40 protein-coding genes are annotated in these 51,608 nt (G+C 74.3%); 21 read left to right on the forward strand and 19 right to left on the reverse strand.

The window, feature by feature from the left end:
* Both ACZ6EM_RS35920 and ACZ6EM_RS35925 read left to right on the forward strand, forming a co-directional pair.
* On the forward strand, positions 1 to 171 hold a 171-nt coding region (locus tag ACZ6EM_RS35920), incomplete at its 5' end, for an aggregation-promoting factor C-terminal-like domain-containing protein (protein ID WP_465774254.1).
* A gap of 487 nt (positions 172 to 658) precedes the next feature.
* Positions 659 to 1,306, forward strand: coding sequence for a transglycosylase family protein (locus tag ACZ6EM_RS35925; RefSeq protein ID WP_465774235.1), 648 nt, complete (start codon positions 659 to 661; stop codon positions 1,304 to 1,306).
* A 92-nt stretch (positions 1,307 to 1,398) separates the two neighbouring features.
* Here the strand turns inward: ACZ6EM_RS35925 and ACZ6EM_RS35930 are convergent, their stop codons facing one another.
* Positions 1,399 to 2,157 (reverse strand): DeoR/GlpR family DNA-binding transcription regulator, encoded by a 759-nt coding sequence (locus ACZ6EM_RS35930; RefSeq protein WP_452177879.1) that lies wholly within the window; start codon positions 2,155 to 2,157, stop codon positions 1,399 to 1,401.
* A gap of 88 nt (positions 2,158 to 2,245) precedes the next feature.
* Here ACZ6EM_RS35930 and ACZ6EM_RS35935 point away from each other — a divergent pair, with 88 nt between their 5' ends.
* Positions 2,246 to 2,944, forward strand: a complete 699-nt coding sequence (locus ACZ6EM_RS35935) for an NUDIX domain-containing protein (protein ID WP_465774255.1) — start codon at positions 2,246 to 2,248, stop codon at positions 2,942 to 2,944.
* Between the two features lie 161 nt (positions 2,945 to 3,105).
* Here the strand turns inward: ACZ6EM_RS35935 and ACZ6EM_RS35940 are convergent, their stop codons facing one another.
* From ACZ6EM_RS35940 to ACZ6EM_RS35970, 7 genes are all read right to left on the reverse strand, one after another.
* On the reverse strand, positions 3,106 to 3,939 hold the full coding sequence (locus tag ACZ6EM_RS35940; RefSeq protein WP_452177878.1) for an ABC transporter permease subunit: 834 nt from the start codon (positions 3,937 to 3,939) through the stop codon (positions 3,106 to 3,108).
* Positions 3,936 to 4,931: an ABC transporter ATP-binding protein gene (locus tag ACZ6EM_RS35945; protein WP_465774236.1), complete on the reverse strand. Its 996-nt coding sequence runs from the start codon at positions 4,929 to 4,931 to the stop codon at positions 3,936 to 3,938. Before ACZ6EM_RS35945 ends, ACZ6EM_RS35940 begins: the two co-directional genes overlap by 4 nt.
* Positions 4,932 to 5,078: 147 nt before the next feature.
* A complete protein-coding gene (locus ACZ6EM_RS35950) occupies positions 5,079 to 6,515 on the reverse strand; it encodes an RtcB family protein (RefSeq protein WP_401043176.1) in 1,437 nt (478 codons plus the stop codon).
* A 41-nt stretch (positions 6,516 to 6,556) separates the two neighbouring features.
* Positions 6,557 to 7,012, reverse strand: a complete 456-nt coding sequence (locus tag ACZ6EM_RS35955) for an archease (protein ID WP_387694333.1) — start codon at positions 7,010 to 7,012, stop codon at positions 6,557 to 6,559.
* Positions 7,013 to 7,172: 160 nt separating this feature from the next.
* Positions 7,173 to 8,411, reverse strand: coding sequence for a styrene monooxygenase/indole monooxygenase family protein (locus tag ACZ6EM_RS35960; RefSeq protein WP_465774237.1), 1,239 nt, complete (start codon positions 8,409 to 8,411; stop codon positions 7,173 to 7,175).
* Between the two features lie 198 nt (positions 8,412 to 8,609).
* Positions 8,610 to 9,362: a thioesterase II family protein gene (locus ACZ6EM_RS35965; RefSeq protein ID WP_401043180.1), complete on the reverse strand. Its 753-nt coding sequence runs from the start codon at positions 9,360 to 9,362 to the stop codon at positions 8,610 to 8,612.
* Positions 9,363 to 9,555: 193 nt separating this feature from the next.
* Positions 9,556 to 10,161, reverse strand: coding sequence for an AAA family ATPase (locus ACZ6EM_RS35970; RefSeq protein WP_465774238.1), 606 nt, complete (start codon positions 10,159 to 10,161; stop codon positions 9,556 to 9,558).
* Between the two features lie 193 nt (positions 10,162 to 10,354).
* Here ACZ6EM_RS35970 and ACZ6EM_RS35975 point away from each other — a divergent pair, with 193 nt between their 5' ends.
* Together ACZ6EM_RS35975 and ACZ6EM_RS35980 are read left to right on the forward strand one after the other, a co-directional pair.
* Positions 10,355 to 11,905, forward strand: a complete 1,551-nt coding sequence (locus tag ACZ6EM_RS35975; RefSeq protein ID WP_401043184.1) for an AMP-binding protein — start codon at positions 10,355 to 10,357, stop codon at positions 11,903 to 11,905.
* 166 nt (positions 11,906 to 12,071) lie between these two features.
* On the forward strand, positions 12,072 to 12,254 hold the full coding sequence (locus tag ACZ6EM_RS35980) for a hypothetical protein (protein WP_387694339.1): 183 nt from the start codon (positions 12,072 to 12,074) through the stop codon (positions 12,252 to 12,254).
* A 112-nt stretch (positions 12,255 to 12,366) separates the two neighbouring features.
* Here the strand turns inward: ACZ6EM_RS35980 and ACZ6EM_RS35985 are convergent, their stop codons facing one another.
* The 3 genes from ACZ6EM_RS35985 to ACZ6EM_RS35995 form a co-directional block, all read right to left on the reverse strand.
* The gene (locus ACZ6EM_RS35985; RefSeq protein ID WP_359903773.1) at positions 12,367 to 13,353 is read right to left on the reverse strand and encodes an ABC transporter ATP-binding protein; all 987 of its coding nucleotides are present in this window, start codon (positions 13,351 to 13,353) and stop codon (positions 12,367 to 12,369) included.
* Between the two features lie 184 nt (positions 13,354 to 13,537).
* Positions 13,538 to 16,384 carry a hypothetical protein gene (locus tag ACZ6EM_RS35990; RefSeq protein ID WP_465774239.1) on the reverse strand — a complete coding sequence of 949 codons (2,847 nt, stop codon included), beginning with the start codon at positions 16,382 to 16,384 and terminating at the stop codon, positions 13,538 to 13,540.
* On the reverse strand, positions 16,381 to 19,701 hold the full coding sequence (locus ACZ6EM_RS35995) for an FtsX-like permease family protein (RefSeq protein ID WP_401043188.1): 3,321 nt from the start codon (positions 19,699 to 19,701) through the stop codon (positions 16,381 to 16,383). The genes ACZ6EM_RS35990 and ACZ6EM_RS35995 overlap by 4 nt, the downstream gene beginning before the upstream one ends.
* 420 nt (positions 19,702 to 20,121) lie before the next feature.
* Between ACZ6EM_RS35995 and ACZ6EM_RS36000 the strand changes: the two genes are divergently transcribed.
* Entirely contained in the window at positions 20,122 to 20,856 is a 735-nt protein-coding gene (locus tag ACZ6EM_RS36000; RefSeq protein ID WP_380547959.1) for an ABC transporter ATP-binding protein, read from the forward strand.
* A gap of 133 nt (positions 20,857 to 20,989) precedes the next feature.
* On the opposite strand, the gene ACZ6EM_RS36005 is transcribed toward ACZ6EM_RS36000, so the two are convergent.
* Positions 20,990 to 22,612, reverse strand: a complete 1,623-nt coding sequence (locus tag ACZ6EM_RS36005) for an FAD-binding oxidoreductase (protein WP_465774240.1) — start codon at positions 22,610 to 22,612, stop codon at positions 20,990 to 20,992.
* A 355-nt stretch (positions 22,613 to 22,967) separates the two neighbouring features.
* Positions 22,968 to 24,587, reverse strand: coding sequence for an alpha/beta hydrolase (locus tag ACZ6EM_RS36010; RefSeq protein WP_452177874.1), 1,620 nt, complete (start codon positions 24,585 to 24,587; stop codon positions 22,968 to 22,970).
* Positions 24,588 to 25,069: 482 nt separating this feature from the next.
* On the opposite strand from ACZ6EM_RS36010, the gene ACZ6EM_RS36015 reads away from it, so the two are divergent.
* Entirely contained in the window at positions 25,070 to 25,744 is a 675-nt protein-coding gene (locus ACZ6EM_RS36015) for a TetR/AcrR family transcriptional regulator C-terminal domain-containing protein (RefSeq protein ID WP_401052278.1), read from the forward strand.
* A gap of 162 nt (positions 25,745 to 25,906) precedes the next feature.
* Here ACZ6EM_RS36015 and ACZ6EM_RS36020 read toward each other — a convergent pair whose 3' ends face one another.
* On the reverse strand, positions 25,907 to 26,512 hold the full coding sequence (locus tag ACZ6EM_RS36020; RefSeq protein WP_401052275.1) for a TetR/AcrR family transcriptional regulator: 606 nt from the start codon (positions 26,510 to 26,512) through the stop codon (positions 25,907 to 25,909).
* 267 nt (positions 26,513 to 26,779) lie between these two features.
* Between ACZ6EM_RS36020 and ACZ6EM_RS36025 the strand changes: the two genes are divergently transcribed.
* The 9 genes from ACZ6EM_RS36025 (at position 26,780) to ACZ6EM_RS36065 (ending at position 39,281) form a co-directional block, all read left to right on the forward strand.
* Positions 26,780 to 27,955 (forward strand): FAD-dependent monooxygenase, encoded by a 1,176-nt coding sequence (locus tag ACZ6EM_RS36025; RefSeq protein ID WP_465774241.1) that lies wholly within the window; start codon positions 26,780 to 26,782, stop codon positions 27,953 to 27,955.
* A gap of 57 nt (positions 27,956 to 28,012) precedes the next feature.
* Entirely contained in the window at positions 28,013 to 28,534 is a 522-nt protein-coding gene (locus tag ACZ6EM_RS36030) for a MarR family winged helix-turn-helix transcriptional regulator (RefSeq protein ID WP_401048700.1), read from the forward strand.
* A 115-nt stretch (positions 28,535 to 28,649) separates the two neighbouring features.
* The gene (locus ACZ6EM_RS36035) at positions 28,650 to 29,210 is read left to right on the forward strand and encodes a hypothetical protein (protein WP_401048698.1); all 561 of its coding nucleotides are present in this window, start codon (positions 28,650 to 28,652) and stop codon (positions 29,208 to 29,210) included.
* A complete protein-coding gene (locus tag ACZ6EM_RS36040) occupies positions 29,207 to 30,073 on the forward strand; it encodes an NmrA family NAD(P)-binding protein (protein ID WP_465774242.1) in 867 nt (288 codons plus the stop codon). The genes ACZ6EM_RS36035 and ACZ6EM_RS36040 overlap by 4 nt, the downstream gene beginning before the upstream one ends.
* Positions 30,074 to 30,463: 390 nt before the next feature.
* Complete coding sequence (locus tag ACZ6EM_RS36045; protein WP_465774243.1) at positions 30,464 to 34,411, forward strand: Pls/PosA family non-ribosomal peptide synthetase; 3,948 nt, start codon at positions 30,464 to 30,466, stop codon at positions 34,409 to 34,411.
* A 46-nt stretch (positions 34,412 to 34,457) separates the two neighbouring features.
* Positions 34,458 to 35,783: a M1 family metallopeptidase gene (locus ACZ6EM_RS36050; RefSeq protein WP_401056234.1), complete on the forward strand. Its 1,326-nt coding sequence runs from the start codon at positions 34,458 to 34,460 to the stop codon at positions 35,781 to 35,783.
* Positions 35,784 to 35,956: 173 nt separating this feature from the next.
* Positions 35,957 to 37,336 carry a serine hydrolase domain-containing protein gene (locus ACZ6EM_RS36055; RefSeq protein WP_465774244.1) on the forward strand — a complete coding sequence of 460 codons (1,380 nt, stop codon included), beginning with the start codon at positions 35,957 to 35,959 and terminating at the stop codon, positions 37,334 to 37,336.
* Between the two features lie 293 nt (positions 37,337 to 37,629).
* The gene (locus tag ACZ6EM_RS36060) at positions 37,630 to 38,463 is read left to right on the forward strand and encodes a GNAT family N-acetyltransferase (protein ID WP_401048103.1); all 834 of its coding nucleotides are present in this window, start codon (positions 37,630 to 37,632) and stop codon (positions 38,461 to 38,463) included.
* Positions 38,460 to 39,281, forward strand: coding sequence for a lysophospholipid acyltransferase family protein (locus ACZ6EM_RS36065; RefSeq protein WP_452177868.1), 822 nt, complete (start codon positions 38,460 to 38,462; stop codon positions 39,279 to 39,281). Before ACZ6EM_RS36060 ends, ACZ6EM_RS36065 begins: the two co-directional genes overlap by 4 nt.
* Before the next feature lie 93 nt (positions 39,282 to 39,374).
* Here the strand turns inward: ACZ6EM_RS36065 and ACZ6EM_RS36070 are convergent, their stop codons facing one another.
* Positions 39,375 to 40,940, reverse strand: coding sequence for an MFS transporter (locus ACZ6EM_RS36070; protein WP_465774245.1), 1,566 nt, complete (start codon positions 40,938 to 40,940; stop codon positions 39,375 to 39,377).
* Positions 40,941 to 41,064: 124 nt separating this feature from the next.
* On the opposite strand from ACZ6EM_RS36070, the gene ACZ6EM_RS36075 reads away from it, so the two are divergent.
* From ACZ6EM_RS36075 to ACZ6EM_RS36090, 4 genes are all read left to right on the forward strand, one after another.
* The gene (locus tag ACZ6EM_RS36075) at positions 41,065 to 41,763 is read left to right on the forward strand and encodes a TetR/AcrR family transcriptional regulator (protein ID WP_452177866.1); all 699 of its coding nucleotides are present in this window, start codon (positions 41,065 to 41,067) and stop codon (positions 41,761 to 41,763) included.
* 70 nt (positions 41,764 to 41,833) lie between these two features.
* Positions 41,834 to 42,796 (forward strand): prolyl aminopeptidase, encoded by a 963-nt coding sequence (gene pip, locus ACZ6EM_RS36080; RefSeq protein ID WP_465774246.1) that lies wholly within the window; start codon positions 41,834 to 41,836, stop codon positions 42,794 to 42,796.
* 106 nt (positions 42,797 to 42,902) lie between these two features.
* On the forward strand, positions 42,903 to 43,901 hold the full coding sequence (locus ACZ6EM_RS36085) for a YdcF family protein (RefSeq protein ID WP_465774247.1): 999 nt from the start codon (positions 42,903 to 42,905) through the stop codon (positions 43,899 to 43,901).
* Between the two features lie 356 nt (positions 43,902 to 44,257).
* Positions 44,258 to 45,766: an extracellular catalytic domain type 1 short-chain-length polyhydroxyalkanoate depolymerase gene (locus ACZ6EM_RS36090; RefSeq protein ID WP_465774248.1), complete on the forward strand. Its 1,509-nt coding sequence runs from the start codon at positions 44,258 to 44,260 to the stop codon at positions 45,764 to 45,766.
* 94 nt (positions 45,767 to 45,860) lie between these two features.
* Here the strand turns inward: ACZ6EM_RS36090 and mca are convergent, their stop codons facing one another.
* A complete protein-coding gene (gene mca, locus ACZ6EM_RS36095; RefSeq protein WP_465774249.1) occupies positions 45,861 to 46,778 on the reverse strand; it encodes a mycothiol conjugate amidase Mca in 918 nt (305 codons plus the stop codon).
* 40 nt (positions 46,779 to 46,818) lie between these two features.
* The gene (locus ACZ6EM_RS36100; protein ID WP_465774250.1) at positions 46,819 to 48,264 is read right to left on the reverse strand and encodes an MDR family MFS transporter; all 1,446 of its coding nucleotides are present in this window, start codon (positions 48,262 to 48,264) and stop codon (positions 46,819 to 46,821) included.
* Positions 48,265 to 48,460: 196 nt separating this feature from the next.
* Between ACZ6EM_RS36100 and ACZ6EM_RS36105 the strand changes: the two genes are divergently transcribed.
* Positions 48,461 to 49,108: a TetR/AcrR family transcriptional regulator gene (locus ACZ6EM_RS36105; protein WP_465774251.1), complete on the forward strand. Its 648-nt coding sequence runs from the start codon at positions 48,461 to 48,463 to the stop codon at positions 49,106 to 49,108.
* A gap of 205 nt (positions 49,109 to 49,313) precedes the next feature.
* Here ACZ6EM_RS36105 and ACZ6EM_RS36110 read toward each other — a convergent pair whose 3' ends face one another.
* Both ACZ6EM_RS36110 and ACZ6EM_RS36115 read right to left on the reverse strand, forming a co-directional pair.
* On the reverse strand, positions 49,314 to 50,282 hold the full coding sequence (locus ACZ6EM_RS36110; protein ID WP_465774252.1) for a thioester reductase domain-containing protein: 969 nt from the start codon (positions 50,280 to 50,282) through the stop codon (positions 49,314 to 49,316).
* Positions 50,201 to 50,977: an acyl carrier protein gene (locus tag ACZ6EM_RS36115; protein ID WP_465774253.1), complete on the reverse strand. Its 777-nt coding sequence runs from the start codon at positions 50,975 to 50,977 to the stop codon at positions 50,201 to 50,203. Before ACZ6EM_RS36115 ends, ACZ6EM_RS36110 begins: the two co-directional genes overlap by 82 nt.
* Positions 50,978 to 51,608 lie beyond the last annotated feature (631 nt).

Genomic DNA, 51,608 nt, shown 5'->3' on the forward strand with positions numbered 1-51,608 from the left:
GGCTCCTACGGACTGGGCCAGGCACTGCCGGCCTCCAAGATGGCCTCGGCCGGCGCGGACTGGAAGACCAACCCCTCCACCCAGATCAAGTGGGCGCTGGACTACATGAACACCCGCTACGGCAGCCCGAACGCCGCCTGGAACTTCTGGCAGTCCCACCACTGGTACTAAGCCGACACACCGGCTTCCCCCTCACCCCGGGGGCCGGACAGGGACCACCGGAGTGACCCACGAGGGCCTGCGCCCGCGCATCCCGCGCGAGCACAGGCCCTCGCGCCGTTTCCACCACCCCCGCACACACCAACCGGAAGAACCGGCCCGCGACCGCCGCCTCGCACCGGAACCGTTGACGGCGGCCCGGGTGGCCGGTCGGCTCCCCGAACTCTGACGTTCGGCCACCTCCCGGCCGGTACGGGCGATGTGACTGCCCACCCGGTGGAAGTGCGCGGTCGGAGCATCGGACCGGGCGGCACCGGGAGCGCGAGGACCGCGACCCGCGGCACGGCTCCGCGCCGCGGCCGGGGTGGCGTTCGGGTGGTGTCGAACCGCCGCCCGGACGAGATCCCGTCCTGTCGGCAACTGTCGGCGCCCCGCCTTGTGCATGGGTGGAGAGGGCATTCCGATGCCCGGTCCCTGTTCCCGAAGGTGCGGAGCTTTCATGTCACCGCTGTCCGTGGTCCGTCGCCTGGTCCTCGCCCTCCTGCTTCCCCTGCTCGCTCTCGCCGGAGTTGTCGGCAGCGCCACGGCGTCGTCCGCCGCGGGCGCGGCCACGGGAGTCCGGACGGGCGTGGACTGGGACGCCCTCGCCCGGTGCGAGAGCGGAGGGCGCTGGAACGCCGCCACCGGGAACGGCTACTACGGCGGACTGCAGTTCGACGCGGGGACCTGGCGCTCCAACGGAGGCCTCGGCTACGCGCCCCGCGCCGACCAGGCCACCCGCGAGCAGCAGATCGCCGTGGCCGAGAACCTCGCCGCACGCCGCGGCCTGGCCCCGTGGCCGGCCTGCGGAAGGCGTGCCGCCCACGGCGGCGACCACACCGTCGAGCACGCCGCCCGTGACCACCGCCCGACGCAGGCACGGCCCCACTCCCCCGCGCCCCTGCTCCGCGCCGACGACGCCGCCTCGGACGACGTGAACGGCGACGATTCGGACACCTGGACCGTGCGACCCGGCGACACCCTCAGCGGTATCGCTCAGACCCTCGGCGTCCCGGACGACTGGCCGGCCCTCCACGAACTGAACCGCGAGGTCATCGGTGACGACCCCGACCTGCTCCTGCCCGGCCAGGTCCTCGCGCTGCGTTGACGAACGCGAACGAACGCGAACGAACGTGCACGCCCCTGCGGACTCCTCCGGCCCTCGGCCGAGCATGCGATCCGGGGTTCGCACCGTAGCTGTCAGCCGGCCGCAAGGATCTCCACGCCGCGCGTCGCGAGTTGACCGAGGACCGGGTGGCCGGGATCGGCGTCGGTGATCAGTCCGCTGATGTCCTCCCAGGGCAGGACGCGGAACCGGGAGGCGGTGCCGATCTTCTCGGACGAGGCGAGGACGTAGGTGTCCGCGGCCCGTGCGGCCAGGGCGCGTTTCATCGCGGCCTCGTCCGCGTCGCCGGTGGTCAGTCCGGCTTCGGGGTGCACGCCGGTGACGCCGAGCAGGCACAGGTCGGCCGAGACGTTCTGGGCGGCCTCGACGGCGGCGGCGCCGCAGGTGACCGCCGAGTGCTTGAAGAGGCGGCCGCCGAGCAGGAAGACCTCGGCCCGGGCATGGTCGAGCAGCGCGGCGGCGACCGTCGGGCTGTGGGTGATCACGGTGCAGGCCAGGTCCGGCGGGAGGGCGTGGGCGACGGCGAGCGCGGTGGTGCCGCCGTCCAGGATCAGGGCGCCGCCCGGCCGGACGAGCGCGGCGGCGACCGCGGCGACCAGCCGTTTGCCGTCCGGCGTGACCGATTGCCGGGCCGCGTAGTCCGCGACGGCCGGGGAGACGGGCAGGGCCCCGCCGTAGACGCGCTGGCAGAGTCCCTCGGCGGCCAGGTCGCGCAGGTCGCGGCGCACGCTGTCCTCGGAGATGCCGAGGTCCGCGGCGACGTCCTTGGCCACGATCTTGCCCTCGCGGGCGAGCAGGCCCAGCAGGTGGTCACGTCTCTCGGCAGCCAGCATCCGTACTTTCTCCTGTTCTTGCACGTTTCTGCGTGTATCGTAGCGCGCCATGACCGAGAAGCCCATGCTCGTCCCGCAGGGGGGCGGCGTGACCCCCCGCCCCGGGACCGACATCCCGGACCACCGCGGCCGCACCGGCCTCGACCGCGCCGGACGCGACCTGACCCGCAACCCCGACGTCGTGGTGCGAGACGTGGAACTCACCTCGCAGGGCTGGCACGTCCTGCGCCGCACCACCTTCGACTACCGGCGCCACGACGGACGCTGGGTCACCCAGCAGCGCGAGACCTACGACCGCGGGAACGGCGCGGTCGTCCTGCCGTACGACGCCGAGCGCGGCCTGGTGCTGCTCACCCGCCAGTTCCGCTACCCGGCGTACGTCAACGACCACCCGGACGGCATGCTCGTCGAGGCCGCCGCCGGGCTGCTCGACGGCGACGACCCGCTCGCCGCCGTCCGGCGCGAGAGCGCCGAGGAACTCGGCGTCACGCTCGGCCCGCTCACCCACGTCCTCGACGCCTACATGAGCCCCGGCTCCGTCACCGAGCGCCTGCACTTCTACGCCGCCCCCTACACCCCGGCCGACCGCACCGGAACCGGTGGCGGACTCGAGGAGGACGGTGAGGACATCGAGGTGCTCGAACTGCCCTTCGCCGACGCCCTCGCCATGGTCCGCGACGGACGCATCACCGACGGCAAGACCATCCTGCTCCTGCAGTGGGCCGCCCTGGACGGGCCCTTCGCCGCCGCGCCGGCCGCCCGGTCCGGGGCGGCCGAGGACTCGTGAGTCACGCGCTGTCCCGTAGTCCCGTGATGTCGAGCGGCGGCAGCCGCGACGGCTCGACCGCGGCGGCCGTTCACGGCCGCGGTGCACCACCCTCCACGCCACCGACCTGCACAGCGGTCCGCTCGCCGACCCGCGGATGACGGACGACCTGGCGGCCCGCCTCAGGCCGCCAGGTCCCGGCGTTCCAGCAGCCGGAAGGCCGCCGCCAGCCCGATCAGCCCCACCCCGAGCAGGACGCCGAAGGCCGCCCACGGCACTCCGCCGTGGCCGAGCACGTCGCCCGGCGCGTAGTAGTGGAACGGGCTGAGGTAGCGCAGCGACCTGGCCGGGGACCAGGCCAGCGCGACGAAGTTGAGCGCGAAGCCGACCGCGCCGAACGCGACGGCCGCGCCGATCACGTGGGCCCGCCGCCGACTGATCGCGGAGACCGCCAGCACCGGCCCGGTCAGGCAGAACGCGAGGGCGCAGCCGAGCAGTCCGGCGGTGAACACCGCGCTCAGCGGGACGGCGGCACGCAGGGGGGCGGAGGCCGCCACCCCGAGCGCGAGGGTCAGCGTGGCGGCGGCGTTGAGCAGCACGGTGGCGGCGATCAGGGCGCCGGCCCGTTCGGCGAGCAGCCGGCGACGGGAGACCGGGCGGGTCATCAGCAGCTCGATGGTCCCGGACTCGACGTCGGCCGCGACGGCGGCGGCGCCGAGCGAGCCGATCACGGTCAGCTGGAGGGCGATCCAGAACGGGTGGGTGAGTCCGGCGCCGAGCAGACCGGGGTAGCTGGCGATGGAGACGTCGCCGTTGGAGCCGCTGAAGGCCTTGAACGCGCCGGGCGGGGTGCGGCGTTCGCCGAACAGGTCGCCGGTCGGGACGGTCCCGGCGATCACCACGATCAGGGTCTCGAAGACGACCATGCCGAACAGCAGGGAGAGCAGCATCCGGCGGCGCCGGTGCAGGGCGAGCCAGACCAGCGGGAGGCGGCGGTTGACGGTGCCCGGGTTCACGGCCGCTCCTCCGGTTCCGGGAGGCTGCCGCCGTTCGCGTGCTCCTCGGCCCCGACGGACCGGTAGAGGTCGAGGAAGGCCTCGTCCAGGCCCGCCTCCTCCACCGTCAGGTCGGCCACCGGCTGTTCGGCGAGCAGGTCGCGCACCGCGGCGACCACCTCGTCCGGTGGCACCAGCAGCTCGACCCGGGGGCCGTCCCAGCGCGGGGACCAGCGCTCCGCGGTGCCGAGCGGCCTGGCGCCGCGCCCGTCGTCGAGGAGCAGCCGGACCCGGCGGGCCCGGGCCTGGCGCAGTTCGGCCACCGAGCGGACGGTGACCAGCCGGCCGTGGCGGACGATGGCGACCCGGCCGCAGGTCCGCTGCACCTCGGGCAGCACGTGGCTGGAGAGCAGGACGGTCCGCCCGGCGGCGGTCTCCTCGGCGAGCAGTTCGTAGAAGGTCTCCTGGACCAGCGGGTCGAGTCCCTCACTCGGTTCGTCCAGCACCACCACCGGCGGCCGGTGCTGGAGCGACTGGACGAGCCCGAGCTTCTGCTTCATGCCGCGCGAGTACTGCCCCACCGGCCGGGCCAGGTCGGCGCGGGAGAGCTTGAGGCGATCGCACAGCTCCTGCTGGCGCGGTACCGGCGCGCCCTGGAGGGCGGCGAGCAGGTCGAGGGTCTGCTGTCCGGTGAGCTCGGGGTAGAGCCGCAGTTCGCCGGGCAGGTAGCCGATCGAGGGGGCGAGCCGGCCGTGGTCGGCCACCGGGTCCAGGCCGAGCACCCGCACCTGCCCGTCGCTGGGGCTGAGCAGGCCGACCAGGCAGCGCAGCGTGGTGGTCTTCCCGGCGCCGTTGGGGCCGAGCAGGCCGAACACCTCGCCGGCCTCGACCGACACGTCCAGCCGGTCGATGCCGACCGTGCCGCCGTAGTGCTTGGTGAGCGAGCGCAGTTCGATCACCGGGACGTCGCCGGCGCTCCGGCGGTCGACGGCTGGCTCCGGGTTCCCCGGCATGACCACCTCCTGTGACGGACACGCTCGCGGGACGGGCGCGCTCCGGTGACGGTGACGGATGCGTCCGACATCAAAGCGCGCCCGGCCGGGCGAGTCGAGGGACGCGCCCGGACCGGTGCGGCGAACTCACCCCTCACTCCCCCGGGCTCACCCCTTGCACACGCCCAACGGCACCAGCCGGGCGACCTGGCGGGCGAGCCCGGCGGCCTCCGTGACGGCGGCCACCGCGTCGACGTCCTTGTACGCCTCGGGCGTCTCCTCGGCCAGTGCCCGCCAGGAGGCCGGCCGCACCGCGATGCCCCGTGCCTCCAGCTCGCTCTTCAGCTGCTCGCCGCGGACCGTACGCAGCGCCTGGTGGCGGCTCAGCACCCGCCCGGCGCCGTGGCAGGCGGAGCGGAAGGCCTCGTTGCCGGGCAGGCCGACCATGACGTACGAGGCGGTGCCCATGGTGCCGGGCACCAGCACGGGCTGCCCGGCCGCCACCAGGTCGGCGGGCAGGTCGGGGTCGCCGGGCGGCAGGGCCCGGGTGGCGCCCTTGCGGTGCACGCACAGCGTCCGGAGCTCACCGTCCACCTCGTGGGTCTCCAGCTTGGCGAGGTTGTGCGAGACGTCGTAGACCAGTTCCAGTCCGACCCCGAGCACGGTGGCGAAGGCGCGGCGGGCCGACTCCGAGAGCAGTTGCCGGTTGGCCCGGCCGTAGTTGGCGGCGGCGGTCATGGCGCCCAGGTAGGCGCGGCCGCGCGGGGAGTCGACCGGGGTGCAGGCGAGCTGGCGGTCGGGGACCTCGATCCGGTAGCGGTGCAGTTCTCGGTCCATGGCGCGGACGTGGTCGGTACAGATCTGGTGGCCGAGGCCGCGCGAACCGCAGTGGATCATGACGCAGACCTGGCCGGGCCGCAGTCCGAAGGCGGCGGCGGTCCCCGGGTCGTGCACCCGGTCGACGGCCTGCACCTCCAGGAAGTGGTTGGCCGAGCCGAGGCTGCCGACCTGCTGCAGCCCGCGCTCGACCGCCCGGGTGCTCACCTCGCCGGGGGCCGCACCGGCCAGCACGCCGCGGTCCTCGCAGCGTTCCAGGTCGCGGGGCACGCCGTGGCCGTGCTCGACGGCGTAGCGGGCGCCGCCGAGCAGGAGTTCGTCCAGCTCCTCCGCCCCGGACAGCCGCCACAGGCCGCCCCGGCCCAGGCCGCGCGGGACGGTGCGGTCCAGCAGGTCCATCAGGCGGTCGAGCCGTTCGCGGTCGAGTTCGTCCCGGCCGATGCCGGCCGCCAGCAGCCGGACCCCGCAGGAGATGTCGAAGCCCACCCCGCCGGGGGAGACCACCCCGCCCCGTTCGACGTCGGTGGCGGCGACCCCGCCGATCGGGAAGCCGTAGCCCCAGTGCACGTCGGGCATCGCGTAGGAGGCGCGGACGATCCCGGGCAGCGTCGCGACGTTCGCCACCTGCTCCAGGGCCTTGTCCCCGGCGGCCTGCGGCAGCAGCGCAGCGGTCGCGAACACCACGCCGGGCACCCGCATCGGCGGCCGCGGCTCGATCCGCCAGCGGTTCCGGCCCGCCTCGACCAGTGCGATCTCCACCTCGCTCACCCCGCTCCCGCAGGTCCGGTCCGCTTCGCTCGGGGCCGGGCTCAGACGTCCACGGTGACCCGGCAGGTCCAGCCGTCCGGTCCGGCGCTCAGGTCCAGGTCGTGCAGTGCGACGGCCTTCGGTACGGCGCCGACGAGGGTGGCCGTGGCGGCGTCCGCCATCCGGAAGCGGACCGTCACCCGGCGGGCGCCGTCCAGGCCCTCGATCGGCCCGATCGCCACCGCCACCGGCAGTTCGCCGTCGGCGTCCATCCGGTAGACGACCTCCTCCAGGACGCCCGCGAGCAGGTCCGGGTCGCTCACCGCGAGGACGGTGCAGTCCCGCTCGCCGACGATCCGCGCGCCGCCGAGGTCGGCGAAGCCGGCGACGACGGCGCGCACCAGCTCGCCGATGCAGCCCTCGGCCGTCGGTGCCCAGGCCTCGACCTGCAGATCGGCCGTGTGCGGCACGCTCCGGTGGCCGACGGCGGACCGGCCCGCGGGCTCGTGTCCGTCCACGGGCGACGCCTCCCGTGCTCGTTGCCGTTCCCCTCCAGCGTCGTCCCGCGGACCGCCCGGCGGCAAGTGCGGGTCGCCGCGCCCGAGCCCGGCTGCTTCCCGACCTCGGCGGCGCCCCGACCTCGGTTACGACCCGACCTCGGTCACCCCCCGACCTCGGTCACGACCCGACGGAGGCCAGGTAGGCGGCGGTGAGCTCGGGGGTGGCCAGCCAGGCGGCGTGGTCGCTCGGCTCGGCGTAGGTGTTGGCGAGCCGGCGGCCGACCTCCGGGTGCTCGGCGGCTGCCGCGAACACGGCCTGGAGGTGCTCCGGGACGGTCAGCATCGCGGCCGTGAACTCCACGCTGTGGCGGGACTGCTGCTGCCAGAACCGTTCCGCGCTGCGGCACATCCAGTCGGCCGTGTACGGGGCGTCGCCGTGCTCGACGACCGCCCGGCGGCAGGCCTCCGCCGCCCGGGCGGCGTTGTTGGCGCCCTGGCCGGTGATCGGGTCGGTCACCACCACCGCGTCGCCGAGGCCCAGCACGTGGACGGCCTCCACGCCCGAGCCGAGTTCGGCCACCGGACGCCGGACCACCGGGGTGACGGCACCGAACAGCCCGGCCCCGGCGTCGGTCGGCTCGGCCTGCGTCCAGAACTCGGCCTCCCAGGGCAGGTACTCGCCCAACAGCTCGCGGATCCGGGCCAGTTGGACGTCCGGCGGCGGGGCGTCGCCGAACGCGTCGAGCGGGCCGCCGGGGATCGCCTCCCAGAGCAGGATGTCGCAGGGGCCGGAGAGGGTGAGCGCCGGTTGCAGGTACAGCTCGCCGAGGCCCGGCAGGGCGTTCATCCGGGCCCTCGGGCCGGCGGCCGGGTCCGGCGAGCCGACGCCGTGCGCGTACAGGCAGGACAGGGCCCGCTGCGGCCGGTCGAAGGGCGAGCGGACGGCGTCGCGCTCGAAGATCCCGGACAGGGCGCCGCGCCCGGCGGCGACCACGGTCAGCTCGTGCCGTCGGGCCAGCTCGTGCAGTCCGGCGCGGTCCAGCGTGCGGTACTCGATCTCGCCGCCGCGCTCGGCCAGCAGCTCCAGCCAGCCGGCCAGCTTGAGCCGCTGGTCCACCGACTGGGCGGGCTCGTCCAGCGTCATGGTGTACTCCAGCGCGCGCACGCCCGGGGGCGCCGCCAGCACCGCCTCCACCGAGGAGACGGACGGCGCCCGATCCGCCCAGAGGTCCAGCCCGGCGGCCGCCTCGATCCGCAGCGCGGGGCCGAACATCGCCTGGGTGGACAGCACCCGGCCGGCGCGCAGCTGCTCCGGGGTGCGCTCGGCGACCAGCGTCACCCGGTACCCGTCCGCCACCAGCCCGAGCGCGAGCTGGAGGCCGGCCTGGCCCGCTCCGACAACGGCGATCCGGCGCACGGCTGCCTCCCGATGATCTGCTGATGGGCCGTCAACCAGGCACAGTAGTCGAGCGGGAGCGCTCCGGTCACCGGTTCGGGCACGTCGGTTCGAGGGCCGACCCGGTGTCCGGTTCGCGGCGCCCGTTCGCGGCGCCGCAGGACCTTCGCGGGGCCGCCGCGGGTGGGCCGCCGCTCCGGGTGCCCACCCCGGACCGGCTCAGCCGCGCAGGTGCGCGGTGATCACCTCCACCACGTCCGCGGTCCGGTCGGCCAGGTAGAAGTGCCCGCCCCGGAAGACCCGCAGGTCGAAGGCGCCGGTGGTGTGCCGCTCCCACTGGCCGACCTGGTCGACGGTGGCGTGCACGTCGGACTCCCCCGCCAGGGCGGTGATCGGCAGCGACACGGTCGCGTCCGGGGCGCTGCGGTAGGTCTCGACGGCCGTGTAGTCGGCCCGCAGGCTCGGCAGGATCAGCTCGCGCAGGGCGGAGAGGGCGAGGACCCGCTCGTCCGTGCCGCCGAGCGCGGAGATCTCGGCGAGCAGTTCGTCGTCCGGCAGCTGGTGGATCCTGGTCGTGCGGGGCAGCGAGGGCGCGCGGCCGGCCGAGACGAACAGCCGGTCGGGCCCCTTCACGCCGTCGCGCTCGAAGCACCGGACCGTCTCGAAGGCGACGGCCGCGCCCATGCTGTGCCCGAAGAAGGTCAGCGGCCGGTCCGCCCACTCCCGCAGTTCCCGGGCGAGCTGCTCGGCGAGCCCGGTCACCGAGCCGATCGTCGGCTCGCCGATGCGGTTCTGCCGGCCGGGGTACTGGACGGCGAGCACATCGGCGTGCGGCGCCAGCGCGTTGGCGTACTCCAGGTAGTAGCTGGCCGAGCCGCCGGCGTGCGGGAAGATCACGATCCGGGCGGGCGCGGAGTCGGACGGGTTGAACCTGCGGAACCACGGATTCTCGACGACGGCGCTGCTGGACATGCGGGGTGTGACCTCTCTCCGTGACGGACTCTGCCAGCCTCAGTCTGGCAGTGCCGGGGGCGGCCGCGGGCCGATCCGGCGATCATGGTCCCCGGGTAGGCCGATTCTCGCCCGTCGCGGGCCCGCTCGCGGCCGGTGGCCGGGCGGCCCTGCCTGCGGCACCCGGCCGGCCGGGCCCACCCGCGGCCGACGGTCAGCCCGCTCCGAAGCGCACCGTCTCGGCGCGGGCGCGGGAGACGGCGTCCAGCAGCAGCACGGACGAGGCCTCCGGCGTCGGCATCGGGCCGTCGGAGCGCACGTGCCGGGTGAAGGCGGCCAACAGCCCCTCCAGGCCGCGGCGGTGGCGGGCGAAGACCCTGGCGGAGGCACGCCGGCCGCGGGCCCGCTGACCGTCCAGCGCGGTGGCGGCGCCGACGTCCAGCAGCACCAGGTGCAGTTCGCGGCCCTGCCGGGCCGCCTCCCGGGCGAGCCAGCGCCGCATCCAGGCCCGGCTGCCGCAGTCGTGCACCAGCAGCGGACCCCCGCCGCGCACCGAGGAGCGCAGCAGCCGGAAGTGCTCCAGCCGGGCCCACGGCCGGTACACCGCGTACGGCAGGGCGGCGGGCATCACCGCCTCGCAGGCCTCGTGCACCGTCCGAGGGTCCACCGCCCGGACCGCCGCCCCGGACCAGCGGCGCAGCAGCGTGCTCTTCCCGGCCCCGGGCAGCCCGGACACCACCACGACGGCGTCGGCCGGGTAGGCGGTGACGAAGCCCGCCCCGGCCTCGCCCCGCAGATCGACCACTCCGTACGGCGCCACGACCGCGTCCACCCTGCCGCCCACCAGCCCGAGCCCCCGTTCACGTCCGACCGGGAACCCTAACAACAACCCCGCCCCGGCCACGCCCCGCCCCGCCCGCGCGCCGGTGCCCGTGGGGCCCCGGTCGACCGCAGTGCATCCGTGGGGCCGGACATCCACTAGGCTGACACGCCGTCAGACAGGAGGGCGGGCCATGGCGGAGGCGGCTCCGACGTACACCGCGCTGGTGCTGGACGGGCTGGCGCGTGATCCCGGCCGGGTGGCGATCCGGTCCGGGGACGGGGCGTGGAGCGCGCAGCAGTGCCTGGACCTGGTCCACCGCGCCGCCCGGGCACTGGAGCGGGCCGGGCTCGGGCGCGGGGACGGGGTGACGGTGCTGGCCGGGAACCGGCCGGAGGCGCTGCTGGTGCGGCTGGCCGCGAACCTGCTGGGCTGCCGGGTCGCGATGCCGTTCCCGGACGGGCCGGTCGCGGAGCAGGTGGCGCTGGCGGAGTTCGCCGGAACCTCCGCGCTGGTCTTCGACCCGGTCCGGTGCGCGGCCGCGGCCGAAGGGATCGCCGGGGCCGTGCCCTCGGCCGCTCTGCTCTCCCTGGGCCCGGCACCGCTCGGGCTCGGCACGGACCTGCTGGACCTCGCCGCGGCCCGTTCCCCCGCCCCGCTCGAACCCCGTTACCGGCCCGAGGACGTGATGGCGGTGCGGTTCACCGGCGGCACCACCGGGCGTCCGAAAGGGGTGCTGCGCCGCTTCACCCGTCCGCCGCGCCCACGGCTGCTGTCCGGGTCGGTCTTCCTGCTGTGCACCCCGCTCTGCCACGGCGGCGGCACCACAGCGGATCTGGCGCTGGCCGCGGGCGGCACGGTGGTGATGCAGGACGGCTTCGACGCCGGGGCCGTGCTGGCGGCGGTCGAGCGGCACCGGGTGTCCCGGATGTACCTGCCGCCGCACCTGTTGTACCGGCTGCTCGACCACCCGCTGCTGCCCAGCACCGACACCGGCAGCCTGCGCCGGGTCGGCTACACCGGCTGCGCGGCCTCGCCGAGGCGCCTCGCCGAGGCGACCCGGCGACTGGGCCGGGTGCTGCACCAGACCTACAGCCTGACGGAGTGCGGGCCGGTCGCCCGGCTGGACCCGGACGAGCACCTGGCACCGCGGCTGCTGACCACCGCCGGCCGGCCGTACCCGGACACCGGGCTGCGCATCCTGGACGAGGACGGCGCCGAGCTGCCGCCGGACCGGACCGGGGAGATCTGCGTCCGCACGCCGACCGCCATGGTGGGCTACTGGCGCGACCCGGAGCTGACCGAGCGGGTGTTCAGGGACGGCTGGCTGCACACCGGCGACCTGGGCAGCCTGGACGCGGCCGGCTATCTGACGGTGGCCGGCCGGCGGAGCCCGATGGCGATCATCGAGGGGCACAATGTGTTCCCCCGCGAGATCGAGGAGCCGCTGCGCACCCACCCGGAGGTCCGGGAGGCGGTGATGTTCACGACCACCGACCCGGACCGCCTGGAGCGGGTGCACGCCGCCGTCGCCCTCGCCCCCGGGTCGCGGCTGACGGCCGAGCAGCTGCACCGGTGGTGCCGGGCGCGCGGCCTCGGCCTATGCGCCCCCGACACACTCCTGCTGCTGCCCGCGATCCCGCTGAACGGGCTCGGGAAGCCGGACCTCGTCGCCCTGCGGGCCCAGATAAGCAGCGGGACCGGACGGGCGGCTGCCACCGTGGGGGCGCGCGACGGGGTGTGACGCGCCCTGAAAGTGCTTCGAGCGCCCACGTAGGCGACCTCTTGTGCACCATCCGGCGGGAAGAACCGTCCGTGGGCACTCGACCGTGCGGCCCGGCCTGCCGATACATCCCCGGCGGCGTCGTGCAGGTCAGTGCGGGCCGCACCGTCCCCCAGGAGGCACTACCTTGACCTGGCTACGCGTCCTGACCGCGCTGGGCATCCTCGCCGTGGCGGCCAGTGCCCTGATCGTCTTCGCCCTCTGCACCGCCACCTCACGCGGCGATCGCGCCGCGCAGGAGGCACCGCCCGACCTCCGTACCGAGGCCGAGGGCAGCGGCCTCTTCCAGCGGATGGGCGGCGACGGCTGACCGTCCCGGGAGGCGGCGACCGCCTCCCGGGACCGGCGCGCTCCGGGCGGATCTGTTCCGGGCGGGCGCGCTCCGGTCAGTGCGCGCCCCCGGTCGGCAACGCGCTCCCGGGTCAGTGCCCGGCGATGTCGTCCGGCCGGACCTCGATGTGGTCGGCCGCGAGGTCGACCGCCACCCGGTGCTCCATGCCGAGCGACTCCAGGAACTTGACCGGCAGCTGCACCCGGCCGCTGCGGTCCAGCATCACGTACTCGCGCTCGTTCACCGACTCCTCGCCGTGCTCGTCCGTCACGGTGCGGCGCAGCACCTCGCTGGCGGTCCGCCCGTCCCGGATCGCGACCGTGCGGCGGACCTCGCCCGCGACCATCGGGTCGTGGGTGACGATCACGACGGTGGCGCCCAGTTCGCGGTTGACGGTGCGGAAGGACTCGAAGATGATCCCGGCCGTCTCCGAGTCCAGCTCGCCGGTGGGCTCGTCGGCGAGCAGCACCGGCGGGTTGTTGGCCATCGCCACCGCGATCGCCACCCGCTGCTGCTGGCCGCCGGAGAGCTCGTTGGGCTTGCGGTGGGCGAGCTCGCCGATCTCCAGTGCCTCCATCAGTTCGGCCACCCGGACCGCCTGCTGCTTCGCCCCGCCGGCGCCGGAACGGCGGCCGCGCAGCTGCATCGGCAGCGCGATGTTCTCGGCGGCGGTGAGGAAGGGCAGCAGGTTGCGGGCGGTCTGCTGCCAGATGAAGCCGACCACCTCGCGCCGGTAGCGCAGCCGCTCCTTGACCGACATCTCCAGCAGGTCGCAGCCGGCCACGGTGGCGGTGCCGGCGGTCGGCACGTCCAGCCCGGCGAGGATGGTGAGCAGGGTGGACTTGCCACTGCCCGAGGCGCCGACCAGGGCGACCAGGTCGCCCTGGCGGATGGTCAGTTCCAGGCCCTGGAGCGCCTGGACCTCGACCCCCTCCGCGCTGAAGATCCGGACCAGCCGGTCGCAGACGATGGCCGATCCCTCGCCGTACGCCTTGGGCGAGGCGGCGGCGAGGGCCCGCTGCTGGAGCTCCTGGAGGCTGGGGGCCTCGACGACCGTCCGCTCCTGGGGAGTGCTCATCACCGCTCGTCTCCTGTCTCGACTGTCTGCTTCATCGCACCGCTCTCCACTGTCCCGGCGACCCGCGCCGCTGTCACGGCCCGTTCACCGCTCCCGGCCGCCGGTCGCGGCCTTCCCCTCGCGCCGCCGGCCGCCGCCGTCTCCGGCCGCACGGCCGCGCTCGCGGCCGCCACCGTTCCCGGCCTCATTGCCGCTCCCCCGCGCGCAGTTCGGTGGCGATCTGGCGCCGGCCGGCGACCAGCGTCTCCACCACCACACCGAGGCAGACCACCAGGGTCAGACCGACGGTGGGCAGCAGCACCGGCATCACCGCCGGGGCCAGGGTGTCGGCGACCGTGGCTCCGACCAGGGCCGAGAGGTCGAAGGCGCCCCCGAGCAGGGCGACCGCGGCCAGGGCGACCAGGCCGCCGCCGACGGCCGCCGCCAGGGTCTGCGGCAGCGACTCGGCGACGATCAGCGCCAGGCCCTGCCTGGGCCGCAGGCCCATGGTGCGCAGCCGGGCGAGCACCGCCGTGCGGTCCGGCGCGGCCCGCAGCAGCGTCAGCAGCACGGCCAGCAGGGCGAACCCGGCGGCCGCGAAGCCCGAGTACCAGAACAGCCGTCCGGCCGCGTGCTGCACCGGGTCGGCGGCCAACTCGGCGATCTTGTCGCGGCTGCTGTGCACCGCGTAGCCGGGGGGCAGGCCACCGGAGGTCTTCCCCGCCGCCTTGGCCTCCTCGTTGACCAGTTTGGCGTGCTTCCCCAGATTCGCGCCGCCGCCGATGCCGCTCTCGATCAGCAGGGCGCGGACCCGGACCGGATCGACGTCGCCGACCGCGAACCACTTGTTCACCTTGGTCGCCCGCTTGAGCTCCGGCAGGTGCTCCGCCGCGGGGCCGGCCGGCACCACCACGAACGGCTTGCCGGGGTCCGGCAGGGCGGGCGTGGCGGTGACGACCCCGGCGACGGTGGTGGCCATCTGGCTGCCGCCGGGCGTGCGCACCTGCGGCGCGCCCGTGGCCAGTCGCTCGGCCAGGTCCCGGCTGAACAGCGCGGGCACCGGGCTGTCCTTGTCACCCGGAGCGGCGGCCAGCTCGGCCGGGTCGTACTGACCGACCCCGGCCGTACGGGAGATCTCCGCGTAGGCGTCGGGCTCGACCACCACCAGGATGGCGTCGGTGGTGCCCCGGTCGCCGCCGATGAAGGTGGCCCGCTCCTCGATCCAGGCGCCGGTGGCGGCCCGGACGCCGGGCAGTTCGCCGGCCGCCTTGGTGAAGGCCTCCGGCAGGGTCGCGTAGACCGGGACGCTGACGGACACGTCGCCACCGGTGGTGATGCGCGCGGCACGGGTGCGGGACTGGTCCACCGCGGTGAGCACGGTGGCGCCGAAGCCGGTGGCCGTGACGGCGATCAGCAGGGCGAGCAGCGGCAGTGCGGAGGGCCGGCGGCGCCCCGAGTTGTCGCGGGCGGCCCGGACCAGACCGAGGAAGCCGACCAGTCCGCGGCCGCGGCCGGCCAGTGCCGCCAGCCAGCCGACCACGACCGGCTCGATCCGGGCCAGCAGCAGGCCGCCGGAGACGGCGAGCAGCAGCGGGGCGGCCACCAGCAGCGGGTCCACCGCACTGCCCGGGTGGCCGACGCCGCGACGGCGGACCTCGGCCACGGCGGCGGCGGTGACGGCCAGCACGGCGAGCTCGCCGATCACCCGGCGCCAGCCGCCGGCCGCCCGCGGACGCGCCCAGAGCAGTGCGGCCCGGGCCGGGAAGGCCAGGATCGCGAACAGGGTCACGGCGAGTGCGAGCACCACCGAGTTGCCCCAGCGCGAAGTGGGCAGCAGCACCAGAGCGAGGGCCGTGCCGAGCACGGCGGCGGGCAGCACCGTCACCGCGCCCTCGGCGAGCAGCCGCAGCAGCACTCCGCCGCGCGAGCCGCCGCGGGCCTGGAGCAAGCGGATCTCGGCGGTGCGCCGGTCCGTGCTGAGCGCCGCGGCCAGACAGAGCACCACGACCGCGACGCCGGCGACCCCGGCGGGCCCGATGGCGCCCAGCGGGCCGGCGGCCTGGTAGCGGTCGGCGGCCCGGGCGAGGACGTCCGGCATCAGCGAGGTGGCGTGCAGGTCGGCCCGGAGGGTCGAGTCGATCAGTGCGGTCATGCCGGGGCCGGCCATGTACGAGGCGAGTGTCGCGCGGGTCCGGTCGAGCTGGTCGGCGTGCAGTGCGTCGGGGTCGACGGGCAGCCGCCAGAAGTTCTGGCCGCTCGAACCCCAGCGGGCCAGCGCGGTCAGGCTGCCGCCGTCGACGAAACCGCTGGTCCAGTACCAGGCGTCATCGCCCTTGAGGCCCAGGCAGGCCCTGGCCGGACAGCCGAGCCCCTCCCAGAACGGGTCCTGGGGATCGTTGACCCGGTAGAGGCCGACCACGGTGCTGCGCAGCGCGACGGGTCCGTCGGTGCCGCTCTCGATGACGTCGCCGACCTTGATGTTGACGGCCTCGGCGGCCTGCTGGCTCAGCACGATCGGCAGCGGGCCGTCGGCCGGGGCGGGGCCCGGCCAGGTGCCCGCGGTCAGGGTCGCCCGGTCGGCGAGTCCGTGCAGGTAGTACAGGCCGAGCGCCGGGGTGGCTCTTTCGGAGAGCCGGGTGAACCCCGGGTTGAACATCTGACGCCCGGTCTTGACCCGGGTGCCGTAGGCCTGGGCCGACGAGCCCAGCGGGAGGTCCCGTCCGATCCGCTCGCCCAGCTTCCGCTGGATGGCGTCCAGGTCCGCCCCGGTGTCCGCGCGGCCCGTTTCGGCGGTGAACTCCAGGTTGGTGACGCCGGTGCCCAGGCTTCGGGTGAACTCCTGGAGCGCGGTGTCCGCGCTCCGGTCCGCGACGCGCGGGAAGGCCGCCGCCAGGAACACGGTGACGAAGGCGAGGGCCGCCGTGAGCAGCGCGGCCAGTGGCATCGCGCGCAGCCGGGTGCGGACCCAGGGCGCGGGCCGGTGGGCGCGTCCGGGCCCGGACGGGGGCCCCGGCGCGGGGGTGGGCACGGTGGTGCCGGCCTTGGTGGTCACATCTCCTCCACGTGGCGCAGCCGGGAAGCCACGTCTCGACGCCGGCGCCCGAGCAGGAAGGCCGACAGCAGCGGAACGGCGGCGATCGCGGCCGCGAACAGCAGCGCCTGACCGTACGGCAGCTCGACCAGGGCCTCGGGCACCGGGCGGCGGGCGGCCGGGGTCAGCACCACGAAGGGCACGATCAGCCGGACGAGCAGGGCGCCCAGGGCGAGGCCGACGATCCCGCCGAGGCCGACCAGCACCGCGTTCTCGGCGGCGACGGTGCGGGTGACCTGCTTGCGCGGGGCGCCCAGGGCGAGCAGCAGCGCGGAGTCCCGGGAGCGCTCGTGGGCGGAACCGGCCACCGCGGCGGCGAAGCCGATCGCGGCGAGCACGGCGGTGACGATGGCGATGGCCATCAGCGCGCTCTGCGGGGCGGCGCCGACCGGGTCGCCGAGGAGCCCGTCGGAGACCTCGTCGTAGAGCGCGAGGTCCTGGCTTCCGGGGGCGGCGCGCAGGGCGGCGGCGGCCTCGGCCGGGGCGCGGTCGCCCGGCCCGGTGGCGGGCAGCCACCACTCGGTGCGGGTCGGCAGGTTGCGGTCCTGGGCGGACAGCATCCGGGCGGCCGAGTCGAGGTCCATCACCAGCGCCCGCCGGCCGGCCACCGGCATGGCCTCGATCGCGCCGGTCACCTTCACCGGGACGACGACCCCGCTGAGCGGCACCTGGAGGGTGTCGCCGACCGAGGCTCCGACGGCCTTCAGGTAGTCGCGGGTGGCGACACCGTTGACGGCGGCGGGCTGGGCCGGCCCGGTCGGGAGCAGCACGGCGCGCACGGAGTCGCCGATGCCGCGGGCGGAGTGGTAGCGGACCGTGAACAGGTTGTCGGCGGCGGCCGCTTCGGAGGCGAGCGCGGCCACCGGCGAGTTGTCCGCGGGGTTGCGGGAGGCCGGGGGCTTGAGGTTCCACCCGGTGCCGACCGGCAACGCAACGGCGGTGGACGGTCCGTCGGTGGTCTGCGCGACGGCCAGGTTCCGCACCGCGACCTCGCCGTCGCTGTGGTCACTGAAGGCGACGGTCGCGCCGACCACGGTCAGCGGGGCGGCGACCGAGCCCACCGGGGCGTCGACCAGCGCGTCGAGCCGGATCGAGGAGCGGACATCGCCCTTCAGCGGGAGCTCGCCGAACGGGACCTTGTGGACCAGGCCGAAGCGGTCGCGCAGCAGCAGCCGGACCTCGGAGTGGACCGCACTGCTGATCCACTTGGTCGGGTCCTGCTGGCTCACCGCGATGTCGGCGTCGATCCGCAGCGGGGAGCCGGGCAGCGGGATGCCGACGGGGGCCGGGGCCGCGAGCGTGCCGAAGACCTCCTTGCCGGTGTGGCCGTCGAGCAGGTCGGAGCGGACCGGGACACGGTCGGCGAAGGCGGCGGCGTCCACGGCCATCAGCTGGCCGGCACCGCCCTGCAGCGGCTGCTCGTCGCGCACCACCGCGACCAGCCGGTCGCCGCCGGGCAGGCTGCCGTAGCGGCCGCCCTGGCCCATCGGCGCGTTGTGCGAACCGGAGATGCGCAGACCTCCGCCTGTGGCGAAGGCGGCCTGGTCGCGCTGGGAGGAGGTCCAGGTGGCGTGCTGACCGAGAGCCAGGACACCGGTGGCCACGGCCATGACGAGCAGCAGGACGGGTCCGGTGGCGCGGCCGGGCCGGCGGGCCAGCTGCCAGCCGACCATGGCGGGCCCGAGGCCGCGGCCGCGGGCCGCCGCGCGGGCGCCGAGCCGGGCGACGAGCGGGAGCAGCCGCAGCACCACCAGGGTCCCGGCGCACAGTGCGAGGGTCGGGGTGGCGACCAGCAGCAGGTCCACGTCGAGCCGGCCGGTGGAGTCGGGGGACAGCCCGCCGCCGTACTGGTCGAGCTGCTGGTAGGCGAGCACGGCCAGGGCGAGCACGGCGAGGTCGCCGCCGTTGCGGGCGACGCCGGAGACCACGGCCTGACGGCGTCCGGCCCGGCGGCGCAGCGCGGCACCGACGCCGCGCACCACGCTGGGCACGGTGGCCAGCAGGATGCAGGCGAACGCGCAGATCACGGCCACCGGCCAGAGCGACCAGCTGATGCCGGTGTCCAGGGCGACCTGGCGGGAACTGCCGAGGCCGGCCAGCGCGCGGACCAGGAACGGGGTCAGCAGTGGTGCGAAGACCGCTGCGGGCAGGGCCAGCAGCAGCGACTCCAGGGCGGTGAAGGAGCCGAGCCTGAAGGCCGAGGCGCCACGCGCGGCGAGGATCTCGTTCTCGGACTCCTGCCGCGCGGCGATCAGGTGGACGACCAGCAGCAGGGCCGCCGCGGCGAGCACCGCCAGCTGGAGGGCGCCGATCAGCAGGGTGGACCGGGCGACCACCATGCTGTCGGACAGCTCGCGCATGATGTCCGGCAGGTCGGTCGTCGCGCCGAGCGAGGCGGTGCCGCGCAGTTCCTCGGAGAGGTGCTGGGCGCGGTTGCCGACGGCCTGCGCGGCGGCCCGGTCGGCGCCGGAGAAGTCGGCGTCCAGCGACCAGCCGACGCCGCCCTGGACCAGGCCGGCCGTGGCGAAGGCGCTCCGGTCGACCATCATCGGGCCGAAGGTGGTGAAGCCGCCGACCTCGATCTCGTGGCCGCCGACCGGGTCGATCCGCCAGTACGGGGCGGTCGGGTCGGTGGCCCGGTAGACGCCGGTGATCCGAACGGTCAGCGGCTTGCCGTCGTTCCGGTCGACGAGCCGGACCTCGGCGGGCAGGGCCTGCTCGGTCAGACCGAGCCGGCGCAGCAGGCTCTGCGGGACGGCGGCCTCCGGGGCGGCGGACTGCACCGGTCCGGTGGCGGCACCCGGCCAGGCACCGGCCACCAGTTGGACCCGGCCGCGGTCCAGGTCGGCGAGGACCGTGAGGTCGAGCGGGGCGCCGGGGGCGCTGCCCGCGCCGCTGCCCGTCGCGGGCGTGGTGATCGCAGGTGTGCCGGTCGCAGGTGTGCCGTCAGCAGCGGCGCCGGATACCGGCAGGCTGTAGGAACGGCTGCGCGTCAGGCTGTCGGTGTGGACGGGCAGGTCGCCGAAGAGCTTCTGCCGGTAGGCGGCGAGCGCCGCCTCGTCCTTGGACCGCTGGTCGAGCCCGTGCTCACCGGTCACCGCCACCGTGGTCCGGGCGTGACCGGGCCCTTGGAGCGCCTGCCGCAGGCCGGCCTCACCGACGCTGCTGTTGAAGGCCACCAAGGCGGTCAGCACAGACGTGGTGATCAGCACCGCAAACAGGACAGCGGCAGCCAGCGGCACTCGCCCGCGCAGTCGGCGCACGACGAAGCCGAGCATCAAGTTCCTCCCCCGGATTTACGTCCCCGGTTGCATCCCCGGGCCCCGCTCATCGATCCGGCCCGAGTACAAATCGGCCACAGACGGACACATCGCGAGCACACCCGGCGCATTGATCACCGGCAATCGGTCGCCGGATAGCGGACGATGCTGTCAGATTCGATCCAGGAACGGAAGGGACTTGCGCGAATCAAGTAACCAGTGAGCAAATTCCTTTCATTGATAGCATCCCGGCCGGGGATGCCCCCACTTGAATGCCATGCACACTTCACAACTCCGGCTTCGGCGCGCCCTTTTGACCCGGGACGCCCTCTTCTCGGATTCCCGCCCGGGAAGGTGAACCACCGGAGCAGACATATCCGTAGACCCGGACGGGACCCGGCTACAACCGGGCCGCCACGCCCACAGGGGGGACGCCGCATGACGCAGCATCAGGCCGCCACCGCCGACACCGCCACCACCCAGCCGATGGTGGCCGTGACCGATCTCCGCCGCAGCTTCGGCACCGGCGAGCGGACCGTGCACGCCCTGCGCGGCGTGTCGTTCACCGTCGGCCGCGGAGAACTGGCCGCACTCAAGGGCCGGTCCGGCTCCGGCAAGACCACCCTGCTCAACCTGGTCGGCGGCCTGGACACGCCGACGGGCGGCAGCATCGCGCTGGACGGCATCGACCTCGCCGGGCTGGACGAGGACGGTCGACTCGCCCTGCGGCGGGAGCGGATCGGCTTCGTCTTCCAGTCCTTCGGGCTGATCCCGATGCTCACCGCCGCCGAGAACGTCGGCGTGCCCATGCGACTGCGCAAGGCCCCGGCCGCCGAACGCGAGGAGCGCGCTCACACCCTGCTCGCCCTGGTCGGGCTGGCCGACCACGCCAACCAACGCCCCGGCGAACTCTCCGGCGGCCAGCAGCAGCGCGTCGCCATCGCCCGTGCGCTGGCCAACGAGCCCAGCCTGATCATCGCCGACGAGCCGACCGGTCAGCTGGACTCCGAGACCGGCCGCTCGATCATGGAGCTGCTGCGCGCGGTGGTGCGCAGCGAGGGCGTCACGGTGCTGGTCGCCACCCACGACCCGACGCTGATGGGGCTCGCCGACCGGGTGATCGAGGTCCGGGACGGACGGATCGTCGAGGAGGAGACGGAACGGGCCGCGTAGCGGAGCGGGCCGGCCCGGGGTCGTGTCACGGACGTGGGGAGCGGGGGCGCCTCCCCACGCCTCCGGGGCACCGGGGCACCGGGGTTCGAGCACCGGCGTTCGAGCTCAGCGCTCAGGGCTCACTGCTCAGGGCTCAGGACTCGGCCGGGATGATGGATTGGGCATGGTGGAACACCTCCTTCCCGTCCCAGTGGGCCTTGGCGCGCTGCAGCCGTGGATAGTTGCCCTTGTAATAGAGGCGCGGGTAGGCAGGGTCGGGCTGGTCGGCGGTGCCCAGGTCGTTGTCCGGGTAGTTGACGTAGGCACCGTCCGTCGCGGTGTCGACCTCCGGGACCCCGCCCGTCCCCCGGTAGACGTCGCGGTACAGCCCGCTCAGGTAGGCCAGGTGCTTCTCGTCCTCGGCCGGGTCCGTCCAGTACGTCTGGTACTGCAGCTTCATGATCGAGTCACGCTGCGGGACGGCCGTCTCCTCGGGACGGCGGGTGTTGATCCGGCAACCGTAGGAGTCGATCTGGACCAGCGTGTTCGAGAGGTCCGCCCCCTCGACGTCGCGCACCAGCCAGTCCCGGAAGGCGGCGATCTGCTCCGGTGCGAACGGCTCCCGGTGGTAGGCCGACTTGTACTTGCCGCGCTGGTTGTCGCCCGAGGGGTTGAGCGTCATGGTCGCCTGGAACCAGGGCATCCGGCGCCGCTTGTCCGGGTAGGGCAGGAACAGCCCGCCGGCCGCCCGGGTCTGCACCGTCGATCGCGTCGTCATCCCCCGTTCGACCGCCGCCACGAACGCGTCGAGCGGGCCCGGGTCCTCGCCGTCCCACTGGCTGAACAGGACGACGTTCCCGTTGGAGTGGTGGGTGAGCTTGAGGATTGCGAACAGCCCCTGGTACACCGGCTCCTGCGGGCCGCTGTGCTCGGCCATGAAGGCGCCGAAGTTGGCCACCAGGGTCTCGAAGTCCTCGGGCCGGTCGAGCAGTTCGGCCCAGGGCCAGGCCACGCTGCTCAGCCAGACCCGAGGCGGCGGCTGGGGTACGTCCGAGGCGAAGTGGTACCGCAGCACCACCCCGAAGTTCCCGCCCCCGCCGCCGGTGTGGGCCCAGAAGAGGTCCTGCTCGGGCGAGCCCTGCGCGTCCTCGCGGTGCGCCTGCGTCACCACCGCGCGGCCGCCCCGGACGGTGACCACGTCGACCTGGACGAGGTGGTCGACGGTGAGCCCGTGCCGTCGGGAGAGCAGGCCGTACCCGCCGCCGCAGACGTGCCCGCCCGCGCCGACCGAGTAGCAGGACCCGGCGGGCAGGGCGACGGCGTACTCGCGGAACAGCGTGGTGCAGACGTCCCAGTTGGTCGCGCCGCCCTCGACGCCGTACGTGGGCCGGCCGAACTTGTCGGTCGAGGCGGCGACGCCGCGCATCGTGCTGAGGTCGAGGATGACGCCCCCGTCGTTGTCGACGAAGCCCTCGTAGCAGTGCCCGCCGCCGCGGACCGTCGGCCGTAGCCCGGCGTCCAGCGCGCGGTTCAGCTCGGCGACCGCGTCCGCCTCGTCGCCCACCAGCCGGATGTACGCGGGGGTGCTGCTCCACCGCTGGTTGAAGCCCTGGGCGAGGGTCCGGTACCGGGGATCGCCCGGCAGCACCGACCGCCCCTGCGGCAGCTCCCGGTGCGCGCCCCCGGCCGCCGCCGCGCCCGTGGAACCGACGGTGATCCCGGCGGCCGCCGCGCCGGCACCGCCCAGGAAACCCCGTCGGGAGAATTCGTCCTGCATGGCCCGCCCTCACTTTCCCGAGTTCGAGAGAAGCCGGCGGCCCGCACGCTAACACGCATACCCGGGCGCGGGAATTGGTTATTGAATAGTGTGACAGTACGTCATTTTTCGTGACCCTCACCGGCCGTGACCTTCACCGTCGCACCGGAACGCGATTGTCAGTGGCATGGGCTACGGTCGCCGACGACTCGCAGGAATCCGCTCCACCGGAGGTTCGATGACGATCCACTACCGCATTCCCCGGGCCTTCCGGGCGCTCCGGGAAATCGCCCGTAAAGCACGATCGTGGTGGCCGGCAGCACTGCCGACCACCACGACCGTCAACTCCTCCCCCGGGTCACCGGGGGCCGTTCCGTCAGACCGCCGGGAAGATCTCCGCGTCCGGCTTCAGCAGCTGGCCGGCGGCCGGCGCGGTGCCGTCCACCAGGTAGCGGGTGACCAGCTGGTTCAGCGCCTGGCTGCGGCCCACGGCGCAGTGCTCGATCGAGTCGACGCTGACCAGCACCGCGTTGCTCAGCTCCTGCTGCATCCGCTGGGCGAACTTGTACTGGGTGGCCGGGTCGTAGAGGTTGCCGATCACCATCACGGTGTTGGAGGTCTTCTTGTTCCACGGGCCGGAGAAGCGCTCGGCGTCCCGGGCCGGGGCCGGCCAGCTCGCGCACGCCGGCGCGTCGAAGGCCTGGTAGCGACCGAAGGTCGGCATGTCCTTCTCCCAGGCCTTGGCCGCGTTCGCGAACACCCGGTCGTTGGAGGGGTACGGCTTGTCCTGGCAGTTGACGGCCAGGTAGGAGTCGTCCGCGGTGTACTCGGAGTCGACCGGGGCCTCCCGCAGGGCCGCCCGCGGGACGTCCACCGAGAGCAGGTTGGCGTCCTCGTCCGAGACGTTCGCCTGCGGGGCCAGCAGGGCGGTCGCGGCCGGCTTCTGGAAGACCTGGTAGGTCGCCTGGAGCGACTTGGCCAGCGGGGCCAGCTTGGCCTGCGAGTACAGGGCGCTGGCCACCTCCCCGGTGAAGGTGCTCAGGGTCACCTTGGAGCCGTTCGGCAGCGTGATCGGGCTGGTCCGCAGGTGGTCGCGGAGCTGGTCGAACTTGGCCCGGGTGTCGCCATCGCCGAAGGCGCAGCGCGGAGCGCCGGCGGCCTGGCAGCGCTTGAGGAACTCGTCCAGGGCGATCTCGAAGCCGTTCGCCCGCTGGCGGTCGTACTCCAGGCCGTTGTGCAGGCGCAGGTCCGGGTCGACGTTGCCGTCGACGATGATCGCGCGGACCTTGTTCGGGTACATGTTGGCGTACGTCGAACCGATCAGGGTGCCGTAGGAGAACCCGGCGAAGGTGAGCTGGGAGTCACCGACGGCGCGGCGCATCCGGTCCAGGTCGCGCACCACGTTGATGGTCGACATGTGCTCGATCAGGGGGCCGGCGTTCTTGCTGCAGGCGTCGGTGTAGTCCTGGTCCGCGTCGAGCGTCTCGTTGATCTCGGCCTTGGTGACCGGCACGCCGACCATGCGGTTGGTGACCGCGTCGGCGTCCTCCTGGGTCTTGAAGCACTTGAGCGGGTTGCTCCGGGCCACACCGCGCGGGTCGAAGCCGACCAGGTCGAACTTCGACTGCACCTCGGCACCGAAGCGGGCGGTCGTCGCCCACAGGTAACCACTGCCGCCCGGGCCGCCGGGGTTGAGGAACAGCGAGCCGATCCGCTTCGACGGGTCGCTCGCCCGCCGCCGCATCATGGCGATGCCGACCTTCTCACCCTTCGGGTTGTCGTAGTCCAGCGGCACGGGGTAGACGGCGCAGTCGTAGATGCCGGGGTCCGGCTTGGTCGGGTCGGGGTTGCACGGCGTCCAGGCGACAGGGTCGACCTTCGCCTCGGCCAGACCCGGGGCCTGGTCGATGGGCGCCGCCGACGCGGCGACGGCGGTGCCGGTGACAAGTGCGAGAGCGCAGGTGACCGCTCCGGCCAGCGTGGATATGCGGGACAAGGAACCTCCTCCGTACTGAAAGGGCGGCCCCAGCCTGTCAGCCGGAGATCTCCGTGGGAAGACCTTAGAGCGGCGTAAATCATCCACCCGACACGGAACGCCTCGCGAAATATTCTGTGAATGAACCAACTTGACGGTTGATTGACCTGATGCCTTGTCACTCGAAGTCGTCGGTCGGCCCGGGTTCGGCGGGGCCGAACAGAGAGGCTCGGATACCCCGGGCGACCACCCCCCTCGGAGCGCCGCTATTGTGCGACCGGCCGCGACGGGCCCTCCGGGATCCACGCCCTGCGGAACCCTCCGCACTGCACGTCCTCGTTGAGCCTGCGGACCAGGACGACGACAAGCCGCACGACACCCTCCCCAGAGACTTCTTGCAGCGCAAGAAGCTGAGGTCGAGTGTGGTTCTCTTGCAGTGCAAGACTCGTCAAGGCCCGGACCGCACAGCCCCGGTGGAGCCCATTGGGGTGAAGGAGGAACCGATGCCGACCCGGCGTACCCGCCCACGGACGGGGCTGACCCGCGAGAAGGTCATCGACGCCGCACTCGCCTACGTGGACGAACACGGCCTCGCCGCGCTCTCCAACCGCAAGCTCGGTGCGGCGCTCGGCGTCGAGGGGATGACGCTCTACTACTACGTCCCCAGCAGGACCGCCCTGCTCGACGGCATGGTGGAGCGCCTGCTGGAGCTGTCGGCGGGAAGCCTGTTCGGCGAGCCCGACGGCCCGTGGACGGAGGCGGTCCGGGACTTCGCCGTCGAACTGCGCCGACTGCTGCTCGACCATCCGGCCATACTCACCGTGCTGGCCACCCGCCCGGTCGCCACGCCGGTCGCCCTCGCCCTATTGGAGCGCGGCATCGCCGTGCTCCACGAGGACGGCGTCCCACTCGGAGACGCGCTCGACGTGCTCAACTCCGTCGTCCGGTGGACCATCGGGCACACGCTGGGCGAGGCCGGCGAGACGCCCCACCACGAGTGCACCGAACCCCGGCCCGAACAGTTCGCCGCCCTGGACCAGAAGGTCTACCCCCACCTCGCGCAGGCCTTCGCCACCGGCGAGGGACTCGACTCCGAGCAGTGCTTCCACCGCACGCTGCGCATCCTGCTCGCCGGCTACGCCTGCGAGCTGAGGCACCCGCACGGACCCGATTCCTGATCGGGCGACGGACCGCCGGACACGCCCCCGACAGCCCCGCCCTGTCCGCCCTGTCCGCCCGGCTCGCCCGGCTCGCCCGGCTGACGCGGGCCGGGCGGACAGGGCGAGTCGCACGAGCCGGGCCGGGTCGCGTCGACGAGGCGCGGCGAGGGCCGGCGAGGCTCAGCTCGCGACCGCTCCCCGCAGGGCGGCTGCCACCAGTCCCTGGATCGCGTCCGCCCCGGGCTCGCCGCCGCCCACCAGGTGCTCGAAGACCAGGCCGTCGACGCAGGCCAGCAGCACGGCCGTCCGCCCGTCGGGGTCGGCCACGCCCTGAGCGGCGAGGAAGTCACGGACGGCGGCGCGCCCGGCGTTCTCCCGCGGGACGAGGATCTCGCGCAGCTCGGGATCGCGGACGCTCTCCACCGCGCAGGCGTACCGGGCGAGCGAGCGCCGCCGCCCGTCCCCGGACAGGCGGCGCCGCGCCAACTCCGCGATCCCGTCGGACAACTCCGCCGCCGAACGGACCGGCACCTGCTCCCCCATGGCGTGCAGTTCGCCCTGATCCAGCTCCACCAGCCGTCGCACCAGCGCGGTGAGCAGGGCCTGCCGGGTCCGCAGGTAGGCCGAGGTGGTCCCGAGCGGCAGCCCGGCCGCCGCGTCGACCGCCCGGTGGGTCAGTCCGCGCACGCCGAGGTCCGCCAGCACGCCGATCGCGGCGTCCGCCAGTACCGTGCGCCGGTCCGGCCGCCCCGCATCGTCCCGCTTCTGGTCCTCGTTTCGCCGCATCCCTCCTTTCTACCGGGGCCGGGGCACCTGCCACGCACCGCCTCGGTCCGGGCCGGCCGTCAACCACCGGCCTCCGGCCACCAACCGCCGACCGCCGGCCCCTCGCCACCCCCATGGCCAAGCGGCCGGGCGGCCGGCCCGCCACCGCGCCACCCCACCGCGCCACCCCGGCCCGCCACCTCGGCCCGCGTCCGTCCGCCGACAGCCCCGTAGTACGCTCTTTCTACAGCTGTAGAAGACAGCGCGGCGACACGGGAAGGACCGGGCATGAGCAGCAACAGCGCGGTGGTGGTCGGGGGCGGCATCGGCGGACTGGCGGCCGCCCTCGGGCTCCGGCTGGCGGGGTGGGACGTGACCGTGGTCGAGCGGGCGGACGTCCTGGAGGATGCGGGCGCCGGCATCTCCCTGGCCGCCAACGGGATGCGCGCGCTCGCGGCCCTGGGGGTCGGCGAGGCGGTCGAGGCGGCCGCCCGCCGCCAGTACACCGGCGGCACCCGGACCCCGGACGGCCGCCGGCTCGCCGCGATGGACGGCGCGGCGCTGGAGCGCGAGCTGGGCGCCCCGATCGTCGGGATCCGCCGCGCGGCCCTGCACCGCGTCCTGCGCGAGGCGCTGCCCGCCGCCTCCCTGGTCGTCGGCTCCGAGGTGACGGAGGTGGACACCACGCGACCGTTCCGGGTCCGGGCCGGCTTCGGCGGCACGACACTGGAGGCCGACCTCCTGGTGGCCGCCGACGGCGTCAACAGCCGTCTCCGGCGCCGCCTCTTCCCCGACCACCCCGGCGCCGCCTACAGCGGTTCGACGGTGCTGCGGGCGATCACCGAGCGTCCGGTCGACGGCCTGGAGGCCGACTTCGAGCTGACCTGGGGCCACGGCGCCGAGTTCGGCCACATCGCCTTCCCGGACGGCACCGCCGAGTGGCACGCGGTCCTGAACGCCCCGGTCGGGGTCCGCTACCGGGACCCGCTGACCGAGGTCCGCCGCCGCTTCGCCCGCTGGCACGAGCCGATCCCCTCGCTGCTGGCCGCGACCCGACCGGAGGCGGTGCTGCACCACGACGTCAACGAGCTGGCCACGCCGCTGCCGTCCTACGTGTCGGGCCGGATCGCGCTGCTCGGCGACGCGGCGCACGCCATGACGCCCCACCTCGGCCAGGGCGCCTGCCAGGCACTGGAGGACGCGGTGACCCTGGCGGCGGCGCTCACCGGGGCCCGGACGGTCGAGGGCGCGCTCGCGCGTTACGACGCGGCCCGCCGCCCGCGCAGCCAGACCGTGGCCCGCGATGCCCGCCGGGCCGGCCGGATGGGCCAGCAGCTCGCCCACCCGCTGGCGGTCGGCCTGCGCAACGCCGCGATCCGGCTCACCCCGCCCGGCGCGATGGTCCGGACCGTCCTGCGGCACGCCGACTGGACGCCGCCCAGGATCGCTCCCCGTGCCGCCTAGGCATCAGTCCGTGGTTCGACTTGACCGGGAATCAGGTTAGGCACCATATTACTTCTTGTGACCCAGCACCCCGAGGGTGGCCCCACGGCCCCCAGCCTCGATCAGGCCCGCCGCCAGATCGCCCGCTACGGCCTCGCGGCCGACCCGCAGGCGATCCTGGTAGCGGCCCGGCTGATGGCGGCGGGCGCCAGGATCGGCCAGGCCGGCGAGGTGCACTTCGGCCGCTTCGGCCTCTCCACCGGCCGCTACCGGCTACTGGCGGACCTGGAGGACCACGGCGGCGAGAAGTCGCCCTCCCAGCTCGCGGCGAGCCTCGGCGTCTCCCGGGCGACCGTGACCGGCCTGGTCGACGGTCTGGAGCGGGAGGGCCTGGTGGCCCGCCGGCCGTCCACCGAGGACGGCCGCGGCAACGTGGTGATCCTCACCGCGCGGGGCGCCGACAAGCTGCGGGAGCTGGCCCCCGCGCACTTCACCCGGATGCAGGCACTGGTCGAGGGCCTTTCCGTCGAGGAGCGCGCCACCTTCCTGGACCTGCTGGCCCGGGTGGTCGCGGGCATGGACGCACTCACCGAGGACTGATCCGACCCCTGGCGGGCCGCCGAATGGTGGCCCGCCTCCCTTCAGCCCCACTAGTTAGGCACCTAAGCACAAATACTTAGGCACCTAACCACAAGCGAGAGGAAGAACCGACCCCATGAGCAAGAAGGCCCCGGGCGCTCCCCCGCCCTTCGTCCTGTGGCGCGAGGTCCTGGTCGCCTACGTCATGCCCGCCGCCATGGCCGGGACCGGCGGAGCCGTCACCGGCCAGCCGCAGCTGGTGGCCGCCGCGCTCACCACCATCGGCGGCACCTCCGCCCTGGTGGCCGCCGCACTCGGCGCCGTGCTGCGCCGCCGCCCCGTCCGCACCCGGCCCGCCCGGACCCCTCGCCCGCTCGCGGCCGCCGCCCTCGGCCTGGTCGCCGCCGCCCTCGGCCTGGCGGTCGGCCTCGCCGCCGCCCGCTGGCTGCCGCACGTCCCGGCCCTCGCCGACAGCCCCTGGCCGCGCCGGCTGCCGATCGACCTGCCGGTCTCCTCGGCGATCGCCGCCACCATCACCACCTGGCACTGGCGCGGCAGCCGCCCGGCCCGCACGGCGCAGCACCGGCTCCCCGCCGCACCCCAAGCCGGAACCGCGCCCCGACCCGGAACCGCATCCCAGCCCGGAACCGCACTCCACCCCGGAATCGCACCCCATCCCGAAAGGCAGACGTCATGATCGTCATCATGGGCGCCGGTGGCGCCACCGGCGGCGCCACCCTGCGCAGCCTCGCCGCCCTCGGCGCACCGAGCCGCGCCCTCAGCCGCGACCCCGCCCGGTTGGCCGCCGCCCTCGACGAGCACACGCTCACCCGGACCGCCACCCTCCCGGCCGACGCCGCCGACCCGGCCTCCCTGCGTACGGCGTTCCGCGGTGCGCACCAGCTCTTCCTCACCATGGCCAACGGCCCGCAGCAGGTCCAGTACGAGCTGAACGCGATCGAGGCCGCGGTGGACTGCGGCGTGGAGCACATCGTCAAGGTCTCCGCGCCCGCCGCCGAGCCGGACTCGCCCGTCGCCGTCTCGCGCGGCCACCATCTGATCGAGGAGCGGCTGCGCTCCTGCGGCATCACCACCACCGTCCTGCGGCCGTACGCGTTCATGCAGAAGCTGCTGCTCCTGGCGCCCGGCATCGCCGCCGCCGGGGTGGTGCACGGCGCGATGGGCCAGGCCTGGTGCAACTACGTGGACGCCCGGGACATCGGGGACGCCGCGGCCGAGGTGCTCACCCGTCCCGAGCTGGCCGGCGGCACCTACCCGCTCACCGGCGGGCGGGCCTACAGCTACCCGGAGCTCACCGCACTGCTGGGCGAGCTGCTCGGCCGGCCGGTCCGCTACCTCGACCTGAGCCCGTCCGACCTGCACGACCACCTGGTCGGCCGGGCCGGGATGCCGCCCTGGCTCGCCACCCACGTGGTGGAGATCCAGCAGCTCGCGGTGGTCCGCAAGGAGACCCCGGACGGCTCCTTCCTTGGCCTCACCGGACGCGCCCCGCGTACCCTGGAGGCCTTCCTCGGCGAGAACCTGCACCGGTTCCGCTGACCACCGGGCAGGACGGCGGGCCGGGCCCGGACCGGAGAAATCGGCCCGGGAGACCCGGCCCGCCGCCTCCCGCCACCCGAAGGGAGCAGGAATCGCTGTGGCATGGATCACGGTTGGAAAATCGACCTGACGATCCGTCAATTCTGCTGACGCCCCATCACTTCCACATCAAGAGGCGTCAGTTATTGGCTGACGTTCTGTCAGATTCGGCCATTTGGGCGCCAGTTGGGCCGAGTGTCCGCTCCTGTCCGCTCGCCGCCCCGGGACTACCATCGGTCAGGTTGTCCGCTCCGGCCCCGGAGTGGGGTCACCCGATCAGGCGGTGCTCCCACCGCCCCAGGGGCCGGGCATCGGTCGGAACGGGGCGAGGACGAGGAGCGCACGGCTGCCATGACAGCTGAACCGAGCCACCCTGAGCAGTACGCCACGCCACCGCAGCAGCCCACCCAGGCCGCACCGCCCGCGCCACCGCAGCCGGAACCGGAATCAGAGCCGCAGCCCCAGCAGGCCCACGCCCTGTTCCCCGGCCGCCCGGCCGCCGCCCCGCGCACCCTGGTCGACGTGCTGGACGCCACCGTGCGCGCCCACCCCGACGAGCCCGCCCTGGACGACGGGCACACCGTGCTCAGCTACCGCGCGCTGGCCGCCGAGGTCGAGCAGCTGCGCCGCCGGCTGGCCGCCGTCGGGATCGGCCCGGGCGACCGGGTGGGCGTGCGCGTGCCCTCCGGCACCAACGACCTCTACGTCTCGATCCTCGCGGTGCTCGCCGCCGGCGCCGCCTACGTCCCGGTGGACGCCGAGGACCCGGACGAGCGCGCCGAGCTGGTCTTCGGCGAGGCCGCCGTCGCCGCCGTGCTCGGCACCGACCGCGGCCTGGCGACGACCGGCGAGCGCGCTCCCGCCCTGGAACGCCGCCCCACCCCGGCCGACGACGCCTGGATCATCTTCACCTCCGGGTCGACCGGCAAGCCCAAGGGCGTGGCCGTCACCCACCTCAACGCCGCCGCCTTCGTGGACGCCGAGGCCGCGCTCTTCCTCCAGGAGGAGCCGATCGGCCCCGGTGACCGGGTGATGGCCGGCCTCTCGGTCGCCTTCGACGCCTCCTGCGAGGAGATGTGGCTGGCCTGGCGGCACGGCGCCTGCCTGGTGCCGGTTCCCCGCTCCCAGGTGCGCAGCGGCGCCGACCTCGGCCCCTGGCTGGCCGAGCAGGAGATCACCGTGGTCTCCACCGTCCCGACCCTGGCCGCGCTGTGGCCGGCCGAGGCGCTCAACGAGGTGCGGCTGCTGATCTTCGGCGGCGAGGCCTGCCCGCCCGAGCTGGTGCAGCGCCTGGTCACCGAGGGCCGCGAGGTGTGGAACACCTACGGCCCCACCGAGGCCACCGTGGTCGCCTGCGCCGCCCTGCTGACCGGCGAGGGCCCGGTGCGGATCGGCCTGCCGTTGGACGGCTGGGACCTCGCCGTGGTGGACGAGGCCGGTGTGCCGGTCGCCCCCGGCGGCACCGGACAGCTGGTGATCGGCGGCGTGGGCCTGGCCCGCTACCTCGACCCGGAGAAGGACGCCGAGAAGTACGCGCCGCTGCCCTCGCTGGGCTGGGAGCGCGCCTACCGCAGCGGTGACCTGGTCCAGGCCGACCCGGCCGGTCTGCTCTTCCTCGGCCGCACCGACGAGCAGATCAAGCTGGGCGGCCGCCGGATCGAGCTCGGCGAGGTCGACGCGGCCCTGCAGGCCCTGCCCGGTGTGGCGGGCGCGGCGGCCGCCGTGCGGACCGCGCGCGGCGGCAACCAGCTGCTGGTCGGCTACCTGGTGGTCCAGGGCGGCTTCGACCGCGAGCAGGCCGTCGAGCGGCTGCGCGCCGAGCTGCCGGCCGCCCTCGTGCCGCTGCTGGCGACCGTCGAGACCCTGCCCACCCGGACCTCCGGCAAGGTCGACCGCAACGCCCTGCCCTGGCCGCTGCCGGAGCTGGAGAACGCCGGCCCGAGCGAGGAGCTGTACGGCACCGAGGCCTGGCTGGCCGAGCAGTGGTCGGAGATCCTCGGCGTCCGGGTCGGCGGCCCGCGCGACGACTTCTTCGCGATCGGCGGCGGCAGCCTGGCCGCCGCCCGGCTGACCACCCTGCTGCGCACCCGCTACCCGAGCGCGGCCGTGCTGGACATCTACCAGCACCCGACGCTGCGCAAGCTCGCCCGACACCTGGAGCGCACCGCCGGCGAGAGTACCGAGGCCCGCACCGTCGCCCTGGTGCCGACCAGGGCCAAGCTGCTCCAGCTGTTCCTGCTGGTCCCGCTGTTCACCGTGGTCGGCCTGCGCTGGACGGTCGCCCTGCTGGCCGCCGGGAACCTCCTCACCCACCTCGGCGACTTCCCGTGGGCCCCCACCGCCTCCTGGTGGTGGGTCGGCGCGGGCGCGCTCGCGCTGTACACCCCGCCGGGCCGGCTGGCCCTCGCGGCGGGCGGCGCCCGGCTGCTGCTGCGCGGCGTGCGCCCGGGCAGCCACCCGCGCGGCGGCTCGGTCCACCTGCGGCTGTGGACCGCCGAGCGGCTCACCGAGCTGAGCGGCGCGGACTCGCTGTCCGGCGCCTGGCTGGTGCGCTACGCCCGGGTGCTGGGCGCCAAGGTGGCGCCCGAGGTGGACCTGCACTCGCTGCCGCCGGTCACCGGGATGCTGAAGCTGGGCCGCGGCTGCGCGGTCGAGGCCGAGGTGGACCTGTGCGGCTACTGGCTGGACGGCGACCGGCTGCTGATCGGCCAGGTCAAGATCGGTTCCGGTGCGGTGGTCGGCACCCGCTCGACCCTGCTGCCCGGCGCCCGGGTCGGCAAGCGCGCCCAGGTGGCGGCCGGCTCCAGCGTCACCGGCCAGGTGCCGACCGGCCAGCGCTGGGGCGGCGCGCCCGCCGTCAAGCTGGGCCGCGCCGAGCGCACCTGGCCCAAGGACCGCCCGGTCCGCCGGGCCCGCTGGGCCTCGCTGTACGGCGCCAGCGGTGCCGTGCTCGGCCTGCTCCCGGTGCTGCCCTCGCTCGCCGCGCTGGCCGTGCTCTCCCGCTTCGTCGACCAGGGCGCGGCCCTCGGCCCGGCGCTCGGCGGCGCGCTGCTCGGCCTGCTGCCCGCCACGCTGGCGTTCGGCGCGGTGTACGCGGCGCAGCTGGTGGTGCTGGTCCGGCTGCTGAGCATCGGCCTGGTGCCCGGGACGCACCCGCTGCACGGCCGGGTGGGCTGGCAGGCGTGGACCGTCACCCAGCTGATGGACCGGGCCCGCGAGGTGCTGTTCCCGCTCTACGCCGGACTGGTCACGCCGCTGTGGCTGCGCGCCCTCGGGATGCGGGTCGGCCGGGGCGCGGAGGTGTCCACGGTGCTGGCGCTGCCCAGCCTGACCACGGTCGGCGACGGCGCGTTCCTGGCCGACGACACCCTGATGGCCCCGTACGAGCTGGGCGGCGGCTGGGTGCGGCTCGGCGAGGCGAAGGTCGGCGAGCGGGCGTTCCTCGGCAACTCGGGGATGACCGCGCCGGGCCGCTCGGTGCCCAAGCGCGGCCTGGTGGGCGTGCTGTCGGCGACGCCGGCGAAGGCGAAGAAGGGCGGGTCGTACCTGGGCATGCCGCCGATGCGGCTGCCGCGCTCGGCGGACCAGGCCGACCAGAGCCTGACCTACGAGCCGCCGGCCCGGCTGCTGTGGGCGCGCGGGCTGGTCGAGGTGGGCCGGCTGGTGCCGGTGCTGGCCTCGGCGGCGCTGGGTCTGCTGACCGTGGCGGCGCTGTCCTGGCTGGCGGCCGGCTCGCCGCTGACCGCCGCGCTGCTGTCCGGCCTGGTCCTGCTGGCGGCCGGCGCGGTGGCCTGCGCGGTCGCGGTGGCGGCCAAGTGGCTGCTGGTCGGGCGGTTCCGCGCGGTGGAGCACCCGCTGTGGAGCGGTTTCGTGTGGCGCAACGAGCTGGCGGACACCTTCGTGGAGATGCTGGCCGTGCCGTGGCTGGTCGGCGCGGTGCCCGGCACCCCGGTGCTGAACCTGTGGCTGCGCTCGCTCGGCGCGCACGTCGGGCACGGCGTCTGGTGCGAGAGCTACTGGCTGCCGGAGGCGGACCTGGTCACCCTCGGCGACGGGGTCACCATCAACCGCGGCTGCGTGGTGCAGACACACCTCTTCCACGACCGGATCATGCGGATGGATACTGTGGTCCTCCGCGAGGGCGCCACCCTGGGCCCGGGCGGCATCGTGCTGCCCGGCAGCACGGTGGGCGCGCGCAGCACGCTGGGCCCGGCCTCGCTGGTGATGCGCGCCGAGTCCGTCCCCGCCGACACGCGGTGGCTGGGCAACCCGATCGAGGCGTGGCAGACCACGTCGTGACCACCTCCCCGTCCCCCGTCCCGGCCCGCAGGAAGCGCACGCCCCCGTGAAGCCCAAGCACGTCCCCGCGGCCGCCGGTGCCCCGGACCCGTACTTCCCGAACAGCGGCGACCACCGCTACCGGGTGCACCGCTACGAGCTGGCGCTGGACTACCGGCCCGGCCCCAACCGGCTGGCCGGCTCGGCCCGGCTGAGCGCGGTGGCGGACGCGGCGCTGGCGGAGTTCGCGCTCGACCTCGCCGAGTTCCGGATCGGCCGGGTGCTGGTCGACGGCCGGGCCGCCCGCTACACCCACCGCGGCGGCAAGCTGCGGATCCGCCCGGCCAGGGCGCTCGCACCGGGCGCCGCGTTCACCGTCGAGGTGCACTACACCGGCAACCCGCGCCCGGTGCGCAGCCCGTGGGGCGGTCTGGGCTGGGAGGAGCTGACCGAGGGCGCGCTGGTGGCGAGCCAGCCGGTCGGCGCCCCGTCCTGGTTCCCGTGCAACGACCGGCCCGCCGACAAGGCCACCTACCAGCTGGCCGTCACCACGCCGTCCCCGTTCACGGTGGTGGCGAGCGGCCGGCTGCTGACCCGCACCACCAGGGCGTCCAGCACCACCTGGGTGTACGAGCAGAGCGCGCCCACCCCGACGTACCTGGTGACGGTGTCGATCGGGCACTACCGGCCGGTGCCGCTGGCGGTGCGACCGGCGGTGCCGCAGACCGGCTACGTCCCGGAGCGGCTGGCCGCCGCGTTCGCCCGGGACTTCGCCCGGCAGCCGGAGATGACGGCGTACTTCGGCGAGGTCTTCGGCCCGTACCCGTTCGGCGAGTACGCGGTGGTGATCGCGGACGAGGAACTGGACGTCCCGGTGGAGGCGCAGGGCGTCGCCACCTTCGGCACCAACCACCTCGGCGGCGGCTGGGAGCGCGAACGGCTGATCGCGCACGAGCTGGCCCACCAGTGGTTCGGCAACAGCGTCACGATCGCCGACTGGCGGCACATCTGGCTCAACGAGGGCTTCGCCAAGTACGCGGAGTGGCTCTGGTCCGAGCACGCCGGCGGCCCGGGCGCGGCCGTGCACGCCGCCGCCGCGCACCGGCTGCTGGCCGGGCTGCCGCAGGACCTCCGGCTCGACGACCCGGGCCGGAAGCTGATGTTCGACGACCGGCTCTACCAGCGCGGCGGACTGGTGGTGCACGCGCTGCGGCAAACGCTCGGCGAGGACGCGTTCTTCGCGATGCTGCGGGACTGGACGGGCGCCAACCGGCACGGCGTGGTCGCCACCTCCGACCTGCGCGCCCACGCCGCCCGGTACACCACCGCTCCGCTCGGCCCGCTCTTCGAGGCCTGGCTGGAGCGGCCGGAACTGCCGCCGCTGCCGGACTGAGCGCTCCACCCGGCCCGGCGCCGCGCGGTTCGCCAGCGACCGGGGCGCGGGCCTGGGCCGGGGCGTGGGCCTGGGTGTGGGCATGGGCCTGGGCCGGGACCGGATTAATCGGTCGGCCCCGGGCCCGGGCTGGGCTACTGTCCGTGCATATGTCGATGAGTCCAGAAGCCCACATGACCGACCTGCCCGACGAGCTGCTGCCCGCCACCCGCCGCGCGCTGCTGCACCGGCTCGCCGTCGCCCAGGCCGAGGGTCGCACGCCCTCCATGGTCGCCGGGGTCCTGCGCGACGGGCAGCCGGTGTGGAGCGGAGCCCGCAGCATAGTCGACGGGCACGCCCCCACCCCGGACGTCCAGTACCGCATCGGTTCGCTCACCAAGACCTTCGTCGCCGTGCTGGTGCTGCGGCTGCGCGACGAGGGCCTGCTCGACCTCGCCGACCCGCTCTCCCGCCACCTGCCCGGCACGCCCGCCGACGAGGCGACCGTCGCCCAGCTGCTCGCGCACTCCTCCGGCCTGACCGCCGAGACCCCCGGCCCCTGGTGGGAGCGGACCGAGGGCTCGCTGCGGCCGGGCCTCGGCGACCTCCTGGAGGCCGAACGGCCGCTGAAGCACCCGGCCGGGCGGGTCCACCACTACTCCAACCCCGGCTACGCGCTGCTCGGCGCGCTGGTGGCGAAGCTGCGCGGCGAGCCCTGGGGCGAGGTGCTGCGCCGCGAGGTGCTGGCCCCGCTCGGCATGGACCGCACCACGCTGCTGCCCGAGCACCCGCACGCCGGGGGCTTCGCCGTCCATCCCTGGGCCGACGTCCTGCTGCCCGAGCCGCTCACCGACACCGGCCTGATGGGCCCGGCCGGTCAACTCTGGTCCACCGTCGCCGACCTGGCCCGCTGGGCGGCCTTCCTGACGGCCGGCGACGACAAGGTGCTGTCCGCCGACTCCCTCGCCGAGATGCGCTGCCCGGCCGTCGCCCCGGACGACGCCGAGTGGACCAGCGGCTACGGCCTCGGCCTGCAACTGCGCCGCCACGAGGGCCGGTTGCTGTACGGGCACACCGGCTCGATGCCCGGATTCACGGCAGGCCTGTGGATCAGCGAGGCCGACGGCCTGGCCGCCTACGCCCTCTCCAACGCCACCAGCGGCGCCAGCGCCTCGGCCCTGGCGGCGCAGCTGATCGCGCTCACCGCCGAACTGGAGCCCCGGCTGCCCGAACCGTGGCGCCCGCTGCCCGCGGTGGACGCCGAGCTGCTGGAGCTCACCGGCCCCTGGTACTGGGGCGCCGCGCCGACCACCCTGCGGCTGCGGCCCGGGCGGGTACTGGAGCTCACCCCGCTCACCGGCGCCGGCCGGGGCTCGCGCTTCCGGCCCGAACCGGACGGCACCTGGACCGGCGTGGAGAACTACTACGCGGGCGAGACCCTGCGGGTGGTCCGCCACCCCGACGGCACGGTCAGCCACCTCGACATCGGCTCCTTCGTCCACACCCGTGAGCCGTACGGCCCGGCCGGCGCCGTCCCGGGCGGGGTCGACCCGGAAGGCTGGCGGACGTTCTGAGCCGCGCGTAGCGATCGCGCCGCAGGGGCGCACGATGCGGCCGTACGCCCCTGCGGCGGGAGTTGTCCACCCCCGGCGGGCGAGCGCCGGGTGCCGGACAAGTGACCGCCGGGCCACGGGTGTTCCCATTCAACAGGTGCACATCTGCGCTCCGCCGGGCCGCAACATAAATGCCAACCGGCTCGGAGAGACATACGGGGACCGGTTCGCGTCCATGCCCAACCGCCTGCGGACCGGGACGGTGCCCTGGTGATCCACGGCACCGCCGATCGTGCTGCCCTGGAGGGTCCGCCATGACCACCGTCCCCACGTACGCTCCGTCCGCAGTCGCCCCCACCCACGACGCCCAGGCGGTCCCCGCGCGCCGCCCCCGGCCCGCCGCCCCGGCCGCGTACACCGTCTCCCTCGCCCGCGACGAGGACGACGTGCGCGCCGCCCAGCGGCTGCGTCACCAGGTCTTCGGCGCCGAGCTGGGCGCGGTGCTGCACAGCCCGGTCGAGGGCCTGGACGTCGACCCGTTCGACGAGTACTGCGACCACCTGCTGGTCCGCGAGGGCGAGCAGGGCGCCGTCGTCGGCACCTACCGTCTGCTGCGCCCCGAGGCCGCCCGCCGGGCCGGCCGGCTGTACTCCGACGGGGAGTTCGACCTCTCCGCGCTCGCGCCGGTGCGCCCCGGCCTGGTCGAGCTCGGGCGCTCCTGCATCCGCCCGGACCACCGGGGCAACGGCGCCGTCATCAACCTGATGTGGGGCGGCATCGCGCGCTACCTGGCCGACACCGGCAACACCTGGGTCGGCGGCTGCTGCTCGATCGAGCTGGCGGACGGCGGCGCCACCGCGGCCCGGGTCTGGGACACCGTCAGCGCCAAGCACCTGGCGCCCGAGGAGTACCGGGTCACCCCGCACCGCCGCTGGGACGCCACCGGGGTGGCGCGCGCCGAGCGGGGCGCGCTGCCGGCCCTGCTCCGCGGCTACCTGCGGCTGGGCGCCTGGGTCTGCGGCGAGCCCGCGTACGACCCGGACTTCGACTGCGCCGACCTGTACGTGCTGCTGTCGCTGGAGCGCACCGACCCGCGCTACCTGCGGCACTTCCTGTCCGGCGTACCCGCCTCGGGCGCCTCGTCATGAGCGTGTGGCTGCCCACGGCGACCTGCCGGCCCGAGACCTGCCTGGCCGAGGCCTCGCCGGAGGTCTCCCACCCCCGGCGGGCGCTGCGGCTGGCGGCCTGTCTGACCGCCGTGCTGGCGGGGGTCGTGCTCGGCCTGCCGGTCCGGCTGTTCCCGTACCGCGCCCGGATCCTGCTGGTCCGGCTCTGGGCGCGGACGGTACTGCGCGCCCTCGGGGTGACCGTCCACCTCGCGGGGCCCGACGGGCCGGGTCCCGGCGCGGACGGCGGGGTGCTGGTGGTGGCCAACCACGTGTCCTGGCTGGACATACCACTGCTCGCGGCCGGTCGGCCGGGCCGGTCACTGGCCAAGACCGAGGTCCGGCAGTGGCCGGTGCTCGGCCCGCTGATCGCCGGGTGCGGCACCGTCTTCCTGGACCGCGACCGGCTGCGGACGCTGCCGGACACCGTCGCCGCGGTGGCCGGGGTGCTGCGCTCCGGGCAACCGGTGATCGTCTTCCCGGAGGGGTCGACCTGGTGCGGGCGGGAGAGCGGCCGGTTCCGGCCCGCCCTGTTCCAGGCGGCGGTGGAGGCGGGCGCCGACGTCCAGCCGGTGACGATCCGCTACCGGCTGGCGGACGGGCGGCCGACCAGCGTGCCCGCCTTCATCGGGGACGACGGGCTGCTCACCTCGCTCGCCCGGGTGGTCGCGGCCCGCGGGCTGGTCGCCGACGTGACCTTCCTGCCGCCGATAGCGCCGCCCGGCCCGCAGCCCGCCCGGGCGGGCGCCCGGCGCGAGCTGGCCCACAGGGCGCAGGCGGCGATCGAGGGCATCCGCTGACGGGCCGCCGGTGCGGCGGCCCGTGCGACGGGCACGTCCGGGTATGCCGTGCGCCCGGCCGGGCCCCGGCCGGATCGCCGACTGGTTCGCCGATCAGGCGGAGCGGGCCTCGGCCGGCTCCGCCGGCCGCGGACGGACGGCCTCCGGCGGGGCGATCGGACGGGCCCGGCCGAGCAGGACGGCGACCAGGACGGCGGTGACCGCGAGCGCGACCGCCCCGCAGCGCACGGCGAGGTGGATGCCGTCGATGAAGGCGCCGTCCACCGCCTCCTGGAGCGGACCGGGCAGTGCCGCCGCGGCTGCGCCACCGCCGTGCACCGCGCCGGTGGGCGCGTCCGCGATCGGACCGACGGCGTCCGGCGGGACGCCGAGCCGGTGCAGGGCGGCCGTCAGGGAGTCGGTCAGCCGGTCGGTCAGGACGGCGCCCAGCACGGCGATCCCGAGCACCCCGCCGAGTTCGCGCAGGGTGTTGATGGCGGCCGAGGCCATCCCGGTCTGGGCCGGGGCGACCCGCTGCATCACCCCGATCGACACCGGGGTGAAGGTGAGCCCCATCCCGAGGCCCATCGCGAACAGCGTCCACAGGTATTCGAGGTAGTGCGCGTGGTCGCCGTACAGTGACAGGCCGCCGAGGCCCGCCGCGCAGAGGACGAGGCCGAGCACCAGCGGCGGCCGGGGCCCGTGGCGGGCGGTCAGCCGGCCGGAGAGCGGCGCGGCGAGCACCAGCATCGCGGTCATCGGCAGCCCCGCGTAGCCCGCGGCGGCCGGGGACCAGCCGAGGGTGCCCTGCATCATCAGCGGCAGGAAGAACAGCGCGCCGAACATCCCGAAGCTGACCATGAACCCGCTGAGCAGCGCGCCGCCCAGCATGCCGTCGCGGAACAGTCGCAGCTCCAGCATCGGTTCGGCGAGCCGCAGTTCGAGCAGCAGGAAGGCGATCAGCAGCACGGCGGCCGCGGCGCCGCAGCCGAGCACCCGGGCGTCGGTCCAGCCCCGGGACGGGCCCTCGATCAGCGCGTAGACCAGCAGGCCGAGTCCGGTGGCGGACAGGGCGAGGCCGCCGAGGTCGATCCGGCGGGCTCGCGGCGGGATGTCCGGGAGCACCCGGGCGGCGAGCAGCAGTCCGGCGACGCCGATCGGCACGTTGATCCAGAACACGCTGGCCCAGCCGAGGTGTTCGACCATCGGGCCGCCGACCACCGGTCCGACCGAGAGGCCGAGCGCGGAGACCCCGGACCAGGTGGCGATGGCCTTGGCCCGCTCCTGCTCGTCGGTGAAGACGTGCCGCAGCAGGGCGAGACTGCCGGGGGTGAGCAGCGCGGCGCCGACGCCCTGGAGCATCCGGGCGCCGACCAGCACGCCGATCGTGTCGGCGAGCGCGGCCAGGGCCGATCCGACCGTGAAGAGGGCGAGGCCGAGCCGGAACACCCGGGTGCGGCCGTAGCGGTCGCCGAGTGCGCCACCGGTCAGCACGAAGGCCGCGTAGACCAGGCTGTAGCCCTCGGCGACCCATTGCAGGCCGCTGATCCCGGCGTCCAGTTCCTGGCCGATGCGGGGCAGGGCGTTGTTGACGATGACGTTGTCCAGCATGGACATGAACATGGTGACGCAGAGCGTGAGCAGCGCGAGCCGTCGGCGGCGGGCGCTCGATTCCTCCATGGGTTCCCTCCCGGTCATGAGCCCCTAACACTGTTAGGAGTCGGCGCGACAGCCACAGAGTGCACCTAACGGTGTTAGATTGCAAGCGGGAATCCACCACACGGCCGGAGGCGTCCGCACACCCATGCCGCAGAACCACCCCGACACGCCCGGGACCGACGACACGACACCCGCCCTGACCAGGGACGCCCTCGCCCAGGCCGCCCTGCGCATCCTGCAACGGGACGGCCTGGCCGGGCTGTCCATGCGCAAGGTCGCCGCCGAGGTCGGCGTCAAGGCGGCCTCGCTGTACTGGCACGTCCGCAACAAGCAGGAGCTCCTCGACCTGCTCACCGACGCGCTGTTGGGCTCCGCCGAGCCCCCGCCGCGCACCGGCGGCTGGCGCGAACAGTTCCACGCGTACAGCTGGCGCTACCGCCGCCTGCTGCTCGACACCCGGGACGCGGCCAAGGTCGTCGCCGGTCGGCTCGCCCCCGGGCCCCACCTGCTCGGGCTGATGGAGGACCAGCTGGACCGGCTCCGCGCGGCCGGCTTCTCCGACGCCGACGCCGCCATGGCCAGCTACCTGCTGGGCGCCTTCGTCCAGGGCTTCGTGCTCCAGGAACAGTCGCCGATCTCGGCCGCCGAGGTGCTCGGCACCAGCCGCCGGGACATCGCCGACGCCGCCGGCGACCTGTTCCGCGCCCTGCCCGCCGAGACCTTCCCCAACCTGGTCGCCCTCGCCGACGACCTCACCGCGCCGGACATGGACGCCCGCTTCGAGTTCGGCCTCCAGCGGGTCCTCGACGGCCTCGCCGCCCTGCTCCCGCCGGAGCACCGCTGAGCCCCTCCTCGGGTTCGACACCGGGGTAGGCTCGCCGGGCCCACCCCGTACGACCACGGAGGAGTCACCGATGCCCGAGCCATACCCCCTCTACGAACCGTACGCACAAGGCCTGTTGGACGTCGGCGACGGGCAGCTGATGCACTGGAACGCCTCCGGCGACCCGGCGGGCAGGCCGGCCGTGGTGGTGCACGGCGGGCCCGGCTCCGGCCACAGTCCGGGCACCCGGCGGTACTTCGACCCGGAGCGCTACCACCTCGTCCAGTTCGACCAGCGCGGCTGCGGGCTCAGCCGCCCGGCCGCCGCCGACCCCTCGACCAGCCTGGAGCACAACACCACCGCGCACCTGATCGCCGACATGGAGCGGCTGCGCGAGCACCTCGGCATCGACAAGTGGCTGCTCTACGGCGGCTCCTGGGGCTCCACGCTGATCCTCGCCTACGCGCAGGCCCACCCGGAACGGGTCTCCGCGATCGTGATCTGCGGGGTCACCATGACCCGTCCCGAGGAGACCGACTGGCTGTACCGCGGCGTGGGCCGCTTCCTGCCCGCGGCCTGGGAGGCGTTCCGGGACTTCCTTCCGCCCGCCGACCGCGACGGGGACACCTTCGAACTGCTCGCCGCCTACAGCCGGCTGCTCGACAGCACCGACGAGCCGGTCCGGCGGGCCGCCGCCAACGCCTGGGCCACCTGGGAGGACGCGGTCATCTCGCACGAGAGGCTGGGCAAGCCGAACGCGTACACCGACCGGCCCTCCGACGCGCTGATGGCCTTCACCCGGATCACCGCGCACTACTTCTCGCACCGGGCCTTCCTGCCCGACGGCCAACTGCTGCGCGACGCCGGGCGACTGTCCGGAATCCCCGGCGAACTGATCCACGGCCGACTGGACCTCGGCGGGCCGGTCGACACGGCCTGGCAGCTGGTCAAGGCCTGGCCGGACGCCCGGCTGACGGTCATCGACGACTCCGGGCACACCGGCAGCCCGCGGATGCGGGACGCGATCCTGGCCGCGATCGAGCGCTTCGCCTGAACCCCGGCCGGGCGTCCGGGGCACCCACCGGGCGCTCACCGGGGCCCTCGGTTCCTCCGAACGCCCGGCCGGTTCGTACAGGTGGGATTCCCCTACGATACGACGCATGATCGCCTATGCCCCAGCCGCCCTGTTCTTCCTGTTGTTCGGAATCGGGGTAGTACGCGACCGTCGCCAGTTCAGCAACGCCGTCCTGCTCGGCATCGCCGTCTCCCTCCTGTCCCTCGCCCTGCTCGCCGAGCTCCGCAAGGCACCCAGCATGGTGATCACACTCGCGGCGGCGGTCATCGTCCTCCTCCCGGCCCTCGGCACGGCGGCCCTGGTCTGGTTCCTGCTCGCCAACGGCCTGACCATGATCCGCAAGGAGGGCAGACGGCCGGCCAACCTGCTGTCACTGCTCGCCGGGCTGGGCATCCTCGGCGTCATCGGACTGCTGGTCGCCGCCCTCATCGTCCACTCGCGGCCGCTGGCCGCGCTCGCGGGCACCGCGGTCCTCGTGGTCGGCTACGTCTCCTTCCTGTTCACCTGCTTCGTCGGCTACGCCTTCCTGTACAGCCGTCACCGGCCGTGCCGGGACGTGGACTTCGTGATCGTGCTCGGCTCCGGGCTGATCGGCGGCGAGCGCGTCCCGCCGCTGCTCGCCAGCCGACTGAACCGGGGCCGCGAGGTGTACGAGAAGCAGGCCGCCCGCGGCAACCCGCCGGTGCTCATCACCTCGGGCGGCCAGGGGCCGGACGAGAAGCTGCCGGAGTCCCACGCGATGGCCGACTACCTGGTCGAACGCGGCTTCCCCGAGGAGCACATCGAGCGGGAGGACCGCTCGCGCACCACCGAGGAGAACCTGCTGTTCAGCAAGGCCATCATGGAGCAGGCCAAGCCCGACTACCGCTGCGTCGTGGTCACCAACAACTTCCACGCCTTCCGGGCGGCACTGCTCGCCCGCCAGACCGGCGTCAACGGCCACGTCTTCGGCTCTCCCACCGCCCGGTACTACTGGCCGAGCGCCACCATCCGCGAGTTCGCCGCGATCTTCCTGTCCCACAAGCTGGTCAACTTCGGGATCTGCGGCTTCATCGCCCTCTGCGGAGTGCTCGCGGCCCTGTGAGCCGCCCCGGGACCCCCACCCGGGCGGGCCCCGGTCGCTCCGGCGGCCGGGGCCGGTTCTTTTCCATCCGTCATCGGGTTGTGGAGATGGTCCCCGGGTTCGCCCTGGAACACCGCCGTCCCCGACGTCACCTCGCCTCAAGTGCGTTCCGGTGCGGGGCAGGTACGGCCTTCAGCGCTCCGCAAGACGCCCGGCCGGGCCGCAGGACCACGGCGCGGGGCGCGGGCCGCAGGAGCATGGCGGCCTGCGCCATGCCCGGGCGGTGGACCCCGGATGACCGTCACATGGCACCGGGCCTGCGGGCGCGCCACGCTGCACGGGACCGGCCCCCACTCCTCCCCCACGTTGGAGTCCCCATGCCACTGCGCCCCACCGCCGCGGCGCTGCTCACCACCGTCGCTCTCGCACTCGGCACCGCCGCGCCCTCCGCAGCCGTCGCCTCCCCCACCGCATCCACTGCCACCACGGTTTCCCCTGTCACGGCCTCCGCCGCATCCTCCGTGGCGGCGGCCACCAGCGGCAGCTTCCAGCAGGTCACCGGGTTCGGCACCAACCCGGGCAACCTCGCGATGTACACCTACACGCCCGCCGGCTTGCCCGGCGGCGCGCCCCTGGTGGTCGCGCTGCACGGCTGCGTCCAGAGCGCCACCGACTACTACCGCAACTCGGGCTGGACCAAGTTCGCCGACCAGTACGGCTTCGCGGTGGTGTTCCCGCAGACCAGCAGTGTCAACAACAGCCTCTCCTGCTTCAGCTGGTTCGACGCGAGCCGGGCCGCCCGGGGCGTCGGCGAGGCCAGGTCGGTGGTCGAGATGGTCGCCAAGGCCGAGTCCCTGTACGGCTCGGACGCCCACCGGGTGTTCGTCACCGGGCTCTCGGCGGGCGGCGGGATGGCCGCCGACCTGTTGGCGGACTACCCCGACGTGTTCGCCGGCGGGGCGATCGACTCCGGGCTGCCCGCACACTGCGCCACCACCCAGGCCGCCGCCTCCGGCTGCCAGAACTCCGACCAGGGGCTCACTCCGGCCCAGTGGGGCGACAAGGTCCGGGCCGCGTACCCGGGTTACACCGGGCCGTGGCCCAGGGTGGCGATCTGGCAGGGCACCGCCGACACCGTGGTCAGGCCGGTGAACGCGGCCGAGCTGCGGGACCAGTGGACGAACGTCCAGGGCCTCGGCCGTCAGCCGACCGGCACCCGGAGCCTGCCCGGCGGCACCACCCAGGAACTCTACGCCGATGCGAACGGAAGGCCCGCGGTGGCCGTGTTCACGATCAGCGGGATGGGCCACGGCCTGGCCGTCGACCCGGGCTCCGGGGCCGACCAGTGCGGGGCGACCGGCGCCTACTTCCTCGACACGATCTGCTCCGGCTACTACACCGCGCGGTTCTGGGGGCTGGACGGCGGCTCCGGCCCCACCGACCCCGGGCTGCCCGCCCCGACCGGGCTGACCGCGACCGCGGCCGCCGGGTCGGTCGCCCTCGGCTGGCAGTCCGTCAGCGGCGCCTCCTCGTACCAGGTCTTCCGCGATGACGCCCAGGTGGGCAGCACGACCGGCACGGCCTTCACCGACACCGGACTCGCGGCCGGCACCACGTACCGCTACACCGTGGCGGCGGTCGACGGGTCGGGCGCCGCCGGCCCCCGGTCGGCGGCGGTGACGGCGACCACTCCGGGCGGGGGCACCCCCCAGTGCTTCACCGCCAGCAACTACGCGCACGTCTCGGCGGGCCGTGCGACCCAGACCGGCGGCCAGACCTACGCGCTCGGCTCGGGCCAGAGCATGGGGCTCTGGAACACCTTCGTCACCCACACCCTGAAGCAGACCGGACCGGGCTACTACGTGCTCGCCGACGGCCAGTGCTGAGCGGACGGCCGCTGCCGAGCGGACGGCGGCCACCGCGCCACCGGGTGACGCCGCGAACGCCCGCGCCGCGCCCGCGCCGCACCCGTCGTCCGGCTCACCCCGCCCCCACCTCCACCCCTGCCTCCGCCCGTAGCCCGGCGAACAGGTCGGTCTCGATCGTGCCCTCCCCGACCGCCGCACCCACCACCGGCACCAGGCTCCGGGCCAGGTGGTAGTCCTCGGTCGGCCAGACCTCGCGCTCGATGTCCCGCGGGTGGGCCATGAAGGCCACGCCCGGCTGGACCTGGGTGGCGTGTGCCAGCATCGCCGCGTCCCGTACGGCGAACTGCTCGGCGCACGCCACCCGGGTGGTGGTGGCCAGGGCCGGCGGGGTGTCGGGCCAGCCGGCGAGCAGCTCGCCCATCCCCGAGGGGACGCCCCGTTCCGTCATGGCCTCGTGCAGGGCCCGGAACCAGGCCCGGGAGAGCGCCAGGTGGTAATAGAGCTTGGACACCTGCCAGGGCTCGCCCGGCCCGGGATCGTGCTCCGGGTCGGCGGCGGCTTCGACGGCCGCCATCGTGACCCGGTGGGTCATCACGTGGTCCGGGTGCGGGTAGCCGCCGGTCTCGTCGTAGGTGATCACCACCTGCGGGCGGAACTCCCGGATCAGTGCGACCAGCGGCGCCGCCGCGAGCTCCACCGGCCGGGCGGCGAAGCAGCCCTCGGGAAGGAGTTCGTCCGGGCCGGGCATCCCGGAGTCGACGAAGCCGAGGAACTTCTGGCGCACACCGAGGATCTCCCGGGCGGCCGCCATCTCCTCGCGCCGGACGCGGGCGATGTCGGCCCGGACCTCGGGCCGGTCCATGGCCGGGTTGAGCACCGAGCCGCGCTCGCCGCCGGTGCAGGTGGCGACCAGGACGTCCACGCCCTCGGCCGCGTACCGGGCGAGGGTGGCCGCACCCTTGCTGGACTCGTCGTCGGGGTGCGCATGGACGCTGAGCAGGCGAAGGCCGTCGGGGTGACGGATGGACACGGGTGCCTCCAGGTCCGGGTGGTCGGGAGCCGGCCGGTGGTCAGCCGGATCGGCGGGTGTTCGGGTAGAGCAGCGCCGGAGCGATGGCGAGCGCGGACAGGGCCAGCACCCACCAGAAGGTCTCGCCGAAGGCCGCACCCGGCCGGCCCGGGTGCCCGTCCTGCGCCTGTTGGAGCGCCAGCGTCAGCACCGCCGTGCCGAGCGCCCCGCCCACCCGGTTCAGCACGTTGACCGCACCCGCCGCCGCCGGCACCTGGTCCTTCTCGACGCTCCCGTACACCACTGCCAGGCCGGGGATCGCGATCATCCCCATGCCCGCGCCGCGCAGTGCCAGCGAGCCGGCGATCAGCCAGGCGGCCGGTTCGGAGCCGCTGCCCAGCTGGGTGAACGCGATCGTGCCGACCAGGGAGCAGCCGATGCCGATCATGATCAGCGGACGCGGCGCGATGCGGTCGGTCATCCGGGCGGCCAGCATGGCGGTGACCGCCGTGCCGAGGGCCTGCGGCGCCAGCAGCAGACCGGCCTCCACCGCGCCGGCGTGCTTCACCTGCTGGTAGTAGAGCGGCACCAGGAACATCGAGCTGTAGAGCGCAGCGCCCTGCAGGAAGCTGTTCGCCGTCGCCACGCTGAAGCCGCGCCGGGCGAACAGCCGCAGGTCGATCAGCGGCGTCCGGACGCCCCCGCGCCCCACCCACAGCGCGTACCAGCCGTAGGCCGCCACCAGCACCGCGCCCGCCGCCAGAGCGACCCAGCCGGCCGTTGCGCCGTCACCGATCGTCGCGAGCCCGTAGACCAGCCCGGTCAGGCCGGGCGAGAGCAGCACCAGACCGGTCACGTCCAGCCGGGGCTTCGGTGCGTCCGACGTCTCGTCGGACGGCAGCCAGCGGGCGGCGAGCAGCAGGATCACCAGCCCCACCGGCACGTTCAGCAGGAACATCCAGCGCCAGTCGAAGTGCTCCAGCACCAGCCCGCCGAGGATCGGCCCCAGGACCGGGGCCAGGCTGATCGGAAGCATCAGCGTGCCCATCACCCGCCCGACCCTGGACGGCCCGGCCGCTTGTATGATGATCGCCTGGCCGAGCGGTTGAATCATCCCGCCGCCGATCCCCTGCAGCACCCGGAAGGCGATCAGACTGCCCGTCGACCAGGCCAGGCCGCACAACGCCGATCCGAGCACGAACAGGACGACCGAGGCGAGCCACGCCCGCCGCCCCCCGAAGCGGCCGGCGGCCCAACCCGAGAGCGGCATGGTCAGCGAGATCGCCAGCAGGTACCCCGTGGCCACCCACTGCATCTCCGCGATCGAGCCGTGCAGATCGCGCCCGACGGAGTCGATGCCGACGTTGACGATCGTGCTGTCCAGCAGCGCGAGCACCGGCCCCAGCGCGAGCACCCCGCCCATCTTCCACAGGCCCGGCGGAATCGGCTCCGGCTCCCCCTCCCGGACTCCTCCCGACCGGCCCTTCGCAGCAACGGATGCGGTCATGCGCCCTCCCCTGGTCGCCCTTGGGCGAGTCGCCCCCGAATCCGCGTGCCGCCACTTCGACGCTCACCCGGCACACTCTCGGACGCCCACCCGGGCAGCCGCTCCGGCCGCCCCGGAAAGAACTTAGGACGGACACATCGATTAGGTCAAATCTAATTTCTGTACTCGACCCAGCTTCCTGCGCTAGGCTCCCGGCATGACCGAGACCGGGACGACTCCGAACCTGCGCGAGCTCAACAAGCGCCGCACCCGTGAGGCGATCTCGCACGCCGCGACCAGGCTCTTCATCGAGCGGGGCTTCGACCGCACGACCATCGCCGAGGTCGCGGCCGCCGCGGGCGTCGCCAAGATGACCGTCACCAACCACTTCCCGCGCAAGGAGGACCTCTTCTTCGACCTGCACGAGGAGCTCGTCGTCCGGCTCGCCGCAACGGTCTCCGAGCGCGCATCGGGCGAGTCCGCGCTCGCCGCGCTGCGCCGCGACTGCCTCGCCGGGCTCGACCGGCACGACGCCCGGCTCGGCTTCTCCGGCCCGGAGTTCGCCCGCACCGTCTTCGACAGCCCCGCCCTGGGCGCCCGGCTGCGCGAACTGCACGAGCAGAGCGAGACGGCACTCGCCGAGGCGCTGGCCGAGGCGGTGCAGGAGAGACCCGTCGGCTTCGAGTGCCGGGTCGCCGCCGCGCTGCTCGCCGCCGTGGACCGTGCGGTGTTCGCCGAGGTGTTCCGCCGCACCCTGGCCGGCGAGGAGCAGGCGGCGATCGCCGCCGCGGTCCGCCCCTCGGCCCTCCGGGCCTACGACCGCCTGGAGAGCCCCCTCGGGAACTTCGCCGTCCGGGACGCCTGAGTAGGGTCGGGACTGGCGCGGTGGCTGACGCTCCGTTTCCAGCCCCCGCCGCTTCACCCCGTGCATGTGCAGTTCGACCAGAGGAACCCCGCGCAGGAGCATCCGTTGGCCACCATCCACTCCACCACGGCGAGGTACTACCTGGACGGCGGGGAGGGTGCCGGCAGCGGACAGCTCGCGTGCGCCGCAGCCGCCGGGGGTGGTGTCATACCGGGCGGTGCGCCCGGAGGTCGGCCACGTACTTGGTGATCAGGTCCGGTGACAGACAGGGGATGTCGCTGTCCTCGTCGAGGGCTGCGGCCCGGACCGCCGCACGGAACCGGCCCGCTGGCAGGGCGGATCCGGCGAGTGGCGGTGCCGGCTCGGCGAAGGCGTGCAGCAGCGGGAGCAGCGAATGCTGCCGCTGGCGGTCGGGCAGGCCGCGCAGGGCGGTCTCGAAGCGCTCGGTCCGCTCGGCGTGGTCCTGGACGCGTGTCGGGGGATGCCCGGCTGCGATCAGCCAGTCGACGACCGTGTCGAGCGAGATGCCGTCGTCGTGCGGGTTGACCACGTTGTAGGTCCGGTAGCCCTCTCGTGCGTCGTCACCGAGCGCGGTGACGACCCGCGCGGTGAAGTCCACCGGGAGTGCGTCGAAGTGTCCGCGCCCGTCGCCGGTGCCCCGGGCGTAGAAGCTGCCGGGTGCGATGCCCGTCGCCAGCAGGCTCAGCACGAGGCGGGTGAAGACGTCCGGGACGTTGAGCTGACCGCGGTAGCGCGGGTGCGCGAGGATCATGTTCGAGCGGAAGACGGCGACCGGTAGGCCGAAGGTCTCGTGCGCCTCGCGCAGCAGCACCTCGCCGGCCCATTTGCTGGCCGCGTAACCGTCGGCGTAATCACCGTCGAGGTCGCGTGCCCCGCAGGCGGTGCGGATGTCCGCCGACTCGTCGGCGGCCGCCGCGTTCCCGAGCACGACGGCGACCGTCGACAGGTAGGTGAACTGCTTGACCCGGGACGTGACCGCGAGCCTGATCAGTTCGGCCGTTCCCAGCACGTTGGGGCCGAACAGCTGGCCGTAGGGCAGGACATGGTTGACCAGTGCCGCCGGGTGGACGATCAGGTCCACGGTGTCGGCCAGCCGCTGCCAGGTCTCCTCGTCGAGTCCGAGACGCGGTTCCCCGATGTCGCCGGCGACCACCTGGAGATGCCGGGCGCGGCGGACTCGCGGTAGCGCGCCATGAGTTCCGGGTCGCCGCTGTCGAAGGCCGCGTCGAGCCGTGCCCGGGCCTCCTCGGCGGAGGAGCCGCGGACCACGCAGACCAGCGTGCCACGGCGCTCCGCCGCGCGCTCCAGCCATTCGAGGCACAGGAAGCGGCCCAGGTAGCCGTTGGCGCCGGTCAGCAGGCCGGTCCGGGCCTCGGGCAGCGGACCGGCCGGCCTGCGTCCCTCGGCCTGCTCGACGGTCCGCGCGTCGAGGAACGCGTCCAGCCACAGCTGGGCCGCGTCCAGCCGCGTCGCGTCCGAGCCGTGCACGCTGTCGGCGGTGGGACGACGGTGTCCCGCCGCGAGCGCCCGCTCGATGTGATCGGCCACCCGCTGCAGCGAGTCGACCAGGCTGATGCTCACGTCGACGGGGACGTCGACGTGGAAGATCTCCTTCATCAGCCGGGAGAACGACAGCGCCGTGAGGCTGTCACCGCCGAGTTCGAGGAAGCGTGTGCCGGGCTCCACGGCACCCTCCTCCAACCCCAGAAGCGACTGCGCGGCCCGGAGCACGGTCGCCGGTACCGGCGGGTCGGCGCCGGTGCGACGCAGCGTCCGGACCTCCTCGGCCTCGCGGTCGGACAACTCGGTGTACAGCGCTTCGAGACGCTCGCCGTACCGCTTCGTCACGGGCTGCTCTCCGGGGTGCGCAGCGGCTTGCGCACCCCGGAGAGCAGCCCGTTCTCCTGGGTGAACGGCTCGGTCTCGACGAGGAGGTCCCGCGGGACCTCCTAGGAGTTCAGCCCCGCCTCGGTGGCGAGCTTCCGCAGGGACTCCCGAAGGATCGGCCTGAGGCGCCGGGCGTCCCCGTCGACGCGGTCGAGGGCCTCCTGCGTCGGCACGGGCGCTGAAGTCCACGAACGACCAGATGGCGCAGCCTCAGATTCAGCAGAGGTACCAGCGACACCGGATAGTCCGCGCCGCGCCCCTCGCGCCAGGAGAGATACGCCTTCAGCACGGGCGAATCGTCCCGGTCCGCAGTGAGTGCCTGTGTTCAAAGGTCCTAGCGGTGCTTGCCGAGGTCAGAAATCGAACAGGCGGATCGGCGCTGTGAGGAGGAGGTTGGATGGCCGTGGTGGCGGCAGCCGTGGATGGTCCGTAGATCCGGCGCCGCCTGGGGGCAGAGGGACGGGGCTCCTCGGCAGGTGACACGGGACCGCCCCCGTCTAGTACTGCAACGGTGCCTACCGTGACGGTTGTTCAGGTCGGTCGTTGCTCCTGTCATGGGTGGGGACATATCTGAGGTCGATGCTCGGCGATG

Source organism: Kitasatospora sp. NPDC041917, assembly GCF_055589745.1.

Coding starts and splice junctions, on each gene's coding strand:
- ACZ6EM_RS35925 (WP_465774235.1), top strand. CDS start 659: ATGTCACCGCTGTCCGTGGTCCGTCGCCTGGTCCTCGCCCTCCTGCTT.
- ACZ6EM_RS35930 (WP_452177879.1), bottom strand. CDS start 2,157: ATGCTGGCTGCCGAGAGACGTGACCACCTGCTGGGCCTGCTCGCCCGC.
- ACZ6EM_RS35945 (WP_465774236.1), bottom strand. CDS start 4,931: ATGCCGGGGAACCCGGAGCCAGCCGTCGACCGCCGGAGCGCCGGCGAC.
- ACZ6EM_RS35965 (WP_401043180.1), bottom strand. CDS start 9,362: ATGTCCAGCAGCGCCGTCGTCGAGAATCCGTGGTTCCGCAGGTTCAAC.
- ACZ6EM_RS35975 (WP_401043184.1), top strand. CDS start 10,355: ATGGCGGAGGCGGCTCCGACGTACACCGCGCTGGTGCTGGACGGGCTG.
- ACZ6EM_RS35985 (WP_359903773.1), bottom strand. CDS start 13,353: ATGAGCACTCCCCAGGAGCGGACGGTCGTCGAGGCCCCCAGCCTCCAG.
- ACZ6EM_RS35995 (WP_401043188.1), bottom strand. CDS start 19,701: ATGCTCGGCTTCGTCGTGCGCCGACTGCGCGGGCGAGTGCCGCTGGCT.
- ACZ6EM_RS36000 (WP_380547959.1), top strand. CDS start 20,122: ATGACGCAGCATCAGGCCGCCACCGCCGACACCGCCACCACCCAGCCG.
- ACZ6EM_RS36005 (WP_465774240.1), bottom strand. CDS start 22,612: ATGCAGGACGAATTCTCCCGACGGGGTTTCCTGGGCGGTGCCGGCGCG.
- ACZ6EM_RS36015 (WP_401052278.1), top strand. CDS start 25,070: ATGCCGACCCGGCGTACCCGCCCACGGACGGGGCTGACCCGCGAGAAG.
- ACZ6EM_RS36020 (WP_401052275.1), bottom strand. CDS start 26,512: ATGCGGCGAAACGAGGACCAGAAGCGGGACGATGCGGGGCGGCCGGAC.
- ACZ6EM_RS36025 (WP_465774241.1), top strand. CDS start 26,780: ATGAGCAGCAACAGCGCGGTGGTGGTCGGGGGCGGCATCGGCGGACTG.
- ACZ6EM_RS36035 (WP_401048698.1), top strand. CDS start 28,650: ATGAGCAAGAAGGCCCCGGGCGCTCCCCCGCCCTTCGTCCTGTGGCGC.
- ACZ6EM_RS36040 (WP_465774242.1), top strand. CDS start 29,207: ATGATCGTCATCATGGGCGCCGGTGGCGCCACCGGCGGCGCCACCCTG.
- ACZ6EM_RS36045 (WP_465774243.1), top strand. CDS start 30,464: ATGACAGCTGAACCGAGCCACCCTGAGCAGTACGCCACGCCACCGCAG.
- ACZ6EM_RS36055 (WP_465774244.1), top strand. CDS start 35,957: ATGACCGACCTGCCCGACGAGCTGCTGCCCGCCACCCGCCGCGCGCTG.
- ACZ6EM_RS36060 (WP_401048103.1), top strand. CDS start 37,630: ATGACCACCGTCCCCACGTACGCTCCGTCCGCAGTCGCCCCCACCCAC.
- ACZ6EM_RS36065 (WP_452177868.1), top strand. CDS start 38,460: ATGAGCGTGTGGCTGCCCACGGCGACCTGCCGGCCCGAGACCTGCCTG.
- ACZ6EM_RS36070 (WP_465774245.1), bottom strand. CDS start 40,940: ATGGAGGAATCGAGCGCCCGCCGCCGACGGCTCGCGCTGCTCACGCTC.
- ACZ6EM_RS36075 (WP_452177866.1), top strand. CDS start 41,065: ATGCCGCAGAACCACCCCGACACGCCCGGGACCGACGACACGACACCC.
- pip (WP_465774246.1), top strand. CDS start 41,834: ATGCCCGAGCCATACCCCCTCTACGAACCGTACGCACAAGGCCTGTTG.
- ACZ6EM_RS36085 (WP_465774247.1), top strand. CDS start 42,903: ATGATCGCCTATGCCCCAGCCGCCCTGTTCTTCCTGTTGTTCGGAATC.
- ACZ6EM_RS36090 (WP_465774248.1), top strand. CDS start 44,258: ATGCCACTGCGCCCCACCGCCGCGGCGCTGCTCACCACCGTCGCTCTC.
- ACZ6EM_RS36100 (WP_465774250.1), bottom strand. CDS start 48,264: ATGACCGCATCCGTTGCTGCGAAGGGCCGGTCGGGAGGAGTCCGGGAG.
- ACZ6EM_RS36105 (WP_465774251.1), top strand. CDS start 48,461: ATGACCGAGACCGGGACGACTCCGAACCTGCGCGAGCTCAACAAGCGC.